The organism is Acinetobacter sp. YH12097 (assembly GCF_013419225.1).
GTDB lineage: Bacteria > Pseudomonadota > Gammaproteobacteria > Pseudomonadales > Moraxellaceae > Acinetobacter > Acinetobacter amyesii.
Genome location: NZ_VPAN01000010.1, coordinates 1 through 57,671, shown reverse-complemented (window position 1 = coordinate 57,671; position 57,671 = coordinate 1). Strand labels below are relative to the sequence as shown.

General features: G+C 40.1%; 58 protein-coding genes and 1 pseudogene (1 of these 59 running past the window's edge). 36 read left to right on the top strand and 23 right to left on the bottom strand.

Translation table 11 applies throughout. From position 1 onward, the window contains the following. From FTU37_RS06585 to FTU37_RS06515, 15 genes are all read left to right on the top strand, one after another. Nucleotides 1-117, top strand: partial view of a hypothetical protein gene (locus FTU37_RS06585; RefSeq protein ID WP_180023592.1) — the 3' end only. Its footprint begins 153 nt before the window's first position; 117 of the gene's 270 nt are visible here — the last part of the coding sequence; the start codon falls outside the window, past its left edge; its stop codon occupies nucleotides 115-117. A gap of 590 nt (nucleotides 118-707) precedes the next feature. Then, nucleotides 708-2,492, top strand: a complete 1,785-nt coding sequence (locus FTU37_RS06580) for an IucA/IucC family siderophore biosynthesis protein (protein WP_180124032.1) — start codon at nucleotides 708-710, stop codon at nucleotides 2,490-2,492. Then, nucleotides 2,485-3,942 carry a lysine N(6)-hydroxylase/L-ornithine N(5)-oxygenase family protein gene (locus FTU37_RS06575; RefSeq protein ID WP_180124031.1) on the top strand — a complete coding sequence of 486 codons (1,458 nt, stop codon included), beginning with the start codon at nucleotides 2,485-2,487 and terminating at the stop codon, nucleotides 3,940-3,942. The genes FTU37_RS06580 and FTU37_RS06575 overlap by 8 nt, the downstream gene beginning before the upstream one ends. Further along, nucleotides 3,942-5,777 (top strand): IucA/IucC family siderophore biosynthesis protein, encoded by a 1,836-nt coding sequence (locus FTU37_RS06570; RefSeq protein ID WP_180124030.1) that lies wholly within the window; start codon nucleotides 3,942-3,944, stop codon nucleotides 5,775-5,777. The genes FTU37_RS06575 and FTU37_RS06570 overlap by 1 nt, the downstream gene beginning before the upstream one ends. Before the next feature lie 54 nt (nucleotides 5,778-5,831). Beyond that, nucleotides 5,832-6,464: a GNAT family N-acetyltransferase gene (locus tag FTU37_RS06565; RefSeq protein ID WP_180124029.1), complete on the top strand. Its 633-nt coding sequence runs from the start codon at nucleotides 5,832-5,834 to the stop codon at nucleotides 6,462-6,464. After that, the gene (locus tag FTU37_RS06560) at nucleotides 6,461-6,853 is read left to right on the top strand and encodes a hypothetical protein (RefSeq protein ID WP_078190999.1); all 393 of its coding nucleotides are present in this window, start codon (nucleotides 6,461-6,463) and stop codon (nucleotides 6,851-6,853) included. The genes FTU37_RS06565 and FTU37_RS06560 overlap by 4 nt, the downstream gene beginning before the upstream one ends. Then, complete coding sequence (locus FTU37_RS06555) at nucleotides 6,829-8,100, top strand: MFS transporter (protein ID WP_257221052.1); 1,272 nt, start codon at nucleotides 6,829-6,831, stop codon at nucleotides 8,098-8,100. The genes FTU37_RS06560 and FTU37_RS06555 overlap by 25 nt, the downstream gene beginning before the upstream one ends. A 15-nt stretch (nucleotides 8,101-8,115) precedes the next feature. After that, entirely contained in the window at nucleotides 8,116-10,383 is a 2,268-nt protein-coding gene (locus FTU37_RS06550; RefSeq protein WP_168378657.1) for a TonB-dependent receptor, read from the top strand. A gap of 111 nt (nucleotides 10,384-10,494) precedes the next feature. Next, nucleotides 10,495-11,715 carry an MFS transporter gene (locus FTU37_RS06545; RefSeq protein WP_168378656.1) on the top strand — a complete coding sequence of 407 codons (1,221 nt, stop codon included), beginning with the start codon at nucleotides 10,495-10,497 and terminating at the stop codon, nucleotides 11,713-11,715. Nucleotides 11,716-11,950: 235 nt separating this feature from the next. Then, on the top strand, nucleotides 11,951-14,122 hold the full coding sequence (gene mtlD / locus FTU37_RS06540) for a bifunctional mannitol-1-phosphate dehydrogenase/phosphatase (RefSeq protein WP_180065096.1): 2,172 nt from the start codon (nucleotides 11,951-11,953) through the stop codon (nucleotides 14,120-14,122). 190 nt (nucleotides 14,123-14,312) lie between these two features. Then, nucleotides 14,313-14,987 carry a 2'-5' RNA ligase family protein gene (locus FTU37_RS06535; protein WP_373686289.1) on the top strand — a complete coding sequence of 225 codons (675 nt, stop codon included), beginning with the start codon at nucleotides 14,313-14,315 and terminating at the stop codon, nucleotides 14,985-14,987. Beyond that, the gene (cobU, locus tag FTU37_RS06530; RefSeq protein ID WP_180124028.1) at nucleotides 14,984-15,505 is read left to right on the top strand and encodes a bifunctional adenosylcobinamide kinase/adenosylcobinamide-phosphate guanylyltransferase; all 522 of its coding nucleotides are present in this window, start codon (nucleotides 14,984-14,986) and stop codon (nucleotides 15,503-15,505) included. Before FTU37_RS06535 ends, cobU begins: the two co-directional genes overlap by 4 nt. Then, on the top strand, nucleotides 15,502-16,554 hold the full coding sequence (gene cobT / locus FTU37_RS06525) for a nicotinate-nucleotide--dimethylbenzimidazole phosphoribosyltransferase (protein ID WP_180124027.1): 1,053 nt from the start codon (nucleotides 15,502-15,504) through the stop codon (nucleotides 16,552-16,554). The genes cobU and cobT overlap by 4 nt, the downstream gene beginning before the upstream one ends. Further along, complete coding sequence (locus tag FTU37_RS06520; RefSeq protein WP_180124026.1) at nucleotides 16,555-17,178, top strand: histidine phosphatase family protein; 624 nt, start codon at nucleotides 16,555-16,557, stop codon at nucleotides 17,176-17,178. Continuing rightward, the gene (locus tag FTU37_RS06515; protein WP_180124025.1) at nucleotides 17,175-17,921 is read left to right on the top strand and encodes an adenosylcobinamide-GDP ribazoletransferase; all 747 of its coding nucleotides are present in this window, start codon (nucleotides 17,175-17,177) and stop codon (nucleotides 17,919-17,921) included. The genes FTU37_RS06520 and FTU37_RS06515 overlap by 4 nt, the downstream gene beginning before the upstream one ends. A gap of 64 nt (nucleotides 17,922-17,985) precedes the next feature. Here FTU37_RS06515 and FTU37_RS06510 read toward each other — a convergent pair whose 3' ends face one another. Beyond that, nucleotides 17,986-18,696, bottom strand: coding sequence for an LrgB family protein (locus FTU37_RS06510; RefSeq protein ID WP_171262654.1), 711 nt, complete (start codon nucleotides 18,694-18,696; stop codon nucleotides 17,986-17,988). Next, complete coding sequence (locus FTU37_RS06505; RefSeq protein ID WP_180124024.1) at nucleotides 18,693-19,145, bottom strand: CidA/LrgA family protein; 453 nt, start codon at nucleotides 19,143-19,145, stop codon at nucleotides 18,693-18,695. Before FTU37_RS06505 ends, FTU37_RS06510 begins: the two co-directional genes overlap by 4 nt. A gap of 97 nt (nucleotides 19,146-19,242) precedes the next feature. Here FTU37_RS06505 and FTU37_RS06500 point away from each other — a divergent pair, with 97 nt between their 5' ends. Then, complete coding sequence (locus FTU37_RS06500) at nucleotides 19,243-20,142, top strand: LysR family transcriptional regulator (protein ID WP_180054853.1); 900 nt, start codon at nucleotides 19,243-19,245, stop codon at nucleotides 20,140-20,142. Nucleotides 20,143-20,291: 149 nt separating this feature from the next. After that, nucleotides 20,292-20,771 carry a helix-turn-helix domain-containing protein gene (locus tag FTU37_RS06495; RefSeq protein ID WP_078191046.1) on the top strand — a complete coding sequence of 160 codons (480 nt, stop codon included), beginning with the start codon at nucleotides 20,292-20,294 and terminating at the stop codon, nucleotides 20,769-20,771. Between the two features lie 83 nt (nucleotides 20,772-20,854). On the opposite strand, the gene FTU37_RS06490 is transcribed toward FTU37_RS06495, so the two are convergent. From FTU37_RS06490 to tusD, 4 genes are read right to left on the bottom strand one after another with little or no spacing between them, the layout of a single operon-like run. Beyond that, the gene (locus tag FTU37_RS06490) at nucleotides 20,855-21,166 is read right to left on the bottom strand and encodes a TusE/DsrC/DsvC family sulfur relay protein (RefSeq protein ID WP_111884335.1); all 312 of its coding nucleotides are present in this window, start codon (nucleotides 21,164-21,166) and stop codon (nucleotides 20,855-20,857) included. Nucleotides 21,167-21,214: 48 nt separating this feature from the next. After that, a complete protein-coding gene (locus tag FTU37_RS06485) occupies nucleotides 21,215-21,508 on the bottom strand; it encodes a DsrH/TusB family sulfur relay protein (RefSeq protein WP_257225234.1) in 294 nt (97 codons plus the stop codon). Between the two features lie 8 nt (nucleotides 21,509-21,516). After that, nucleotides 21,517-21,867: a hypothetical protein gene (locus FTU37_RS06480; RefSeq protein WP_180022111.1), complete on the bottom strand. Its 351-nt coding sequence runs from the start codon at nucleotides 21,865-21,867 to the stop codon at nucleotides 21,517-21,519. Nucleotides 21,868-21,912: 45 nt separating this feature from the next. Continuing rightward, the gene (gene tusD, locus FTU37_RS06475) at nucleotides 21,913-22,281 is read right to left on the bottom strand and encodes a sulfurtransferase complex subunit TusD (RefSeq protein ID WP_078190984.1); all 369 of its coding nucleotides are present in this window, start codon (nucleotides 22,279-22,281) and stop codon (nucleotides 21,913-21,915) included. Between the two features lie 314 nt (nucleotides 22,282-22,595). Between tusD and FTU37_RS06470 the strand changes: the two genes are divergently transcribed. The 4 genes from FTU37_RS06470 (at nucleotide 22,596) to FTU37_RS06455 (ending at nucleotide 27,163) form a co-directional block, all read left to right on the top strand. Continuing rightward, a complete protein-coding gene (locus FTU37_RS06470; RefSeq protein ID WP_180026274.1) occupies nucleotides 22,596-23,192 on the top strand; it encodes a phosphatase PAP2 family protein in 597 nt (198 codons plus the stop codon). A 517-nt stretch (nucleotides 23,193-23,709) separates the two neighbouring features. Next, complete coding sequence (locus FTU37_RS06465) at nucleotides 23,710-24,717, top strand: SDR family NAD(P)-dependent oxidoreductase (protein ID WP_180124023.1); 1,008 nt, start codon at nucleotides 23,710-23,712, stop codon at nucleotides 24,715-24,717. 198 nt (nucleotides 24,718-24,915) lie between these two features. Then, nucleotides 24,916-26,310 (top strand): class II fumarate hydratase, encoded by a 1,395-nt coding sequence (gene fumC / locus FTU37_RS06460; protein ID WP_180124022.1) that lies wholly within the window; start codon nucleotides 24,916-24,918, stop codon nucleotides 26,308-26,310. Between the two features lie 361 nt (nucleotides 26,311-26,671). Next, complete coding sequence (locus FTU37_RS06455) at nucleotides 26,672-27,163, top strand: hypothetical protein (protein ID WP_078193829.1); 492 nt, start codon at nucleotides 26,672-26,674, stop codon at nucleotides 27,161-27,163. A gap of 125 nt (nucleotides 27,164-27,288) precedes the next feature. On the opposite strand, the pseudogene FTU37_RS16835 reads toward FTU37_RS06455, so the two are convergent. After that, nucleotides 27,289-28,075, bottom strand: a pseudogene (locus FTU37_RS16835) (IS3 family transposase); the annotation flags it as partial. Nucleotides 28,076-28,460: 385 nt separating this feature from the next. Between FTU37_RS16835 and FTU37_RS06450 the strand changes: the two are divergent. Together FTU37_RS06450 and FTU37_RS06445 are read left to right on the top strand one after the other, a co-directional pair. Then, nucleotides 28,461-28,673 carry a DUF4177 domain-containing protein gene (locus FTU37_RS06450; protein WP_180124021.1) on the top strand — a complete coding sequence of 71 codons (213 nt, stop codon included), beginning with the start codon at nucleotides 28,461-28,463 and terminating at the stop codon, nucleotides 28,671-28,673. Beyond that, on the top strand, nucleotides 28,670-28,882 hold the full coding sequence (locus tag FTU37_RS06445) for a hypothetical protein (RefSeq protein ID WP_168378640.1): 213 nt from the start codon (nucleotides 28,670-28,672) through the stop codon (nucleotides 28,880-28,882). Before FTU37_RS06450 ends, FTU37_RS06445 begins: the two co-directional genes overlap by 4 nt. Nucleotides 28,883-28,967: 85 nt before the next feature. Here FTU37_RS06445 and FTU37_RS06440 read toward each other — a convergent pair whose 3' ends face one another. Then, the gene (locus tag FTU37_RS06440) at nucleotides 28,968-29,453 is read right to left on the bottom strand and encodes an Lrp/AsnC family transcriptional regulator (RefSeq protein WP_078188537.1); all 486 of its coding nucleotides are present in this window, start codon (nucleotides 29,451-29,453) and stop codon (nucleotides 28,968-28,970) included. Between the two features lie 216 nt (nucleotides 29,454-29,669). Next, a complete protein-coding gene (locus tag FTU37_RS06435; RefSeq protein WP_180007848.1) occupies nucleotides 29,670-30,530 on the bottom strand; it encodes an alpha/beta fold hydrolase in 861 nt (286 codons plus the stop codon). Nucleotides 30,531-30,703: 173 nt separating this feature from the next. On the opposite strand from FTU37_RS06435, the gene FTU37_RS06430 reads away from it, so the two are divergent. Beyond that, nucleotides 30,704-31,165, top strand: a complete 462-nt coding sequence (locus FTU37_RS06430; protein ID WP_180007847.1) for a hypothetical protein — start codon at nucleotides 30,704-30,706, stop codon at nucleotides 31,163-31,165. 273 nt (nucleotides 31,166-31,438) lie between these two features. Here the strand turns inward: FTU37_RS06430 and FTU37_RS06425 are convergent, their stop codons facing one another. After that, complete coding sequence (locus FTU37_RS06425; protein WP_078188534.1) at nucleotides 31,439-31,675, bottom strand: hypothetical protein; 237 nt, start codon at nucleotides 31,673-31,675, stop codon at nucleotides 31,439-31,441. Between the two features lie 559 nt (nucleotides 31,676-32,234). Continuing rightward, on the bottom strand, nucleotides 32,235-33,527 hold the full coding sequence (gene brnQ / locus FTU37_RS06420; RefSeq protein WP_180007846.1) for a branched-chain amino acid transport system II carrier protein: 1,293 nt from the start codon (nucleotides 33,525-33,527) through the stop codon (nucleotides 32,235-32,237). Between the two features lie 349 nt (nucleotides 33,528-33,876). Here brnQ and map point away from each other — a divergent pair, with 349 nt between their 5' ends. After that, on the top strand, nucleotides 33,877-34,671 hold the full coding sequence (gene map, locus FTU37_RS06415) for a type I methionyl aminopeptidase (RefSeq protein WP_168378636.1): 795 nt from the start codon (nucleotides 33,877-33,879) through the stop codon (nucleotides 34,669-34,671). A 319-nt stretch (nucleotides 34,672-34,990) separates the two neighbouring features. Here the strand turns inward: map and FTU37_RS06410 are convergent, their stop codons facing one another. Beyond that, the gene (locus FTU37_RS06410; protein ID WP_180007845.1) at nucleotides 34,991-35,905 is read right to left on the bottom strand and encodes a LysR substrate-binding domain-containing protein; all 915 of its coding nucleotides are present in this window, start codon (nucleotides 35,903-35,905) and stop codon (nucleotides 34,991-34,993) included. A 279-nt stretch (nucleotides 35,906-36,184) separates the two neighbouring features. Between FTU37_RS06410 and FTU37_RS06405 the strand changes: the two genes are divergently transcribed. Next, a complete protein-coding gene (locus FTU37_RS06405) occupies nucleotides 36,185-37,096 on the top strand; it encodes a LysR family transcriptional regulator (protein WP_078188530.1) in 912 nt (303 codons plus the stop codon). A 133-nt stretch (nucleotides 37,097-37,229) separates the two neighbouring features. Here the strand turns inward: FTU37_RS06405 and FTU37_RS06400 are convergent, their stop codons facing one another. Next, nucleotides 37,230-38,138 (bottom strand): alpha/beta fold hydrolase, encoded by a 909-nt coding sequence (locus FTU37_RS06400; protein ID WP_180124020.1) that lies wholly within the window; start codon nucleotides 38,136-38,138, stop codon nucleotides 37,230-37,232. Between the two features lie 25 nt (nucleotides 38,139-38,163). Further along, nucleotides 38,164-38,703 carry a PadR family transcriptional regulator gene (locus FTU37_RS06395; RefSeq protein ID WP_180049622.1) on the bottom strand — a complete coding sequence of 180 codons (540 nt, stop codon included), beginning with the start codon at nucleotides 38,701-38,703 and terminating at the stop codon, nucleotides 38,164-38,166. A 181-nt stretch (nucleotides 38,704-38,884) separates the two neighbouring features. On the opposite strand from FTU37_RS06395, the gene FTU37_RS06390 reads away from it, so the two are divergent. The 3 genes from FTU37_RS06390 (at nucleotide 38,885) to FTU37_RS06380 (ending at nucleotide 42,731) form a co-directional block, all read left to right on the top strand. Continuing rightward, nucleotides 38,885-40,909: an NADPH-dependent 2,4-dienoyl-CoA reductase gene (locus FTU37_RS06390; protein ID WP_180124019.1), complete on the top strand. Its 2,025-nt coding sequence runs from the start codon at nucleotides 38,885-38,887 to the stop codon at nucleotides 40,907-40,909. Between the two features lie 122 nt (nucleotides 40,910-41,031). Further along, a complete protein-coding gene (locus FTU37_RS06385) occupies nucleotides 41,032-41,436 on the top strand; it encodes a nuclear transport factor 2 family protein (protein ID WP_180026266.1) in 405 nt (134 codons plus the stop codon). Nucleotides 41,437-41,639: 203 nt separating this feature from the next. Then, nucleotides 41,640-42,731, top strand: a complete 1,092-nt coding sequence (locus tag FTU37_RS06380) for a YheT family hydrolase (protein ID WP_180124018.1) — start codon at nucleotides 41,640-41,642, stop codon at nucleotides 42,729-42,731. 38 nt (nucleotides 42,732-42,769) lie between these two features. Here the strand turns inward: FTU37_RS06380 and FTU37_RS06375 are convergent, their stop codons facing one another. After that, entirely contained in the window at nucleotides 42,770-43,945 is a 1,176-nt protein-coding gene (locus FTU37_RS06375; RefSeq protein ID WP_180124017.1) for an MFS transporter, read from the bottom strand. Between the two features lies 1 nt (nucleotide 43,946). Then, nucleotides 43,947-44,753: a 2,5-didehydrogluconate reductase DkgB gene (gene dkgB / locus FTU37_RS06370; RefSeq protein WP_218950475.1), complete on the bottom strand. Its 807-nt coding sequence runs from the start codon at nucleotides 44,751-44,753 to the stop codon at nucleotides 43,947-43,949. A gap of 109 nt (nucleotides 44,754-44,862) precedes the next feature. Between dkgB and FTU37_RS06365 the strand changes: the two genes are divergently transcribed. Then, entirely contained in the window at nucleotides 44,863-45,747 is an 885-nt protein-coding gene (locus tag FTU37_RS06365; protein WP_180005111.1) for a LysR family transcriptional regulator, read from the top strand. A gap of 112 nt (nucleotides 45,748-45,859) precedes the next feature. Here the strand turns inward: FTU37_RS06365 and FTU37_RS06360 are convergent, their stop codons facing one another. After that, nucleotides 45,860-46,273, bottom strand: coding sequence for an internalin (locus FTU37_RS06360; protein WP_180026262.1), 414 nt, complete (start codon nucleotides 46,271-46,273; stop codon nucleotides 45,860-45,862). A 229-nt stretch (nucleotides 46,274-46,502) separates the two neighbouring features. Here FTU37_RS06360 and FTU37_RS06355 point away from each other — a divergent pair, with 229 nt between their 5' ends. The 6 genes from FTU37_RS06355 (at nucleotide 46,503) to rodA (ending at nucleotide 52,705) form a co-directional block, all read left to right on the top strand. Then, nucleotides 46,503-48,143 carry a CTP synthase gene (locus FTU37_RS06355; RefSeq protein ID WP_180026261.1) on the top strand — a complete coding sequence of 547 codons (1,641 nt, stop codon included), beginning with the start codon at nucleotides 46,503-46,505 and terminating at the stop codon, nucleotides 48,141-48,143. Between the two features lie 31 nt (nucleotides 48,144-48,174). Next, a complete protein-coding gene (gene kdsA, locus FTU37_RS06350; RefSeq protein WP_180124016.1) occupies nucleotides 48,175-49,032 on the top strand; it encodes a 3-deoxy-8-phosphooctulonate synthase in 858 nt (285 codons plus the stop codon). Nucleotides 49,033-49,096: 64 nt separating this feature from the next. Beyond that, nucleotides 49,097-50,386, top strand: coding sequence for a phosphopyruvate hydratase (eno, locus tag FTU37_RS06345; protein WP_078188521.1), 1,290 nt, complete (start codon nucleotides 49,097-49,099; stop codon nucleotides 50,384-50,386). A gap of 16 nt (nucleotides 50,387-50,402) precedes the next feature. Continuing rightward, complete coding sequence (locus FTU37_RS06340) at nucleotides 50,403-50,795, top strand: septum formation initiator family protein (protein ID WP_180124043.1); 393 nt, start codon at nucleotides 50,403-50,405, stop codon at nucleotides 50,793-50,795. Then, a complete protein-coding gene (gene ispD, locus FTU37_RS06335) occupies nucleotides 50,758-51,483 on the top strand; it encodes a 2-C-methyl-D-erythritol 4-phosphate cytidylyltransferase (protein ID WP_180124015.1) in 726 nt (241 codons plus the stop codon). Before FTU37_RS06340 ends, ispD begins: the two co-directional genes overlap by 38 nt. A gap of 85 nt (nucleotides 51,484-51,568) precedes the next feature. Beyond that, on the top strand, nucleotides 51,569-52,705 hold the full coding sequence (gene rodA / locus FTU37_RS06330) for a rod shape-determining protein RodA (RefSeq protein ID WP_180124014.1): 1,137 nt from the start codon (nucleotides 51,569-51,571) through the stop codon (nucleotides 52,703-52,705). Between the two features lie 193 nt (nucleotides 52,706-52,898). Here the strand turns inward: rodA and FTU37_RS06325 are convergent, their stop codons facing one another. The 6 genes from FTU37_RS06325 to cydP all read right to left on the bottom strand — a co-directional run bounded on the left by FTU37_RS06325 (nucleotide 52,899) and on the right by cydP (nucleotide 56,918). Continuing rightward, nucleotides 52,899-53,345, bottom strand: coding sequence for a hypothetical protein (locus tag FTU37_RS06325; RefSeq protein ID WP_180124013.1), 447 nt, complete (start codon nucleotides 53,343-53,345; stop codon nucleotides 52,899-52,901). A 221-nt stretch (nucleotides 53,346-53,566) separates the two neighbouring features. Further along, nucleotides 53,567-53,869, bottom strand: coding sequence for a cyd operon YbgE family protein (locus FTU37_RS06320; protein WP_078188516.1), 303 nt, complete (start codon nucleotides 53,867-53,869; stop codon nucleotides 53,567-53,569). 3 nt (nucleotides 53,870-53,872) lie between these two features. Further along, nucleotides 53,873-53,974, bottom strand: a complete 102-nt coding sequence (gene cydX, locus FTU37_RS06315) for a cytochrome bd-I oxidase subunit CydX (protein ID WP_002120988.1) — start codon at nucleotides 53,972-53,974, stop codon at nucleotides 53,873-53,875. Between the two features lie 24 nt (nucleotides 53,975-53,998). Then, entirely contained in the window at nucleotides 53,999-55,144 is a 1,146-nt protein-coding gene (gene cydB, locus FTU37_RS06310) for a cytochrome d ubiquinol oxidase subunit II (protein WP_168378622.1), read from the bottom strand. Next, nucleotides 55,141-56,727, bottom strand: coding sequence for a cytochrome ubiquinol oxidase subunit I (locus FTU37_RS06305; RefSeq protein WP_168378621.1), 1,587 nt, complete (start codon nucleotides 56,725-56,727; stop codon nucleotides 55,141-55,143). The genes cydB and FTU37_RS06305 overlap by 4 nt, the downstream gene beginning before the upstream one ends. After that, a complete protein-coding gene (cydP, locus tag FTU37_RS06300; RefSeq protein WP_078188513.1) occupies nucleotides 56,727-56,918 on the bottom strand; it encodes a cytochrome oxidase putative small subunit CydP in 192 nt (63 codons plus the stop codon). Before cydP ends, FTU37_RS06305 begins: the two co-directional genes overlap by 1 nt. Between the last annotated feature and the right edge of the window lie 753 nt (nucleotides 56,919-57,671).

Sequence of the window (57,671 nt, the reverse complement as noted above, 5' to 3'; positions counted from 1 at the left end):
TCTTTTTATTACAAAGGAATCTTTAATAACAGAGAAAAAAGTATATTTGCGAATGCTGCGCCAGACTTTTTTGATAAGCACAAGTTTTTGGATTGGGTTGTTAAATCAATTGATTGATTTCAACCCAATCGTTTGAGTACATATTCATCACTCATGCTGTATAGCCAGTCTGAATAGAAGATATAGATCAGAAATCAGTAGATGTTTGTTATGAAATACATGCTAATTGGCAATAAGGATGTATGGCCAGTATGGTGTTAGTAAAGTCTTCAATGATTAAAATTTAACTGCACATTTCTTTCCTTGATTTAAATAAAAGCTTGGTTAAAAGCAGATTATAAAAACCCATGTAAAAGACATGGGTTTTTAGTTTAAGTTGCACAATGTGATAATGCGTCTAAAAAATAAGCAATATGATTTATTTGTTCAATGCTAAATGAGAAAATTATCATTTAGTTCCATTTCAGAAAATTGTATAAATAAAAACAGAAAAGTTCATATCAAAAAAATTAATTTTTAAATACATAGAGATAAGACCAAATTTGCAATCCTGTAGCAAATCTTCACAAAAATGCAATTATTAATAATAATGATTATCATTAACATAGTTTCACGCTGGCCAGCGTACTAAGCATTACTTGCACAGTTAAAGAAACATAATTACATGACAAAGCTTGGAAAAGCTTAAAAATAGAGGATATGGTCAGATGAAAGAGCTTGCTAATCGCTTGGCGATGCAGCATCTTGTCAATGCATACTCACAAGAAACCGGTAAAGGTATTTTACTGGAAAAGTATCAACAGAATTCATCACAATTGACGTTTAGCCAAGGCTTGACGTTGTTATGCATCCCTTTAGATTGCATTCAATCACAGTTATTTGTACCACTATCTTATGTCAGCCTTGTTGGTAGACATCGTCTTGCAGATCTCCCACACGTCTTTAACAAGGGACAGAAACAGTCATTTAGTATCACCGCGATCGCGAGCTTATTACTTGAACAGCTCGTACAAGAGTCAGGTCATACACTGGATGCTTCATCATTATTGGAGCGTTGGATCGAAAGTCGTGAAGCGCTTACTCAATTTTTGACACTGCGCGAACATGATTTTGAGGCTTTGGTCCAAGCGGAACAAAGTTTCATTGAATCGGAACAAGCTTTAATTTTAGGGCACAGCATGCATCCTGCACCGAAAAGTCGGGTCGGTTTTGTGCATGAAGATTGGGAAAGGTATTCGCCAGAAGCCAAAGGTCTCAGCCAACTGCATTATTGGTTGGTGGCTCCAGAATATATTCAAGAAGGTTCAGCTTTAGATCAATCAGTATCAGCGCAATTGAAAAGCGAATTGCAATGGCATTTATCAGAAACAGATCAAGCACTACTGAATGCTTATTCGCATTATAAGTTATTGCCTTTGCATCCTTGGCAAGCACGTTATTTACAGTCAAAAGCATGGTTTAAAAGTTTAAAAACCAAATTAAAAATTATCGATTTTGGCGAGAAAGGTTGGGCATTTTCACCAACAACTTCGGTACGGACTATGGCAAGTTTTGCAGCGCCGTGGATGTTAAAACCATCACTATCTGTAATGATCACCAATTCAATCCGAGTCAATCTTGCCAAAGAATGCCACCGTGGTGAAATGACCCATCGACTTTGGCATTCAAGTCTCGGTGAACGTATTTTACAACAATGCCCAACGCTCAAAGCGGTGAATGATCCTGCGTGGATGGCATTGAGCATAGATGATGAAATCGTCGAAGAAACTATTTGCATCTTCCGTGATCAGCCTTTCAGTGAAAAGCAGCAGGTGAGTTGTATTGCGTCATTGTGCCAAGAGCATCCTGCACAGCCGAAAAACCGTTTTAATGCCTTATTTGAACAAATAGCAAAACAACAACCTGAACTTGATCAAAGCGCTATTGCGATCAATTGGTTTAAACAATTTTTGGCAATTAGTCTGAAACCATTGATGTATTTGTATCACCAATACGGAATGGCTTTTGAATCACATCAGCAAAATGTCTTACTTGAGCTTGAACATGCAATGCCTAAATATCTATGGCTGCGTGACAATCAAGGCTTTTACTATATTGAAGAACTTGCAGGTGAAGTCTTAACAGCGTTTCCAGAGTTGGAAGAAAAAGCGCATGCCGTGGGTTCAAAAGCCTTTGTCGATGAGCGCTTTAGCTATTATTTCTTTGGTAATACTTTATTTGGAATCATCAATGCAATTGGTGCAACTGGATATGTTACAGAGCAAGTGTTGTTATCGATATTGCAAAATGAACTGTTGGACTTACATCAGGCTTATCCAGAGAGTTCATTGATTCATTCATTACTGTATCAGCCAACCTTGCCGTATAAGGGCAATCTGTTGACACGCTTGTATGAGCTGGATGAATTGATTGCCCCAGTCGATCAGCAATCGGTTTATGTACAATTGCCAAATCCTTTATTTGTGGAACAGAAGGATGTGCAATATGCTTGATTTTATTGGGATAGGCTTAGGGCCATTTAACCTCAGTTTGGCGAGTTTGCTACATAAGCAAAATCATTTGCAGTATCAATTTTTTGAAAAGAAACCACAGTTCGACTGGCATGCGGGTATGCAATTGCCCAATACAGTACTGCAAGTGCCGTTTATGGCCGATCTAGTTTCCATGGTCGATCCAACCAGTCCTTTTAGTTTTTTAAACTATTTAAAGACACAGCAACGATTATATAAATTCTATTTTTTAGAACAAGCACAGATTCCTAGACGTGAATATAACCATTATTGTCAGTGGGTTGCAGACCAACTAGAGCATATTCAATATCAATCAACCGTAAAAGCCATTTATGCCCAAGAGCAAGGCTTTGAAGTCATGGTTGAGCAAGATGGACGTTTTAGACGTTATCAATGCCGAAATCTGGTCATTGGTTCGGGCAATGTTCCGCATTTACCACAGTGTCTAAAAGACATACAACAGCAATATCCGGAGCGCTGCTTACATTCTGCAAATTATTGCAATGCAGAGTTAAATCATTTGAAAGGTAATGTGGTTGTACTGGGATCAGGCCAGTCTTCGGCCGAAGTCTTTATGGATCTTTTTGATCGTCAATATATTCAGGATCAGACTACAACAGCGCAGTTTAAATTGCATTGGATGACCCGTTCTAATGGGTTTTTCCCGATGGAATATGCACCGCTGGGTTTAGAGCATTTTAGTCCAGATTATACCGCGCATTTTTATCAACTAAGCCCCGAAAATAAAGCCGAACAACTGAAGCAACAAGGCTTGTTATATAAGGGCATCAGTGCAAAAACCATCCGTGAGATTTACCAAAAACTGTATCACCGGAGCATTGGTCAAAATATTCAACAGACGCATTTACATGCTCAGGTGGGTTTGGTTGCTGCCGAGCCGCATGGTGCGGGTATCCGTTTGCAGTTTCAGCACAAAGTTACAGCAGAACAATTCTATCTAGATGCAGACTTTGTTGTGGCTTCAACGGGATATCACAGTCCCGAGTGGCAATATCTCAAATATCTAAAACCACTGATTCAATGTGATGAATTCGGTCGCTGGAAAATTAGTCAGGACTACCGCGTACAGCATGATGCTGTCGGGGAGATCTTTGTTCAAAATCAGGAAATGCACAGTCACGGTGTCGGGACTCCTGATTTAGGGTTGGGTGCTCACCGTGCAGCGATCATTGCCAATCAATTATTGGGTTTTAACTTATACGATTTAGATGATCAAGCGCAAAGTTTCCAACATTTTTCACCCAGTGAAAATGCTGAAATGCACAGTATGGGCATTGTAAAGAAATCAGCGCCAACCAATATCCAAAGACCATTTTCCGTAAAAAAAACCATTGCCAACTATGCAATGAACCGCAATACAACAATGCCGAATAAGCAAGAACAGAATGCGGTTAAACTCGAGAAATTATAATGACATTTGCAAAATTACAGATAAATCAAACGCAGTGGCACCGTGCAGGGCAAAGACTGATTGAAATGGCGATTGCTGAATTTTTATATGAAGAAATTATTCAGATTCAGCCAGTGGAAAATAACACATGGCAACTCAATCTGGATGACAAAACGTATCAATTTGAAGCGACACAGTTTCTGCTTGGGCATTGGCGTATTGTTGAAGGGAGCGTTCGCGATTTAAGTGAATCGACAGCACATCCTGCATGGAATCTGCATGAATTTATCCGTGCATTTTCAAATCAAGCTGAGGTGAAACCTTTTACCAAGGCCTATTTGATTAAAGAGATGAACAATACATGGTTAGCAGAAGCACATGTTTTTGATGAACAAAGATTGCTAAGTCAGGCTGTCCTGTCAGCGCCACACTATCAAATTGAAGGCATGTTGCGTGGACACCCTTGGCTCATTATGAGTAAAGGCCGTATGGGCTTTGGCTATGATGATTATTTAAGCTCCGCACCAGAGATTTCTCCAACAGTCAAAGTCCTGTGGTTAGCTGTTCATCGTGATTTAGCTGAGTTTCGTTCGACCGAGGCTTGGGATGCGCAAAGCTTATATCGCCATGAGTTGAACTTTGCCCAATTACACGATTTTCAACAGCAATTAGCGGACAAAGCCTTAGATGCTGCTGAGTATTACTTTATTCCTGTACATGCATGGCAATGGCATCAGTGGTTAATCCCGACCTATGCCAATGAAATCGTTGATCAGCGTATTGTCGAATTGGAGATTGGACAAGATGACTATGTGCCAATGCAATCTATTCGTACCTTATGCAATACCAGTCATCCTGACCGTCATTATGTGAAGTTACCTGTCAGTATCTTTAATACGGCGGTATATCGAGGGTTGCCTTCAAAACGAAATTTGGCTGCACCTGCGGTGACCGCTTGGCTGAAGGACATTCAACATCATGATGCAGACCTGCAAAAAACACAGGTGGCATTTTTGGGCGAAATTGCGAGTCTCACTTTACAACAGCCGTGTTTTGATCAGATAGACGGTGCGCCTTACCAATTTAAAGAATTGTTTGGTTGCTTATGGCGTGAAAGTGTAGAGCCTTACATCGGTGAACATCAGTTAGCGCTTTCCCAAGCAGCATTGTTGCATCGAGATCTAAATGGTCAGTCTATTTTATCCGTGTTGATTCAGGCTTCAGGTTTGACGCCTTTGCAATGGTTGAAGCGTTTTGCCGAAGTTTGTGTAACACCGTTACTGATTTGCTTATACAAATATGGTTTGGCTTTTTCTCCACACGGTGAAAACACCATGTTGATCCATGAAAATGGTTTACCGAAAAAAATGGTGCTGAAGGACTTTATTGATGATGTCAATTTAGTTGATGAAGATTTTCCAGAACTCGAAAATTTACCACCAGAAGGGCAAATTTTACTGCGTCATCCTGCTGAAGAACTTAGTCACTTTATCTTTACAGGTTTGTTCATGGTGCATTACCGCTATATCTGTAATGTCTTCCTTGAAGATTATCCAGAGCATACAGAACTTGAGTTTTGGCAAACAATTTCCACCGTGATCGACGAATTTCATCAAGCACATCCTGAATTGGCAGATCGTATTGAAAAATTCAGTATGTTCCGTCCAAGGTTCGAGAAAATTTGTCTGAACCGCGTTCGGCTGTTTACCACCAGTTATAACGACGAAGCAGAACGACCAGTACCTGTATTTTTAGATCCAATTGCAAATCCTGTGAGTCCAAGCACTTTAAATCAGTGGGCGAAACAACAGCATACCGCCGAACAGAAAACGACAACCAACCGTATTGCGTCATAAGCAGATTTTTGAGCTAAGAACAGAAAAGATTAAATAAATTTAAAGGACGACATCATGACAACATTATCACGACAACTACCTGATTTTTATGAATACTATGAGAATGAGACGCAATACTACTTACGACAAATGCAATATCCAGAAGATATGGCTTTGGTTCATAAATGGATGCATGAACCGCATGTGATTCCACAGTGGCAACTCAATAAGTCAGAAACTGAACTAAAAGTGTATTACGAAAAAATGCTGGCAGATGATCATCACCGAATTTTGATCGTAGGGGTAAACGGTAAAGATGTGGGCTACACAGAGATTTACGAGGGAAAACGGGATCGATTAGGTTTGTACTACTACGGTGACGAGCTAGATCTAGGTTGGCATTTGTTATTTGGTGAAAAGTCCGTTTTTGGTAAAGGCTATTTACGTCCCGTCATGCGTTTATTGAGTTTTTATATCTTTGAAAATGCCGCATCAGCCAAGATTGTGGGAGAACCTGATCATAGTGTGAAGCCTTATGCCGTTGTGGTTGAAGACATGTGCTATGAAGCGCAGCGCCTAATCCCAATGCCTGAAAAGACTGCCATGTTGTATTACTGCTTTAGAGAAACTTTTTATGCAAAATTCGGTCATTACTTAAAAGACTCCAAGGCATTTCAGCATCAGCAACTAGCTAAGGCGGTGTCATGAGTTATCGCTGCACCCACATGCACATACTGGACATGCGCTTTTCAGCGCATGTTTCAGTGGAAGAGTTTGAACAATGGTTGACTCAAGTTGAGCGCTTTTTTCTGAAAAGTCAGCCCTTTGTTTTGGTTATGCAAACGGCTGAGGGAACAACTTTTCCTGAAGAATATCGGCAAATACAGGCCGTTTGGTACAAGAAGTTTAAACATCTCTTTTTTCAATATTGTTTGGGTCTGGTGCGTATTGCGCAAGATCCAGATGACTTCAAACGTTTAAACACACCCGCACTGCATGCAGCGTGGCGTGTGCCTTATTACGTTTCATTAGAACAGTCTGATGCGCTGCAATGGGCAGTGCAGAGGTGGATATGCAACAACACTCAAGAAAATTAAATCATGCAATTTCACCATCTCAAATTTCAGTCCTGAGTTTGAGCGTCGTGATCATTTTGTACTTAGCACATGCATTACCTTTGTATTTTTACAATGTAGCTTTGCCAGCCATTTTACGACATCAAGGGGTAGATTTACGTTGGATTGGCATGTTATCGCTGCTTTACATTCCATGGGCATTCAAGTTTTTTTGGGCGCCTTGGATCGATCAGCTCTATGTCAAAAAACTCGGTAAACGTAAAACATGGCTGTTGTTTACGCAAATCGCATTGGTACTGGGGGTACTGGTTTTAGCCTTTACGCAGTTTTCTTATGGGCTGACTTTATTTGTCATTGTTGGTTTATGGATTTCAACGTTTGCGGCAACGCAAGATATTGCAATTGATGGTTATACCGTAGAGAAATTTACCGAAGGCAATTACCGTCTGGGCAGTATGGCACAAAGTATTGGGGTGGCCGTCGGTAGCATGCTTGGTGGCGCTGCAACTTTATGGATTTACCAATATTGGGGTTGGCAGTCAGCGCTCACAACTTTAGCGCTGCTGACATTTTTAACCATGTTTGCTGTGTTTTTTATTCAAGAAGAACCACAAACTCAAATTGCCAAAGCCAAACCAAGCCTACGACAAGCGTTTAAACGACCTGCGATTCGTTGGGCCTTGCTGCTCATCGTTTGTTATCGCGTGGTGGAAGCACCCGCTATGGCAATGCTGAATCCCATGTTGATCGATCAAAAATGGTCACTGTCTCAGATCGGGGTGTTGATGTCTGTGGTCGGTGCCGGTGTCGGTCTGATTGCAGCTGTTAGTGCAGCTGTATTGCTGAAAAAAATCAAAGCGACGCAATTGTTGGTCTGGGCAGGATGGTTACGTACATTGCTATATGCCGTCATTGGGGCAGCCGTTGTATTGGAGTGGTTGAATCAATGGCATCTGCTTTTAGGTCTATTTGTCGTGTTGATGCTAGCCATTCGTTATATCGCCATGACATCACTCTATGCCTATTTCATGCAGACCAGTTCTAAAGAACAGGCGGGTACCGATTTCACCATATTAGTGTGCTTTGAATTGCTCGTTTACTTCATTGGCGGTGCATTTTCAGGCTTTCTCGCAAAATCATTAGGCTATGGACATTTTTACTTGGTATTGGCAATTGGCTCAGTAATCAGCGTCTTAATTAGTCAGCGCATTGTTTTAAAAACACAAAATTTTAAAACTCAAACACTTCCGACTCAATCGGAACTCTAAGAAATGGAAAAGAATATGAAACGTTTAGCTCTACCGATGCAACTGACGTGTCTCAGCCTTGCAATTTGCACTCAGCTTTATGCACAAGACGTCACAACGGACACAGCACAAAATACTGCAGTTGAAACACAAACTGCAGTAGCTACTAAAATGGCACCGATTGTTGTGACGGCAACTCGTTCTGCGAAAAGCATTGCAGATATTGCGGGTACGGTGTACAGCATTCCTAAAGAAGAAATTGAAAAACAAGCCAATGCAGGTAAAAGCACAGCTGATATTGTTGGTTTATTGGTGCCATCACTGACTCCATCGAGTGGTACAACGTCTAACTATGGGATGACCATGCGTGGACGTGTGGTGCAATACATGATCGATGGTGTGCCGCAAACGGGATATCGTGATGGATCTCGACAACTGGCGAGTATTAGCCCGTCGATGATTGAACGAATTGAAGTGGTCTCTGGCGCAAGTAGTATTTATGGTTCAGGTGCGACAGGCGGTATTATCAATATCATCACCAAACGAGGTGGATCTGAACCGCTGAGTTTTGAAACGAAAGTCGGTGTTACTTCTGGTAATAACTTTAAGTCTGATGCTCTGGCTTATGAAGCTGCACAAACCATGAACTTTAATCAAGGCAATTTACGCGGAACTTTAGGTGCAAGCTATACCAAACGTGGTGAAATACAAGATAGTCATGGCAACCGTATTGGACCTGAAATTGCACAAACAGACCGTCAAGATACCGACACTTTAGATCTAAATGGTCGTGTCAGTTGGAAAATTGCCGATGGTCAAACGCTGAGTTTTGGCGCGCAATATTATAATGATGAGCAAGATAGTGACTATGGCCCTGACTATGGTCCAAATTTAAATGCGCTGCGCTCACAGCCCGTGGGTGGCAAGCTGCCGTTGTCATTAAATGCGGTAAAAGGCTTACAACTTGCTGAACAACCACAAACTGAACGTTATAGCGTCAACGCACAATATGAAAATCAAGATATTTTAGGCCACCGTCTAAACGCTGAAACCTATTATCGAAATGAAAAAGCACGGTGGTTCCCATCTGCACGTCAAATGGCACCTGAACTCTTCTTGGTGTATCAGTCAGAAACCGATATCGATGTTTTAGGCGCGCGTGTTGCTCTACAAAAAGATCTTAACTTAAATGGTCGTGAACTGGGTTTAACCTATGGTGTGGACTATGAAAATGAAAAAGATCAACAAAATATCCAAATGTATGACAGCGCAACGTTTATTCAAAGTAATGGTTTGAGTTATCAGCCGTTTAACTACTATGCCTTTGGCCCAGATGTTGAAACAGAAAAACTTGGCGTATTTGCCCAAGCGCAATATGAATTAACCGACCGACTTGGCTTACAAGCAGGCATTCGCCATGAACGTGTAGAAAGCGATGTCGATTCATCTGTGCCTTATATGGAAGCAATTACTGCAGATTTAACCCCAGGTTATGTGGCGAAAACACTGAATGGCGGCAAAGTAAAACATGATGCAACGCTGTTTAATGTTGGCGCGGTGTATCACTTAAGAGATGCACAGCAAGTGTTTGCTAATTTCTCACAAGGTTCAAACTTGCCCGATGTGCAACGTATGCTGCGCGATGTGCCGGCAAATTCTGTGATTAATAGCCAAACCATTGACCCGATTAAAGTCAATAACTATGAACTCGGTTGGCGTGTACAAAATGCCGGTGGTTTAAATGCAGGAGTCACGGCTTTTTATAATGACTCAGATAAAAGCCTGAAATTTGGTGCGCCGAATTACACCATTGATGTTATTGATACCGATGAACGTATCTATGGTGTCGAAGCCAATGCCAGTTATGAAGTTCAACCAAATTGGACGGTTGGGGGCACAGTTGCATATACCACGGGCCAATTTAAAAATACCCAAGGTGACTGGCAAGAATTGGATGCCATTCGTGTAGCACCTTTAAAAGGTACAGCATTTTCAGAGTGGCAATTTGATAATGACATGAGCCTACGTGTTCAAGCTTTAGCGATTGGCGGTACAGACAAAGCCCAAAAAGACGCTGTGAAATATGGATCTGCTCCAGCAGCGTCAATTAAAGGCTTTGCAACGATGGACGTGATTGCCAATGCAAAAGTAGGACCGGGTAATGTGGGCTTTGGTGTCTACAACGTGTGGAATACGGATTATAAGTCGGTATACAGTCAGTCGGTTGAAACTGTCTATGGCCCAATTTCTAGCCTAGCGGCTCAAGGTCGCACCTACGGTTTAAGTTATACGGTGAAATACTGATTTAAAGCCTGAATCAGGTTTAAAGCACGGTATCGTGACTTACAAAATAGAGGTGGCTTAAGTCACCTCTATTGTTTATAACGTAGCCATTAAAAATGGATAACAAAAATAATGGATCGAAATAATAAACTGTTTATTGCTGCCAGTCTTGCCAATGGTGCAAGTTTCTCGATGATATTGCCGCTGTTGGCGCCATTGGTTCGTGAGTTAAAATTTTCTGAACTACAAGGCGGTGCGATGGTTTCCGTCGGTGCGCTGCTGATGGCTGTTGGTGCCATTTACATTTCAAAAAATCAATCCAAGTTTTCGATTTATCAGTTGTTGAGTATCGGTTTTGTGGGCATGGCAGTGACATGGGGGCTATTTACAGCCCTGTTGATGTATGGCCTTACTGTTCATATAGGGATGTTGCTGCTGTTTAGTTTATTGATGTTGTCACGCGCAGCGACTGGGGTATTTATGGCGATGCCACAGATTGCCTTGCAAACTTATGTGATGACCCGTTTTAGCAATGAGCAGCAGCGTTCACAAGCAATGTCAAAATTCGGTGCATTAAATAGTGCAGGCGTGATCATTGGTCCATTTCTAACCACCTTGCTGCTGGGCTTTGGTGGAATCATGACGCCGCTTTGGGCAGCAATCATTATTTTAGCGTTGATTTCTGTGGTCTTGGTGTTCAGCTTTGACCGACATACCGAACAGCATAGCGTTGAAAAGCTAGTGACAGAAAAGCATGAGGCAGCATCTACGGATTTGAGCATTCAGCAATGCTATCCATGGTTAATGTTGGGATTTAGTCTCTATCTTGCCATCGTGACCGTAAATTTAACGGCCGGGTTTTATATTCAAGACCGCTTTAATATGACTGCTGCAGAAGGCGCAGTGCATTTTGCAGAATGTTCTCTTGTCGTCGGTATTGCTTTGGTGATTATGCAAACGCTGATTTCTAAGTATTTAAATTGGTCCGTATATCGCTTACTGTGGGTTGGGCTGTTTAGCATGGCAGTAGCCTTGCTGATTTCGGTTTTCACCAATGAATTACGGATATTTCAAGCCACGTACCTGTTATATGGTATATCGGTAGCATGTTTAATCCCTGCATTTACAACGGGTGCAGCGCAAACGGCGCCCAGTGCGTTACAGACTAAGGTGGCAAGTTGGTGTACAGCCACTCAGGCTTTGAGTTTTGTTGTCGGGCCACTGATTAGTACGGGTTTATACCAGTGGCACAAAGAATTTCCGTATTATTTTTTATTTTTAGTGATGCTTGGTTTAATCGTATTCTTTTTATTTCAAACCAAAACTCAAACCGTGAAGCGAGTAACTGAGTGAAATATGCAGAGACTTGTATACTTACTTCAATAGGTCGGTGTGAAGATAGGCCTATCCTGACAACAGTGGGTTTTGATTACATGATGTTACTTGATCAGCGATTGATTTTACAAAATAGATTTTAAAAGCAAGCTTTTTGATTAAAAAATAACCACAATTGTTTCATTAATTCTCAAAGTACTGAATCAATAGTTTTCTCCGTTATTCTTTTCACATAAAAAATAACGGAGGTTAAATGCTTAAATTTAATAATGATTTGGTTCTGGGCGCCATTTTTGATATGGATGGAACAATGTTTGATACTGAACGTTTACGGTTTCAAACATTGAAACAGGCATCTCTTGAATTGACCGGTGTTGAGTTTTCCGAATCATATCTGATGAATTGTTTGGGGTTAAGTGCACAAAGCGCGCATCGATTGGCCCAAGCTGAATATGATGAAAACATTCCATACGCAGATATTCGCAAACTCGCAGATGAATTAGAGTTGGAGCATGTTCGTCAGTTTGGTGTACCGATCAAAAAAGGCTTGGTTCAAGTATTAGAACGCTTACGTAAGTCAGGACTGAGGATGGCCGTGGCAACATCGAGTCGCCGTGCAATCGCAGAAGAATATCTCATCAATGCCAATGTGTATAAGTTCTTTGATGTCTTAGTCTGTGGCGATGAAGTTGAAAATGGTAAGCCACATCCTGAAATATTTATGCGTGCTGCCGCAAAGCTGAATTTAAATCCTGCTGATTGTTTGATGTTTGAAGACTCGGAAAATGGTGTGACTTCGGCCTTTGACGCTGGCGGTATTACCGTACTGTTTAAAGATATTAAATCGCCCAATCAAAACATGCTGTCCAAAGCCAAATATTATTATGAATGTATGTATGACTGTTTGACGGAACTTGACCCGTTCACTGCGCATTTAGAGATGCCGCATGTGCAAGAGGCTTTTCCACAAACCCTTAATCAGCTCACTGTTGGTATTCATGGTTTTGGGGCGATTGGTGGTGGTTATTTAGCACAAATTTTGTCGCATTGGGATGGTTATACACGCCCGAAAAAAATTTATGCATCGACTCGTAACCCTTTATATCGCTCTGCGGTCAATGCATTTGGTACCTATTGTATTCGCTATGGTCAATTGTCTTATGACGAACGCATTGAAAACATGGCAGTCATTGATGCTGAAAATATTCAGCAGATGCAAGAGATGTACACAGAGTCAAGTTTGGTTGCCATCTGTTTGCCTGAAAAAGCGATTGCAGAAGAGGCCAAAACCATTGCACAAGGCCTGTATGCACGACATATTGCACATGATGAGAAAGCCATCGAACCTCTAACGATGCTGATCATTTTGAACAAAGTCGGAGCAAAACAATTATTAATGTCACATTTAAAACAGGCTTTAACTGAGCTTGCTGGAGCGGTTGTTGCAGAGAAAATCATGCAACAACACTATTTTTGCGATACCGTGGTCAACCGCATGGTATCTAAGTTAAGTGACCAAAACTTATATCGTCAGCTCCGTATAAAATATAATATCTTCAAACAATTTCAATTAGATGAAGTTGAAGTGGATGCTCAATTAGACTTAGAAGATGCGACGAAATTAAATCCTGATCAGGAACGTCAAGCCACTTTATATGTTGAGGATATGCGCCGAAATTTCCACCCAAGTCATATATTGCAAAGCATGGATTTAATTTTATTTAACGCAGAATCTGACATGCCGATCTATGTAGAAAATAACAGTCCTTTGTTAGAAAAAATGCGTCAAATGATTTTGGTCGATCATATTGAAGATATTCAGCTAATCAAAAATCGCTTATGGAATGGCGTACATGCCATGTTGGCTTGGCAATCTGCACTGTTCAATCATCAAACCATAGGTGTGGCACTTGCAGATCATCGTGTTGATCAATTTATGCATGAACTCATTGACGAGGTGCAGGCTGGTTTAGCACGATGCTTACCAAATCGTGCTTTTGATCTAACACGACTGGCAGAAAGCTTTATAAACTCTTGTGAACATGCGTATAAAGATCCATGTGCGCGTGTGGCACGAGATCCTTTACGTAAACTTGCAATTAATGAACGAGTGTTGGGCTCGTTGGCGACCAATGTGAAATATGGACTGGAGACAACACATCTACAACAAGGGATTGTCTATGGTTTGATGTATGCCGTGAGTGTAAATCAATGTACGATGGATCAGGCTATCAACTTTATCCAGTTGCAATTTTCAGAACTGAAAAAGACCAACGAGCTTGAACAACTGGAACGTATTGAACAGATTGAGGCCAATGTAATGATACAGTTGCAGCATTTTTCTGATCAGTCCACAGAGCAGTTTACATCTTGGAAAAACCATGCTGTAACGCAAGATCAGAAAGATACTGCGAAATTTGCCTAAAATATAATGCTTATCTGTGCGCAATGTATATTGAATCAAAATGCTGAGTATGACTCGGCATTTTTTTCTTACAAAGAAGCTTTAGATGAATGAATTTCAGCTTTAAATGAATATTACTAAATCAAAATTGGGCAAAGTCTGTTTTGATTCATGCTTTAATAAAGCAGATTAAATTTAAAGTGATTTATCTGTGTTTTTAAAACCCTCAATGCAAGTCGTACCGACGCTCAATCAGGATTATCCCGATTGGCATCAAGGTCGTCAGCACTATGCTTTGTGGTATATAGAAATACAGGATCCTGAATTATTGGCGTATCTCGCAGCACTTCGAGCGCAGTTTTCAGATCTTTTATACACGCCAAATACGCGCCAATTTCATATTACCGTGTTTATTTGTGGCTTTATTGAAGAGTTAAATAAAACCCAATTAATAGATCATTCTGAACAACGATGGAATGATAATTTCTCAGCAGATGAATTGGCACTGCACCGACAACAACTTCGACAGTTATCGCTATCTAATATTCGGTTACGTACAGGTCAGATCAATAGCTTTCAAAGCGCGCTGTTTATTGAAATTGTGGATGTAGATCGTAAGTTAGACCATCTACGTCAAGCTTTGAATTTAAGTTCGAATGAAATTGCACCAATCGAATATTGTCCGCATATCACATTGGGCTTGTATAAACGGGCATGGAATAGCGATGATATTTTTGAAAGAATCCAACAAATTGAACAGCACAGCTTTGATTTTGAAAGCGAGCAACTGACTTTTGGTCATTATCAGGCTCAAGTACTACAAGGGGCATTAAGTCCTTATTATCAACATCAGTTCAGACAAAATATAGAGATGGCACAGTCATGATTCATTTTATTTTGGGTGGGGCACGTTCAGGTAAGAGCCGACTTGCAGAACAAAAAGCCAAAGAAAGTGCTCAAGCCGTGATCTATGTGGCTACAGCACAAGCCTATGATGAGGAAATGCAGGAGCGAATTCAACATCATCAAGCCGATCGCCCAGAGCATTGGGGGCTGATTGAAGAGCCTTTGTATTTAGCCGATCGCTTAGTTGAAATAGACCAAGCTCATCAAACCATTCTTATCGATTGTTTAACGCTGTGGATGAGTAATTTATTGCTGCATGAACAAGGAGACTTTCAACAGCATCAATGCCAAAAATTACTTACGGTGCTGCCAACATTAAAGTCAGACATTATTTTAGTCAGTAACGAAACTGGACTAGGCGTTGTTCCCATGGGACAAATCAGTCGAAAATTCGTCGATGAATCTGGGCGCTTACATCAACAAATGGGTCAAATCGCTGACCATGTGGTGTTTTGTGTTGCAGGTTTTCCAATGATCTTAAAAGGAGATAAAGCATGAACTGGTGGCAAGAACCCTGTCAAAATCCGAGTATCGAAGCTAAGCAACAGGCGGCAAATCACCAGTTACAGCTAACCAAACCTACGGGCTCACTTTCAGAACTTGAAAATGTTGCGGTGCAACTTGCATCATTACAAAACACGGATCAGCCCAATATCGATTTTCCGTGGATTACCATCTTTGCTGGTGATCATGGTGTGATGGAAGAAAATATTTCGGCCTATCCTCAAGCTGTCACACGCCAAATGCTACAAAACTTCACGACAGGTGGTGCATGTATTAGTGTCATTGCACGTGAGTATCAAGCCAAACTACAAGTGATTGACTGTGGTTCGGTGGGTGATGCCTATGAATATGCAGGGGTTGAGCGCTACTGTATTGCAGCAGGGACGGCAAATTTTGCTAAAACTGTTGCGATGACTGAATCTCAATGTATTGAAGCGATGAATCTTGGCCGTAAAAGTGTTGAAGATGCTATCGCTGCAGGTGCGTCTATTTATGTCGCAGGGGAAATGGGCATTGGCAATACCTGTTCGGCTTCTGCTGTCGCATGTTTTTTATTTAATGAGCCGGCCGAAAAACTGACAGGTGTTGGTACAGGTATTCGTGCTGAACAATTGGCACATAAGAAACAAGTGATTGATCAAGCTTTAGCTTTACATCAGGACTATGTCGGCCAAGATGTCTTTAAAGCTCTATGTGCTGTAGGTGGTTTGGAAATTGCCGCAATGGTTGGAGCATACATTCGCTGTGCGCAATTGGGTCTGGCAATGATCGTGGATGGATTTATTAGTACGGTTTCTGCCTTGGTCGCTGTTCGTTTAAATTCAGCTGTACGTGAGTGGATGCTCTTTGGTCATCAATCGGCTGAATATGGGCACCAACGTTTACTTCAAGCTCTTGAAGCTGAACCACTTTTGAAGTTGAATTTACGTTTAGGTGAAGGCAGCGGTGCTGGTGCGGCCTTGGGTTTAATTCGTTTGGCATGTCGTTTACATAACAACATGGCGACTTTCGCACAAGCTGCTGTGATTGGTGAAAAAGTTTAAATGGAACATTTCCGTTTAGATATATTGCGTCATGGTGAGACTGAACTGAGCCATACCTTACGTGGCTCTACAGATGATGCTTTGACGCAAAAAGGTTGGCAGCAGATGCAGCAGACCATAGATGAAGCATTAGACGGTACGTATACATACGGTTTAGCGAGCTGGGATGTCATCATCACTTCTGACTTACAGCGTTGCCGTTTATTTGCTTTGGAACTGTCTCAACAGCTTGAACGTCCAATGTTTGAAAATGCGAAGTTTCAAGAAATGCATTTTGGCGACTGGGAAGCAATATCAACCAAGTATATCTATGAAAACACCCCAGAGTTACTCGCACAGTTTTGGCAAAGTCCAAGCACATTTACGCCACCGAATGCAGAAAGTCTTCAGCAATTTCAACAACGGATCTTAAGCGGTCTAGATGAGCTAGTCTTGCAGGCTCAACAGCATCATTGGCAACGCGTTTTATTGGTTTCCCATGGTGGCGTGATTAAATTATTAAAATGTATGGCACAGCAAAGTCATTTAGATGATTTATTAAAAATGACGGCTGAATTGGGACAATTAAATTCATTCATTGTGCAAAATCGTGCAAATATTCGTCTTTTGGAGCAAAGTGAATGACACCTTTTTGGATTGCTCTACAGTTTCTCACGACTTTCCCGATTCAACTTAAAGCGATGCCATCGAAACAGCAAAATGGACAGTCTTTGCTGTTTTATCCAGCGGTGGGATTGTTGATCGGTGGCATTCTTGCCTTGCTTGCTTTTATATTTCACAGCCTGCCGATCGTCTTACTCAGTAGTATTTTGCTTGTGGTCTGGATTTGGCTCACAGGTGGATTACATCTAGATGGTTTAGCCGATACGGCAGATGCATGGGTCGGTGGCTTTGGCGATGCCGAGCGTACACTTAAAATCATGAAAGACCCTGCATGTGGGCCGATTGGTGTGTTGAGCCTCGTCGTGATTTGCTTACTTAAATGGTCGGCACTTTATGTTTCGCTACAACAGCAAATGTATTTGGCATTAATTGTATTTCCAGTATTGGGTCGTTTAGCCCCTTTATTTTTGTTTTTAACAACTCAATATGTCCGTGAAAAAGGCTTAGGCTCATCGATAGCAGCAACTATTCCACGAAAGTCGGCATACATGATATTTACACTCTGCCTAAGTGCATGTTTGTATTTTAGCTGGCCTGGAGTTGTGAGTATATTCGCGTTTATTTGTACTTTACTGTATTTACGATGGAAATTTATTCAGCGTATAGGTGGCGTGACGGGCGATACAATTGGTGCTGCGATTGAAATTATTGAGGTATCTAGTCTTTTAGCGTTTGTCATTGCACTACATTATTTAGCTGCATAGTTTTACAGATGAAACAGTTTAAATCATCATTTAAAAAGCCCAGCTATTGCACTGGGCTTTTTATTTATCCCAATAGATAAATGACCAAATGAATAAGTGATGGCCCAAGCAATACCATAAAGACCCCAGCAAGTACCATGCTCAAGCAGGCTGCAACACCTTCTTCTTTATGACGTGATAATGCTTTACTTGTACCAAATCCATGTGCGGCATTGCCAAGAGCCGCACCTTGCGCAAAGCGTGAATGCAATTTAAGCCCAGCCAAAACTAGGTCAGCCAAAGCCACGCCGGCAATCCCAGTAATCATGGTAAATAGAATCACCAATTCGACTGAACCCCCAATATTCGAGGTAAGTTCCATGGCAAAGGGGGTAGAAATGGAACGTGCCATTAAGCTATAAGACGTTTCTTGGTCAAACTGAAACAACTGTGCCAAATAAAAAGCACTGATAATTCCTGCTAACATGCCAATCACGATGCCCAAACTAATACTCAGCGCATGCTGACGGATAATTTGCCGATATTCATAGATGGGAATAGCAAAGGCCACAGTTGCCGGGCCGAGCATCCATACAATCCATTGGCTTTCTTGCATATAGGTGTCATATGAAATATGAAAGCAAAGCATGAGTATAATCAGCACAAACGGGACGAATAGTGCAGGGGAAAGAACCATATACGGTAATTTACGATGTAGCTTTTTCGCCAAAATATAACCGACAAGGGTCAGGACGAAAAACAACACTGAGATACTGTTCAACCCAAAATCGTTCATAAGGTTTTTCCTGCTGTGTTGACATCATGATCTGTCGCAGTTTGGTGTTTCGCTTTAAGTTTTGCCTCGAGTTTAAAGCCCCAATAAACCGTAAATGCTGTAAACACCATGACACAGACGGTACCCAGTACCACGGCTAAAATTAACTGCCAGCCAGAGCTGAGTAATAAATCTTGATATTTAATTAATCCAACTACACAGGGGATAAAGAATAGAACCAGTTCAGCCAAAATAAAATCTGAGCCTTGTTTGACCCACTGCATTTTAAATAAACCACTCAACAATGCAGCTAATAGCAGCAATAAACCAATCACGCCAGCAGAGATCGGCAAGTTAAACCATGATTGAATGCAAGAGCCGATCCACCAGATCAATATCAATAAACTTAGCTGCGCTAAGGTCTTGAGAAACTGGGTAAATTTGGAAATAGATTGTGGAAGCGTATCCATGAGACGACAGTAGAATAGGAGATGACGCTATTTTAAAAGTGCATACCCTGTATAATTATGAATAATTAATTATTAATTATGCTTAAATGGAATAATAATGGACATTAAAAGCCTAAAAGTCTTTGTGACCATCGTACAAAAACAGAGTTTTAGTCATGCAGCAGAAGCGCTTTTTGTCACTCAGCCGACCATTAGTAAATTAATTCGTCAGTTAGAAGACGAGATCGGCGTGCCTTTATTTCATAAAGGAGAAGCAGGTCGAAAAAGGGAAGCACAGCTCACCTATATGGGAGAGCAGATTTATCAGCATGCCTTAGTGATTTTGAACGAACAACAACGGATGCTTGATACGGTCACACAAGTGCGCGCCTTAAAACAAGGTAAATTGACCCTCGGTTTACCACCATTGGCATCGGTGCTATTTAGTCAGTTAATTGCATTGTTTCATCGAAAATATCCGAATATTGAATTGAGCTTTTTTGAGGTTGGGGCGACGGGTATTGAAAGTGCCATTTTAAAAAAACAGGTCGATGTCGGAATTATTTTGGGGCACTTGAAACCGGTATTAAGCGGTATACCAGTCATGGAATCACCTTTGTGCTTATTATCCAAAAAAAACTCACAATGGCGAAAGCGAAAAACCGTTTCGTTGATTGAATTAAAAGAAGAGTCATTTTTATTGTATGACGATACCTTCACACTCAATGACATCATTATACAGGCGGCAAACTACGTCGGATTTGAGCCCAATGTAGTGTGTAAAAGTAGCCAGTGGGACTTCATCGCCAAAATGGTAGATTCAAATGTCGGGATTGCACTCCTGCCTAAAATTTATTGTGAACAACTTGATGCGGCAAAATACCATATGGCTGAATTAGAAAATCCAAACCTAGACTGGAAACTCAGTATGGCCTGGAATACCACTGTTGCCATGAGTCCCGCAACGCGTGCTTGGCTAGAAATAATTGAGGACAATAAAGACAAAATACATTTTTAGTTCATTCTCAGATCAATTCGATGAAATAAATGATTGGAAATGAAGGTCGATTTATGATTTGTATATCAAAGATTATTGAAAAGGATTTTGCAAAATCAACAGGCATGAATTAAATTGGGTGTTGGTCGTTATTTTTGATGGTTCATAAAATGAAATGGGATGATATTGGTCAACAACCGTGTTCAATCGCTCGTGCGCTTTCAGTGCTAGGGGATCGTTGGACCATGTTGATTATCCGTAATGCATTTATGGGCATTCGACGTTTTGATGACTTTCAACAAAATCTCGGTGTGACGCGTCATGTGTTATCCGACCGATTAAAGCGTTTGGTTGAAGAGGGTATTTTAACCAAAGTTGCTTATGTCGAGCGTCAGGAACGTTTTGAATATCGACTGACGCAAAAAGGCTTAGACTTGTATCCAATCCTTTTAGCTATGACCCATTGGGCCGATCAATATATGGATCAGGGCTTAGGATCACCTGTTGAATATGTCCATCAGGCATGTGGGCAAAAATTTAAACCGGTTTTAGTGTGCTCATGTTGTGCTGAACCGATCCAAGCCAAACAGGTCAAACCGATATTTACCCAAGCCTATTACATCGCTCTAAATCAATTAAAACCTGCATAAGCTGTTTTTATGGCTTTCTTCAAGATGCTGATTTGCATCTATTTAGCCAAATTAGCCTAAGCAGTATTTGGGTTGCTTTAAAATCACAAACAATTTGCAGGTTTAGGGATGCCCGCTAAACGACTTAAATGTCGAGCGACCAAACCGGTGTTAAATTTGTCTTGTAACACCGCATTATTAATATCAGCGCTCACCGTTTTCATTAAAAATTTAATGAGTGGGCGAGTTGCTGGCGAGTGACCAAACTGTTGATAAAACTGTCGCACAGCTTGTAAAACTTCAAAATGCCAAGGGCTTAACTCAAGTTCTAAACTTTTAGCCAGTTCTTGGGCAACAGCTTCATTCCAAATAGTGTAATCCACCAAATGGCCATCTTGGTCTAATTCAAGATTCATATTCGTTCCAAAAGAGAAGATTGTAGAAATGGATCGCTTTCACTCAAATTATTTGAGTGAAATACATCTTTTAAATCTGAGGCATAGATCAGCAAAAGCGGCATAGTCGATCACTTTCATATGACTATAATTCATACTTTTACCTAAAATTTCAGCATCATTTTCAAGTACATAACATGTGCCAAATTGCTGAATTTGTTCATCTGCAATATGTAAGACTGCTTCACCCATCAGGATGATTGCATCTTCAGGGTTGATTAAACTGGCTAACTGCTGGATGTGCTGTAGGGTATTGGCATAGCTGGCTTGGACTAAATACAGCGTAGAATTTGACATCATCATTCCTCTTTTTACCAATACAACACATGATCGAATTGTTGAATCAATTCGGTATTGAATTGAACAAATTCGAGTTCTTGTTCACTGTTGATCACAAAAGGATGCTGTGAATTTTTTTGTTCAATATAAATCGGGGTGAGATCATAAAACTCAAAGCTATCAACCATGTTGGATGCGAGTTTAAATGCATGCTTGAGCTGATTAAACTCTTGTTCTGCCTGAAGTAAGCTCAGCGCAGCATCTTTGAGCAACACTTTAACGTCACAGCCGAAGGTTGCAAGCACCATGGTTGCAGAAAGACTTTCATGTACTTGTAAGCTTGCAAGATTTGCATGAGTTAAAACAACCAGTACAGATTTCACGTAATTTTCCTTTTCAATGCTACAAATGCGCGGCAATCAAAATACTTAGAATTGCAATAAACGGTCAGCAGCTTGTACGGCATCGGCGAGTTCGCCTAGGCCCACAAGTTCAAATTGCTCAGCTAGATTATGTTGCTGAATATTGTGACGCTGTGCATTTTCCTGATCTGTGATCCCACGTGCGAGAGCTGCACTTACGCAAACAGGTAAACGAATGCCGAGTTTTTGCCATTCACTACTGAGTTTGCGTTGATCATCTGGCACCCATTGCAGGGCATTTGCGACATTTACACCATCTTGATAGAAAAAAACCCGAAAGTTTTCGCCTTTTTGCTTCAGCGCTTGGGCAAGACCCAAAGCATGCCAAGCCAATATCGAAGTGGGTGAGGAGGTAATTAGTAATAGAGTACTCATCGAAATTCACTAAATGAATAAACGGTCTAGATCGACAGTTTGTTCTGAGTTCAGAAGAAAAAGCTAGTATACAATGATTTACTCAATGATCTGAATATTTGCACAGTTTTGCTTATTTAGGCAGCACTGCCATTGCAAATTTTTCTTCAAATAGAACGATTGGTATAACATTGGGTTTAATTTGGATTCAGCCTCGAGCCATCACTTTTTCATAAATAAACTCTACGGTTACATACTGAAAAATCTTTATATGAATAAAACGCAATTTTTGATTTTACAGAGTGCTATGATCTTTTCATTTTTTAAACCATCTCATGAATATAGAGAAATTTAATTTAAGTTTATTTAATTCAATCAATGCTTCGGACAATGCTTTAGATTTCACTATTTCTTTTGCCATATTTATTGCCAATGATCTATTTTATATCGTGATTCTTTTGATGTTTTTGGCTTGGTTTAAAGGCAGTTTTGACACCAAAAAACAAATCGTTAAAGCCACAGTTTTTACAATCGTCGCTTTTCTGATCAGCCAAGTGATTTCGAGTTTCTTTTACTATCCTAGACCCTTTGTCTTGGACGTCGGACGCACGATTATAGAACATTCACCGAATGGATCCTTCCCGAGTGATCACATGCTGTTTTTTAGCACGATTGCATTTTCTTATATATTTTCAAAGCAAAAAACCGTCGGCTATGTATTTCTCGCATTCGCTTTTCTTGTGGCGTGGTCGAGAGTCTATTTAGGTGTGCATTATCCAATGGATATGGCGGGCGCGTTGATCATCGCTGTTTTGCTTAATTTTGTCGGACTGTCTTTATGGCGAAGCTATGGTTTTCATTTGGTGAGCATGATATTAAAAGTTTACGAGTTCCTATTCTCAGCCATGATTAAAAAAGGCTATATCCGCTAAATTAAGTTGCTTAGATATTTGCGATTTCAAACGTTTGCTGCTGTTATAGTTACATTGCCAACATCTTGCCAGATGAATATTTATGATGATTCATCTGGCGTTCACATCCAGATTCTATACCTCAAAAAATAGTCAGACTGCTCAATTCCATTTGCTCATTCGAGCAGGTGTTTTCTAGTTCGACTGTCCTACATCAAATATTTAGTAGTGCGAATTTTTTTAAATATCTTCTTCTAAAAGCGTTCACTCAAATACCACGTAATCTTGAGATTTCTTCAAAATTGATTGGCTAGCGAGGTCATTTGTCGTAAATCAAATACAGTTAATATTCATAACTGCAACACAGTCAAAATTCCAAAGCAGTAAGATAAAACTAGAATGCTCTTGCAGATTGTTCGGCTCATGGAAAATGCTGAGGCGAGGTTTAATAATTTTGATCTGTAGAAAAGTTGGTGACTACTTCAAGATGATGCCAAAGAGTTGTAAAAGCTTGATAACTATAAGGAGTATCTAAACAATGATTTTAGTGACTGGTGGTTTAGGCTTTATAGGCTCACATATAGCCTTGAGTTTAATGGCTCAAGGTCAAGAAGTCATTATTGTGGATAATTTATCCAATGCAAATTTACAAACACTTGAACGACTAGAATTTATTTCAGGCATGTATGTACCTTTTGTCAAACTCGATATTCGAAATACTCCCGCACTCAATAAAGTATTTGAACAATATACCGTCGATGCTGTCATTCATACGGCAGGCTTTAAGTCATTTGAAGAATCCGTCCTTAAACCACTTGAATATTATAATGATAATGTCAGTTGTATCATGAGTTTGCTGCGTGCTATGCAGCGAACAGGTGTACGAACACTGATCCATTTATCAAGTTTAGCGGTATATGGACAGTCGTCGGCAGAATTAACAGAAGACACAGAAATCAATTTTACCTATCCAAATCCCTATGTGAAATCTCAACAAATGGTGGAAGAAATTATACGGGATACGGCACGTACTGATAATGAGTGGAAAATTGCGATTTTGCGTTTAGGAAACGTCGCAGGTGCTTTCGAGCATGCAGTTTTAGGTGAGTTTGTAGCGCCATTGCCAAAAAATATCGTGCCACTAGCGATGCAAGTTGGGGCTTTACAACGAGATTTTATCGAACTTCGCAAACAAGCTACAACTGGAGATGGTACTGTGGAACGGAGTTTCTTGCATGTACTCGACTGTTGTAAGGCGGTGTGGCAATGTTTGCAATGGTTGTCGCAGCAGCAATTCGCCTGTGAGGCTTTTAATATTTCAGGTGAGTTGGTTTCGATACAGCAACTATTAGATACGCTTTCAGAAGTAACTAAGGCCGAGATTAAGACTGTCGAATCTACTTTTTATCCAAGCCATGAATATGACCAGCTTGGGGCAAGTACACAGAAAGCGAAAAGTACTTTTGATTGGCAGCCTGAACAAGATTTAAAGAAAATGCTAGAAGATGAATGGCGTTTCTATCAACAAACATTAAGAGGTAATTAACTCGTCTTGTATTGGGTGAATTTAATCATCGTGCATGATTTTCTTTATAAAATCACGATAAAGATTATCAAATAAACCACTTATAATTGATAATGGTTATTATTTACAAGTCTAAACAAGTTACCTAAACTGTATTTATCAGCAGAATTTGATTCTGCACAGACGTTCAATTTTATAGATAAGGATATGAGGTCATTTATGCAAACACGTATTGAACATGACACAATGGGCGATGTTGAAGTACCTAGCGATGCGATGTGGGGTGCACAAACACAGCGTAGTTTGCAAAACTTTAAAATTGGTGGTGAACGTTTACCACGTCCAATGATTCGTGCAATGGGTCTCGTTAAAAAATCAGCAGCGATTACTAACGCAGCATTGGGTCAAATCCCTCAGGAACTTTCTGGTTATATCGTCAATGCAGCCGAAGAAGTGATCTCAGGGCAGTGGGATGCACAATTTCCACTGGTAGTTTGGCAAACTGGTTCAGGTACGCAAAGTAACATGAACTGTAATGAGGTAATTGCCAATATTGCCAATCAAAAACTGGGTAATCCGTTGGGCTCACAAAAACCTGTCCATCCCAATGATCATGTCAATCGTGCTCAATCGACCAACGATTCATTCCCAACCGCAATTCATGTGGCTGCAAGTCTACAAATCAATGAGCTTTTAATTCCTGCAGTAACAAAACTGCGTAATACCTTAAAAGCTAAATCTAACGATTTTAAAGATATTGTTAAAATTGGCCGTACACATTTACAGGACGCAACGCCTTTAACATTAGGCCAAGAGTTTAGCGGCTATGTTTCACAGCTCGATCATGGTTTGAAGCGTTTAAATCAAGCTTTAGAAGGACTGTATGAATTACCACTAGGTGGTACAGCGGTCGGTACAGGTCTGAATGCACATCCTGAATATGCTGTAAAAGCAGCAGCAGAACTTGCGAAACAAACGGGTCTGCCATTTGTCACTGCGCCAAATAAATTTGAAGCACTAGCAGGGCGTGATGCAGCTGTATTCGCGTCGGGTGCTTTAAAAACACTTGCTGCAAGTTTAAATAAAATCGCCAATGATGTGCGCTGGTTAGCCAGTGGCCCACGCTGTGGTTTTGGTGAGCTACGTATTCCAGAAAATGAACCAGGCTCAAGCATCATGCCAGGTAAGGTCAATCCAACTCAAAGTGAAGCCATGACAATGGTGGTTGCTCAAGTACTTGGAAATGACACAACCATTAATGTTGCCGGTGCATCGGGTAACTTTGAATTAAACGTGTTTATGCCTGTTATTGCCTTTAACTTATTGCAATCTATTCAACTCCTCGGTGATGCATGTAATAGCTTTAATGACCACTGTGCAGTAGGCATTGAGCCAAACCGTGAAAAAATCGATCATTTCTTACATGATTCATTAATGTTAGTTACGGCACTCAATCCTGTAATTGGTTATGAAAATGCTGCAAAAGTTGCTAAAACTGCATATAAAGAAGGTAAAACTCTAAAGCAAGTTGCGGTAGAACTCGGTTTAGTCACTGCAGAGCAATTTGATGAAGTGGTTCGTCCTGAGCAAATGGTTTTACCCAATACCAAATAAATTGGTTTGAGATCATTCATCTAGAGTGTTTGAAAATAAAAAGAGGGGCTGATTCATATTCAGCCCCTCTTTTTATTGGATATATGATTGAATTATTTTTCAACTAGTTATTGCCTAACACAGATTCTTTGGATTCATATTCATCTTGAAATGTATGTATAGAAACCAGACGATTTATTAAAAATAGGGAAACGAACAAAATGAAGAAAGGCCTGATGATGAAGCGAGTAATTCATTGGATTGGGCTTTGAATTCATTGGCACACTTGTTAAAATGCCTTTCTTTTTCTGTTTTCGTTGCTATTTGACATTTGTTTGAATAAATATTTGCAAGACAGTGTTTTATTTAAGGATTTCCCCCAATGCTCACCATCTATTTGACAGATGTCCAAAAGAACGTTCAATTTAAAGACTATCCGGGCGAGCATCCTGTTAAATTTGTTTTGAATTTTAAAAAGATTTTCCCAAGTGTTATGGAGCTTTTGCTACCAGTTTTGCCTGAAAATGAAAATCTTGAAGAAATGAGCTGGGAATCGACAACGACAGATTTTGAAAAATTTAAATTGCTACTCAGTGGTTGGGGCGTAATCGAACTACGTTTGAATGCTATTGCCCAATATAAAGACCGTGCTTATGCAGATAACTTGGTAAAAAAAGCACAGCAAAAGCGCAAAGAATATAAAAAAGCACAGTCAAAATTACAAACTGTTGAACTGGATTATCTATTCATGCACGAAGTTCATGGTTTGATTGATGCAGAGTTGGTTGAGTTAGGTGAAAAATTCTATCTACCGACGTTACGTGAGCTTTGGAAAAACCAAGTGTCAGCGAATGTACTAGAAGCAAAATTCTAAACGTCAAAAAGTTAGTCGAAAAATCCTCCGCTTAGGAGGATTTTTTATATGTACAGCAGAACTTCAGATTTACTTCGGCAAGTGACTGTTTCATAGTGACCCATCAAGTAACTGAAGCATTGATCCTAAACAATATCGTGAACGGTCATCCCTTCTAAATACTTAAAATATTTCTGCTTAAAGGCTTTTAGACTTAACCAGTCATTTGTAGAAGGTCGTCTAATTCGATGGTAGTAAACTTTGAGAATAATACAGCATCGGTTTCTTTTCTAGTAGTAAACACTACCGTGAATCACATGGTCTTTTAATGTGGGAGACAAGCTTCGCTTACTGCATTATCCCATGAGCAGCATACTGTGTAAGGTCGCGACGGTTGTATACTAGAATACCGTTATTCATCAATAAATAGCCCCTACAATCATGATTACAGTACTTCGAGTCTGTGAAGTATTGCTTTGCAAGGAAATGTACCATGCACCTGTTTGGATAACCTTGATGAGCTACTGCTTAATTAAATGCATTACACGCATATCAATTGATGGTCTGATTTTACTTGACCATTACAATGGCTAGTTTGCCAACAGACAGTACAACGACTAAATAAACTTAGCATCCACATAAATACAACCCATCTTGCTTGGTACTGATATAAGTAATATCCGTTGTATGCTTATATTTGCGTGCAACTTTATTCAGTAAACTTAGCTTTTTAAATATTCTTAGATTCTACAGACAGAACATTCATTCATACGATAATCAAGATCATGTATGTCATGGACATGATTGTGCGCCTAAATGAGTATGATGCTGCCAATGAATAGCTTTCAAATCATCATACATAAATAAATCTAACATTTTTCATGCATAGAAGCGTGAAGTGCTGACACCTAGATATTTGCAGGCAGAAGAGACTGCAGTGATTATTTTTAACTGATCGGTGATAGATTTAAGTAAGTATATCGTTGCTTTGAATACTTTCTTAGCTTTACGAGTATAGGGCTATGCTGGCAGCATGTCGAAAGACACAGCAAACTATTAGCGAAAGAGTCTCTCAAAGATGCTAAAACTTGAAAATCATAAATGCGGACATTAAAAAGCCCCATGGTTAGGGGCTAGTCGTATCACTCGCGTGATACTCATATAAGGCTCATCTCATACTGCATGTATTAAAACATAAAATCGAAAAAATTGCTGAGCAAATTAGGCGGGTAAAACTAGGTTATTTTAGAAAAAAGCGATCGCTATACTTTGCCCTGAACATTTGTTCATTTCACTATAACCATAAAGAACTATATTGATGAAAGAATATAAAGTTGTTATCTATCAAGAAGGCATGCTGGGATCTTTACTGCTTGGCTCTTCAAAAGTTGATCCTGTTAAATTCACCAATTTTTTAAATCAAAATGCGCAGCAAGGTTGGGCGGTGATTACGATGGAAAAAGATATCCGCCGTATGCTACTTTTTTGGAAGCGTGAAGCTTATGTAGTTGTTTTGGATAGAGAAATATGAAATATGGTGTCTTTAGCGCACTTATTATTTCAGTTTTATGGGGGTTATTAGCCATCGCTCAGTTGTGGTTTGAGTTGCTCAGTGTCGAAGTATTTACCAAAATAACCGTCACTGTGGCGATTCTAGAAGCCATCATTATTATCGCAACATTGGTCATACGTGAGTATTTGACAGATAAAAAATTGAAAAAAGATGGCTTTATAGATTAGACCGCATAAATAGGGCGATTGAGTGCTGAACTCAATTGCCCTTAAATTTTAAAGTCATCTTATAGATTAAATCTATATTGGCTCATTACTCAATCATCATAAGGTCAGCACTGCTGGCAGATTTTAATTGTCGTAGCGCAAAAATAGAGCGTGTATGGCGTATACCTTTCATAGAATATAAGTTTTTACGCAAAAAACGCTCATAGTGTTCAGCATTTTTAACCGCAACTTTCACTAAATAATCGTAATCGCCAGTGACTAAATGTGCCTCTACCACTTCTGGCATATTGGCTAAAGTTTCACTAAATTGATCTAAAATTTCATCATCGTGACGTTCTAATGTGATTTCAATAAAGAATAATTCATTGATCCCAATCGATTTTGGATTGATGTTGGCTGTATAACCATCGATAATTTTTAAATTTTCTAGACGTTTTAAGCGTGTCCAACATGGCGAAGAGGAGAGACCAACACGTTCAGAAAGCTGGGCTATGGTGAGTCGTCCATCTTCTCTTAATGCGGATAATATTAAACGATCAATTCTGTCGAGGTTGTGTCGTGCTTCACTCATGCCAAAATAGAATATAATTGAGAAAAAATAGTTATATCATTTTTTGCAATGGTCGGCTGAAGAAAATTAGTACACTCGGACTTGCAATGCAGATTTTAAAGATAGAAAAATAAATTATGTAAGGTGTTAGGCAGGGTGATTGAAGCTAAAAATAGAAAATCTTGTGCAGATTATAAAAAAACCACTCAGCCGGATTACTGACTGAGTGGCAAAAACTTAAGCGTGTAACTGTTGTTCAATGATCGGCCATAGGTTTTGATGTGACGATTTAAACATCAACATATGTCCGATGGCTTTATGACCTGTTTCTTTCGGTTTTAACTCAATCATTTGAGTCGAAGCATTCGGGTATAAGCGCAGCAAGTCTTTGACATTGGCTTCCGTGGCGATTTCGTCATCAGAGCTCCATACGGCAGTGATCGGACAGCTCACCTGTTGATGAAAATCATGCTGAACAGTTTTGCCTAAGGCGTTGATGACATAACCGGGTTTGCTACAAAATTCAGCCCATTCACGAGCAACATCTTTTGGCAAATTTTCACCCATGCCAATCGCATTAGTCGGGCCATAGCCAATGGTATAGCGTGCAATCGGGAAGATCACATTAAACATCACTGGAGCTAAAAGCTTGGTGCGACCTTTAAGATCTTTGACATGACCTGTAGAGCCAGAAACAGCAACCACTTTGGCAACTTTGTCATAATTTGGCACGATACCTAATAATTGTCCGCCTGCGCTATGACCGAGTAATATGACTTTAGGTGCCTGCGTTTTACTGATCAAAGCGTCGATTGCCGCAGGGATATCTAGCTGCCCCCATTGCACAATACTTGCTGTCGATTGTTTTAAAGGGCTGTGTAGCGACTCACCAATACCACGAAAATCGAAAACTAAAACGTCATAGCCTTGTTGGCTCAACCATGTTGCATAGCTATTATAAAATTGCTTGGTAATGCCTGTGGCTGGACAAATCAACACAGGTAAAGCCTGTTTGAGCTCTGTCTGGTGCGGATAAAAGCGCGCACTCAGTGAATAGCCGTCTTGGCAATGAATCGTGAGTTTTTCAGATGATGACATGATTCAAACTTCATGGGTGTGTTCCGATGTCACTAATTTACACAAGTTCCAAAAAGAAACCTGAAAAGAGTATGACTCTAAAGTCATGTCATAACAGGTTTGAAGCAAGTACTATTGCAGAAGAAATACAGATAAAAATAATGCGTATAATTGAACAATGGATGTAAATTAAAATGGACATGCTTCAACTTTCGAGTGCAGTAAAAATTGCGATAGTTTTTAGTGGGATTTATTTATGGGTAGGTATGCTCACAGGTGTGTGGAAATATGCACAAATAAGGCAGTCTGAACTGGCACGTGCGCATTATTATGTAGATATCGCACATCGGAGCAGTTTGTTATACGCCCCAGCGACGCTTATTTTAGCGGTATTGGCCTATTTTTCAGCACTTCCACATACACTCAATTTACTCTTTGTAATCATCAATTTGTTCTTTTTTAGCTTTTCGATTTTAAGCTATGTGCTGCATGGCTTTTTAGCTGATACCACCAATCAATTTAAAGTACCGCACGTCTTAGGCAAATGGCATTTACCTAAATGGATGATGAGTATGGCAATGCTTGGATTGGTGATTGGCGAGTTAATTGCAACACTCGGATTGCTCTTCGGAGTCATCGTTAAATTTTGGTTTTAAGCAAAGTAGTATCAAATAAAAATCGTATCAATTAGATTGGAGGCTAATTAGGAGATAAAAGCTTTTAAAGTGCAGACGATTGTTAGGTCGAAGAATTTATATAAACAAAATTTTAAGTTCTGCAGAATTGAAAATTTATGAGAAAAGGCTGATGATTTTCTGGTTATTTTAGGGATTATTTGTATTGTTATTTAAAAAGGATTAAATGATCGAGAAGGTGGGGGTGGCATCTTTCTTTTTTCAAGATGGATGATGCCTCATCCATCTTCTAACTTAAAATTCTGTTGATTTTTGCTTTCGATATTTGTGGTCAATGACTGCCCATAAATAAAAGGCTACAGAGACAATAAGCGCATAAGCAAAATATTCAGGTCTTAAATTTCCTTGTATTAAGCCTTGAATAAGTAGTGTCAGCATGAGAGCAATAGTGGTGCTTGTATAGGTCACCATGTTCTTATTTGCCTTCAGAGCGTTAATGAAGAATTGCTTTTTGAAATGTACTGATAACATCTCCACCCCTCCTTGTTGTTGTTTAGCCAAAACCCATGATTTTGGTCAGGTTTGAACTACTGTTGTACTTCGAAACTAGAAGTATTTCAATAGCAAATGTCATTATTTTGTCATAAAACTATGTTAGATCATCGTATAAGAATAATCATTTTATTCATATACTAAATATTATGAATCTAAAGGTGTTGACTGGTGAGTAAAATGGTCGATGCATAATATCTATGTATGAATAAGCAATATATATACCAACACGGGTATATCGGCTTTATGACACGAAACCGCCTAGCTTACAGTCTGAATCGGGCTTAATCATGGAGTTTGTGTACGGTGTATTTTGCAGAAAGTAGTTGTATTTTAACTATTATTATATTTTGTAGCCAAAGGGCTGGATTTTTTTCTCATCATGAAAATAAAACTTTATTAAAAAAGTTCAATGACTTAGGATTTTTGCGCTGTAGTAGGACAAATAAAAGTCAGTTTGGGTAAAACTCGACAATTATTGGTCACAGGTAAAATCGTCATTCGGGTAAAACTCCGATTTTAGACAGGTCAAAAAAGGTTATTTTTTAACTTTGTCAATTACAGCAGCAATAATCAGCACAATCACAGAAGGGATCAGCCATGCTAAATTTTGTTGAGCAAGCGGTAGATTGGCAATAAAGCTTGGAAGCGCATCTTCGAAACCAGCTACTTTTAAACCATCAAAAATACCGAAAATAAACGCACAAGCGGTAACAGGAGCAATAACTCGTGATGGTGAAATAAACCATTTAGAGCAGAAGCTAAGTAGGATAACTGCAATCGCAGGTGGATAAATTGCACTTAAAACAGGCACTGAAACTGCAATGAGTTTGGTTAAACCTAAGTTTGAAATCAGCAGTGAGAAACCAACTAAAATGAACACAAAAACTTTGTATGGAATTTTAGTCAATTCTGAGAAATATTCAGCACATGCGCAGGTCAAGCCAATCGCGGTAACCATACATGCAACAAAGATCATTGCAGATAGGAAATAAGCGCCCATATCACCAAATGCATGTTGTACATATGCATGCAGGATCACTGCACCATTTGTTGCATTTGGAGCAATATCATGGCTGCCCATACCGAGTTTGAACAAGCTGATATAAACCAGTGTAAGTCCAATACCTGAAATAATACTGGCAATGACAGCATACTTGGTGACGAGCTTACTATCCGTTACACCACGTGAAGTAATGGCTTTTACGATCACGATACCAAAAACTAAAGCACCTAAAGTATCCATGGTTAAATAACCATTGACCACACCTTCAGAAACTGGTGCAGCCACGTAGTTACCAATTGCAGGCGGAATTACACCAGCAGGGATAAAGAACGCAGAGATACCCAGTACAATGAGACCTAAGATCTTGAGCGGTGAAAGGAAATAACCCACAGTATCCAAAATTTTGTTTGGATAAAGTGAAACAATGGTCACTAATGCAAAATAAATCACGCTATAAATTAGCAGACTGTTTGCGCCGTTACCAAAATAAGAAGAGAAACCAATTTCATATGAAACGGTAGCTGTACGAGGTGTTGCAAATAAAGGTCCAACAGCTAAGTAACACGCGACAGTAAGGATAATGCTGGCTGCTTTACCCAAAGGTGAACTTAAAACTTGAATAGAACCTTCAACACGCGACAAAGCAATAATCGTGATGACAGGTAGACCAACTGCGGTGATTAAGAAACCAAATGCAGCTAACCAAACATGTTCACCCGCTTGCTGTGCGACAATTGGTGGGAAAATAATGTTGCCTGCACCAATAAACAGTGCGAAGGTCATAAAACCTAAGGCAACAATATCCCGTGTACGAAGACTTGTCATAAAGGGGAGATGAACTGTGAAAAAAGGCAATTTTAGTGCAATTAAGCTCGTTTTTGGAGCAAAATTTATAAATCGTATAGATAGTTTTTATAATACGAATCATGAATATATTGACAGATAAAATAATGTTTTATTTATATTTATGATAAATAAAAGAAATTTATTGTATATAAAATTTTTATAGGAATAAGTTTAGCTATTAAGATTTATCAGATATAAATCAATTGTTCTAATTTTCAGCACTAAATAGGATGCTATAAGCCGAATAAATGCAGAAATATTGGCTGAATAAAACAAAAAAAATCTAAAAGGTCTATAATTCGGTGTATTCAAATTTGAGGATATTCAGATGAAAGCTTCCAAAATCACGATTAAAACCGAGCAAGATATTGAAAAATTACGCATTTCAGGTCGTTTAGCTGCTCAGGTTTTAGAGATGATCGGGGAGTATGTCAAGCCGGGCGTGACCACTGAATATCTAGACGATATCTGTAATGATTTTATCGTCAACACACTTAAAGTGATTCCTGCCAACGTTGGCTACTATGGCTATACCAAAACCACCTGTATTTCACCGAATGAAGTGGTTTGTCATGGTATTCCTTCGAAAGAAACTGTATTGAAAGATGGCGACATTATCAATATTGATGTTGCCATCATTAAAGATGGTTATTTTGGTGATACCAGTCGTATGTACTATGTGGGTGAGGTTTCGCCTGCGGCTAAAAAGTTAGTGGAAACTACCTACGAAGCCATGGTTGCAGGGATTCATGCAGTTAAACCGGGAGCAACTTTGGGGGATGTAGGCTATGCCATTCAACAAGTTGCTCATCGTGAAGGCTACAGCATAGTACGTGAATACTGTGGTCACGGAATTGGTAAGGTTTATCATGAGCAACCGAGCGTTTTACACTATGGTCAACCGGGTCAAGGTGTGATTCTGAAAAAAGGCATGGTCTTTACCATTGAACCGATGATTAACAGCGGTAAAGCGCGAACTAAAGAGTTAAAAGATGGCTGGACAGTGATTACTGCAGACCGCTCTTTATCTGCACAGTGGGAACATATGGTGGTTGTAACCGATAGTGGTTTTGAGTTGCTATCTCCATGGCCAGAAGGTACAGGTACATATCCTGCAATCTAAGCTAAATCGCGAATTTAATCCTGAATCTGCTGTATCTAAATGATTGAAGTTAAATTAAATTATACATGTGTATAATTTTTGACTTTAGTCTAATAATTTGTGGTGTGTATGAACGTTATAGGTTTTAAGACTAAGAGGTTTTGTCTATAGCTTAATTTATAAGGCTTTGCTTATAACTCTGAAAATCAGTTAGAGCTATTAACGATTTAATAAAGATGTATTTTATTTATATAATATGATTACAGATTCTGCTGTAGTTTCTGATTTTCTTAGTTTTTAAGTTTTCGCTTACCCATCACATGGGTAAGCTTTTTTTTGCCTAAAATTTAGCGTGTTCATGTTGGCTGAGTTTTTCAACTAAGTAATCAATGAATACTCGTACAGCAGGTAATAAGCCACGACGAGATGGATAAACAGCATGGAATATACCATGTGCAGCTTTCCATTCAGGTAACACACGAACCAAAGCACCTGATTTCACATGGTCGGACACAATACTGTCGGGTAATAACACCACGCCACAATCTTGGCAGGCCAGTGCAGCTAACATCGATAGGTCAGAGCCCATTACCGTTGGGTTGACTTTAATTTTTTTCTGATGCTGCTGTGCATCGGTCACAATAATATGTTGATCGAGATGCTCATCCGCCATACTTAATATTTGATGTTGTGATAAGTCTTCGGGCTGTTTGAGTTCACCAAATTTATTCAGATAGGCCTGACTGGCAAATAAGTGCTGCTCAATCGTTTCAAATTTACGAATGACTAAATTGGGGTCGTCGTCTAGATTTGAACGTACACGTAGCGCAAGATCGAAGCCTTCATTAATGATATCTACGCGCCGATTGGTCACCATCATTTGCACTTTGATTTCTGGATATTGCTTTAAAAATTCAGGTAATATTTTGGTCATTTCATTTTGCGCGATGGAAACAGGTAAGCTGACTTTAATTAAGCCGCGCGGCTGCGTACTGAGATGATCAACCAAATCATGTGCGGCTTGAGCGGCATTCATCATAACTTGTGCATGGCGGTAGATATTCATACCAATATCTGTAACAGCAAAATGTCGTGAACTACGTTGAATCAGGCGGACACCCAAACGTTCTTCTAAGTTATAGACCCGACGACTCAGTTTTGATTTTGGAATATCTGTTGCACGTTCTGCTGCACTAAAACCACCATGTTCGACCACTTGGGCAAAACAATAAAAATCATCTAGATCACTCAGCACTGTTCTTATTCCATATTTGCAACGATTTTGCTAATTAACTTGAATTGTTTCATGAAGTCAATCACGTTTTGTAGTTTTTCATGTGAGAAGGTTGAGCAAAATTGCCAAGACTAAAGTCGGGTTAACCTTGTAATCGTTTCACATTAGCATGACCAAACAATAAATGTGGTATATACATCTTTTAAATAACCGAATTTGAAGGATGTGATTTGAGTGTCGTCCTGATATATTCAAATAAAAGACCATTATGAAAGAAATTCGACATTAAAGGACAATGTCATGGAATTAAGACATTTACGTTACTTTGTCGCCGTTGTAGAAGAACAGAGTTTTACGAAGGCTGCTGAAAAGCTATTTATTGCTCAACCTCCTTTAAGTCGTCAAATTCAAAATTTAGAAGAAGAGTTGGGTGCACAGCTTTTTGAGCGTGGCAGCCGTCCTTTAAGAACCACCACCATCGGCCGTTTCTTTTATCAGCAAGCCGTGAAATTACTCTCCAATGCAGAAGAGATTAAGCTCATTACGCAGCGGGCCAGTGCCACTGAACGTACTATTAATATTGGCTATGGCGGTTCGTTACTCTGTGGTTTATTACCTCGAATTGTTTATTTGTTCCGCCAGCAATACCCACACTTAAATGTAAATTTAATCGAACTGAGTGCAGTTGATCAGATTCAGGCATTAAAAGAAGGTCGGGTTGATGCATGTTTTAGCCGAGTTCGTGTGTCGGATCAGGCGGTTAAACGTGTGCTATTGCGTGAAGAGCCGCTAATTGTTGCGGTGCATTCGAGCCATCCTTTATCTTCACAGCAGCAGATTGCATTAAATAATCTCAAAGATGAGCAGATTTTTATCTATCCAGCAACGGATGGTCAAAGTTATGCAACGCTGATCAAGTCGTTGTTTTTAGAATATGGTATGGAGCCGAAACGCTTTAACACCCAAGCAGATTTGCAGCAATCACTAGGCATGGTTGCCGCAGGCGAAGGCATTTGTATTGTTCCTGAATCTGTACAAATTATGCAGTTTAGGCATGTGAATTATGTGAAATTATCGGATAGTGCTGCCATTAGCCAAATTTATTTGATCGTGCGGAATGATGATGAAGGCGAATTGGCGCGTCCTTTATTTGACTGCGTCTACCAAGTGTATGATTTGGAAGCAATTGAATACGATCGTCGGGTTTTCTAACACTTGTTTTAACATTAAAAACAATTTGATTTTGAAATTAATTTTTAAGTTACCTATTAAGTAAAACATCCTGTATATAAAAAAATAGGTTCAATCTTGAAAAGTAATGAGCCTATTTTTTTATTCAGTCTTATTAGAGCGCTTGTTTTAAGAACTTGGTGATTTCACGGCTAAATTTGACCGGTTCACTGAGTAATGGCGTGTGTCCCGATTTTTTAAAAATAATCTGCTCTGCATTGGCTAGACTGTCAGCAATAATTTTTTGACCTTGAGCAGGGTAGAGGATCGATTTTGCCCCTGTGAAAAAAGTTGTTGGTGCGGTGAGTGCTGCAATGGCTTCACGATAATCTTCAGTATGGTTCAGATAATTTTGAATATACCAATATAAATAGGCCACACTTTGTGAGGGTAACATCAGCTTCTGTAACGTCGGTTGTTGGTATGCAAAACGGAAAGCGGATAATGCATATGGATTGCTATTTTGTAAGTCTATGAACCTTAACCAAGCGTCGACCAGACCTTGACGGTCATGTTTATTCATCTGCTGTGCAAATGGCACAGAGAGGTTGATTGCAAGTACCTTCGAGATGTCTTCTAAAATACTTAAAAACTCAGTGTGACGTTTGCCATATAAACCATATTGCCAATCTGCATCTACTCGTATTTTAGGGGTTTGATCGATGTGTAAATAACGTTTAATTTTTTCAGCAAACTGACCGTATTTTAAACCGTGCATGGTGGTCGTTGCCCCCATGGAGTAGGCAATCACCGTGATTTTATCGTAACCGAGCTGGGAAACTAAGCTGTCAATATCTCGCCAATGGCTTGAAATGATGTCCATATTTGGAATTTGACAAAGTTTAGAGCCGCCAAATCCACGCCAGTCTGGAATGATAAATTTAAAATGCTTTCGGTGTTGATATAGAAAAGGATGCCATTGCCAACTTTGCATGCCCAGCCCCGATAAAACCAGAATGGGTTCTCCTTGACCATATTCACGAACATACAGTTGTTGCTGATCGGGCATTGTATAGTGTGGCATGCGGCTTCCTATTTATTTTTTTGTTTTAGCGATTAAATTTATGCAACTGTGGAATGATGGTTTCGAGCCATTTGATCCAACCGATTTCCAAATCTATCCCAAGCTGTAAAATCATTTTATGAATGTACAAAGTACGGTCTTCATCATGCGCATGTGCAAAGTCTTTTGCAAAAATAGACTGGTACACTTTTAGTTTTTCTTTGTGAATGTCTAGATGGCGCTCTAATTCGGGTAATACGCCATTTGTACCCAGCTGAGCTTCTGCACGTAAACGAACCATCAACTCTTCACGTAATTGAGCCGGAGGGCTTTGCTCAACCATCCAATTGGCTAATTCAACACGTCCAAGCTGTTCAACTTGGTAGGTTTTTTTACGGGTTGTACTGTGCTCATCTTCAATGGTGCTGATCCAGCCTTTTTGCAGCATGCCATTGAGTTCACGGTAGATTTGCTGATGTGTTGCATTCCAAAAAAAGCCCATAGAGCGGTCAAAACGGCGTGCAAGGTCAATTCCTGTACTCGGTTTTTCAAGTAAGCTCGTGAGTAAAACATGGGCTAAAGACATATATGGCTCAGTCAAAATAGTTTTGTACTTTTTATTATGCAACATGTTGCATAAAAATCAAATCTCGCATATAAATTAGTGCAACAAGTTGCAAAAATCTTGTATGCGTAGATGTAAATAGAAAGCTCGTATACAAGCGAAGATAAAAAAAGCCAGCTTTTCAGCACGCTAAGGAGAAAAAATGTCAAATTATCCAAATTTATTGGCACCACTAGATTTAGGTTTTACAACGCTAAAGAACCGTGTATTGATGGGTTCTATGCATATCGGCCTTGAAGAAGCACCGGGTGGCTATGAACGCATGGCAGCTTTTTACGCTGAGCGTGCGAAAGGTGGTGTAGGTCTGATTGTAACTGGTGGTATTTCTCCCAATGATGATGGTGTGACATTTGCTGGTGGTTCAAAATTAGACTCTTTAGAAGAAGCAGAAAAACATAAAGTGATTACGCAGGCGGTACATGATGCTGGCGGTAAAATTGCGATGCAGATTTTGCATACAGGTCGTTACTCGTATCAGGCCAATAATGTTGCACCTTCATCTATTCAAGCACCAATTAACCCAGTAAAACCGCAAGCTTTAAGCACAGCAGACGTCGAACGCACAATCAATGATTTTGCCAAATGTGCTCAGTTAGCACAGACAGCGGGTTATGATGGTGTAGAGGTCATGGGGTCAGAAGGTTATTTAATTAATGAGTTTATTGCTGCACGTACCAACCACCGTGATGATGAATGGGGTGGCAGTTATGAAAACCGGATTCGTTTTCCAATTGAGATCGTGCGTCGTACGCGTGAATTAGTCGGTGAAAATTTTATTATTATTTACCGTCTTTCTATGTTGGATTTGGTTGAAGGCGGTTCGACTTTCGAAGAAGTTGTGCAACTTGCAAAAGCGATTGAAAAAGCCGGTGCAACCATTATCAATACCGGTATTGGTTGGCACGAAGCACGTATTCCGACCATTGCAACCAAAGTGCCACGTGCTGCATTTACATGGGTGACCAAGAAATTAAAAGGTATAGTGAATGTTCCTTTAATCACCTCAAACCGTATCAATACCCCTGAAATGGCTGAGCACGTACTTGCTTCGGGTGATGCAGATATGGTGTCCATGGCACGTCCAATGCTGGCTGACCCACGTTTTGTGGAAAAAGCAGAACAAGGTCGTAGTGATGAAATTAATACCTGTATTGGTTGTAACCAAGCCTGCCTAGATCATATTTTTTCGATGAAAATTGCAACATGTTTGGTTAACCCTCAAGCTTGCTATGAAACTGAACTGATTTTTAAAGAATCTGCACAGGTGAAAAATATTGCTGTGATTGGTGCGGGACCTGCGGGTTTAAGCTTTGCAACTTATGCTGCAGAGCGTGGTCATAACATAACTATTTTTGAAGCATCGAGCCAAATTGGTGGGCAGTTCAATATCGCGAAAACGATTCCTGGTAAAGAAGAGTTTTATGAAACGCTGCGTTATTTCAAACGCAAAATAGAACTATTGCCTCAGATTAAATTGGTACTGAACCATACGGCAACGTATGAAGAATTAGCTCAGTCTGATTTTGATGACATCGTGGTGGCGACGGGTGTAACGCCGCGTCAGTTAGATATAGATGGTATTGATCATCCAAAAGTATTGAGTTATTTACAGGTTTTACGTGAACGTCAACCTGTGGGCAAACGTGTAGCGATCATTGGTGCAGGCGGTATTGGTTTCGATACGGCTGAATATTTAACGCATGAAGGTGAGAGCGGTAGCCTCAATCCTGAGAAATTTTATGATGAATGGGGAATTGATACCACTTATGCGCAAGTCGGTGGCTTGAAACATCCAGACGTCGAAGAATCGCCGCGTGAAGTGTATTTATTGCAACGTAAGGCTAAATCGGTTGGTGCTGGCTTAGGTAAAACCACGGGGTGGATTCACCGTACAGGTTTGAAACACCGCGATGTGAAAATGATTGCGGGTGCAAGCTACGACAAAATTGATGATCAAGGTTTGCATATTACCGTTGATGGTCAACCACGTATTTTAGATGTTGATCATGTGGTGATTTGTGCAGGTCAGGAATCCTATACCGCGATGTATGAACAGCTACAAGCAGATGGCAAAAATGTGCATTTGATTGGAGGTGCGAAAGAAGCCGGTGAGTTGGATGCTAAACGTGCCATTCGTCAAGGTGCAGATTTGGCTGCGGTGATTTAATCAGCCTCATACTAAACCACGACAACTTCATTCAATTTAATATGCAGTTGTCGTGCTTCCTCTCCCTTTGGGGGGAGGATGCGGAGAGGGAAATGATTCATCAACAAAAAAAGGACACAAACATGACCATTGAAACAACTAAAAAATCTGTTGCACGTTGGCACGAAATGCTCAACACACGGGATATGAATATTTTAAATGAACTATTGGCAGAAGATGTGGTGTTTCGTTCACCCGTCGCGTTTAACCCTTATCCGGGTAAGCCAGTGGTGACTTTTATTTTGACCAATGTGATTCAAATTTTTGAAAATTTTACCTATCACCGTGAGTTTTATACAGAAGATGGTTTGAACGTGGTTCTTGAGTTTTCTGCCAATGTTGGCGAGAAAAAGTTAAAAGGGATCGACATGATTCAGTTTAATGAACAAGGACAGATGATTGATTTTGAAGTCATGCTCCGTCCGAAAAGTGGCTTGGAAGCATTGGCGGCGAAAATGGGTGAGCGCATTATGCAATATCAGCCTTAACTCTGCTGTTTTTAAAATGCTCATCACAGAATGATAAAAAGCATGATGGATATTGTCATGCTTTTTGCTTATGAGGCTTAAGCAAACAAATATTGCTAGCGAGATATGGTTTTGTAGATACGTTTGTTTAATGGGCCTTGTTGGTCAAAGTGAAAAGATTGAAATGATTTGCTGTAGTGCGAAGCGAGGTGAAGGTAAGGTCAATGAATAATGTGATTCATAAAGGGCGTCAGGCTCTTTTAAATTTTGTAGATCATGCCATCGGTGCAGAATTACCACAGCTTTATTATCATCCTGAAGGGCAAATGCAACATGTGCTGCCGAAGTTAAAGCAACTACATGAAAAATATCGTCCTACGCCTTGGCTGTCGAATACCCATGCACATTTACTGTATTTTGATGTCATTAAAAAGCAGCAAGTAAAGCTCAAATACGACGCCATAGAGCAGCTAACCATGGCTGATGGTGGAATCACAGCCATTGCATGGTTAGGTTTAGATTTACCTGCGGCTGTGCCAACTGTGGTGCTCATGCATACGATTACGGGAACGCCTGAAAGTATGCGAGAAGTGGTTCGGGATCTTCATCTATATACAGGTTGGCGCATTGCACTGTGTTTAAGACGTGGTCATGCCAATTTACCTATGCCTGTTGCCAAAATAAACTTATTTGGTTCAACCGATGACCTGCGTGAACAGATTGCCTTTATTCAGCAGAAATTTCCCGAATCGAATTTATTTGGCGTCGGTTCATCTGCAGGAACGGGGTTATTGGTCCGCTATTTAGGCGAACAAGGTGAGGAAACACCACTTAAAGCGGCTTTTGCTTTATGTCCGGGCTATGACACCGAGCTTGGCTTTAAAAATGTCCATCCTTTTTACAGTAAAATGATGACCAAGAAGCTCTTTCAGAAATTTGTAGAACCCTATTCTGCAACATGGTCAACGACTCCATCTATAATTGAAGTCCTAAAAAGTAAAGATCTGGCGCAGTTTGAACGTACATATTTTCAAATGGCGGGTTTTACTGATTATGAAAGTTATGCCAAATCCACCAACCCAATTTATGTATTTGAAAATCTTAAAATTCCTTTGATGATTTTAAATGCCGAAGACGATCCTATTTGCCACATTCAAAACTTTGAGCCCTATAAAGAATTAATTCGTTCTTTGCCGAATGTGGTGGTGGTGACCACCAAAAAAGGCAGTCACTGTGGTTATTATGAAGGTCTTGTTGATACCCATTCATGGGCAACCAAATTGATGGCAGATTTTTTAAAGTTATATGCGAACTAAAAAATAGCCTACTTTGGATAGGCTATTTTAAGTGTGTGTTACTCGGCTTGTGCGCAACATGCAGTTGTTTGAGGTTTAAGCTTCATCTGTATCAATACTAAAATCAACGCTATAGCACTCAATGTCGCTCCTGTATAAGATACTGCAGCATAGCTTAGGTTGAGATTTAGCACTGCGGCACCAGCAACAGCGCCCAAAGCATTTCCAAGATTAAATGCACCAATATTCACTGAAGAAGCGAGGCCTGGTGCATCGTGAGCGACTGTCATAACACGCATTTGTAAAGGTGGTACAACGGCAAAGGCTGCTGCTCCCCAGATGATTAATGCAATCGCCGCGCCAATGGTGGATGTTGCTAAAATTGGAAATAACAGCATCATCAGCATGAGTAAGACTAAAAAGCCAATCAAGGTTTTATCTAAGGATTGATCTGCAAACTTACCACCGAAATGGTTACCAATTGAAAATCCGATCCCGATTAAGACCAACATGAAAGTGATAAGCTCAGGGCTTGCATGGGTAAAGACTTTTAAGCTCGGTGCGATATAAGTATATAGCGCGAACATAGCTCCAGCACTCATGACTGTGGTCAGCAGTGCTAAAACAACAGGCATGCGTGTTAATACTTTTAACTCTGCTCGTACATCAGGTTTTTCGGTCTGTTGCTGATGGGGCAGTGCTTTCCATAATGCCAACATGGTGATAATGCCCAGTAAGGTAATGGCTGCAAAAGACATACGCCAACCGATATTTTGCCCCACCCATGTTGCGAGTGGCACGCCGCCAATATTGGCAATGGTCAAGCCCATAAACATCATAGCAACGGCACTGGCTTGTTTATCTTTTGGAACAACACTTGCTGCGACGACAGAGCCTAAGCCAAAAAAGGCGCCGTGGTTCAAACTCGTCACTAAACGCGCAGCCATTAAACCTAAATAATCTGGCGCAACTGTGGCAAGCAGATTGCCAAGGGTGAAAATTGTCATTAATAACATGAGTGATGTACGTTTTGGAAAACGTGCTAACCATAAGGTCATCAATGGGGCACCAATCATGACGCCAACGGCATAGGCACTAATCAGTAAGCCCGCTTGAGGAATAGATACCGATAAATCTGCTGCGATTTCAGGCAAAAAACCCATCGGTGAAAATTCTGTTGTGCCAATTGCAAAAGCACCTACGGCTAATGCAATTAATGGAAAATTGAATTTCATATTAAATATCCCAAACTGGAGCAAGTTCAGGTGGGTTCACTTCACGCGCATTTCTGTCGAGTGTGGCAATGGCCTGCATCTGTTCAGGTGTTAAATGAATCTCTTGAGCTTTTAAATTACTGATTAAATGTTCAGGTTTGGTTGAAGATGGAATCACGGCATAACCTTTTTGCAGTGCCCATGCGAGTGCAATTTGAGCTGAAGTAGCTTGGTGTTCGGTCGCGATGTTTAACAGCGTTGGGTCTTGCAAAACTTTGCCATAGGCCAAAGTCATATAGGATGTGACATCTATATTGTTCGCTTGTAGATAATTGGCCAAGTTTTGATTTTGTAAATATGGACTCAGTTCAATTTGATTGGTTGCAATATTTTCTAGCCCAATGTGATCAATGGCTTGTTGAGTGAGCTCTATATTAAAATTAGATACACCAATATGCTCAGTCAATCCTTGTTTTTTTGCCTCAAGTAAATGTCCCATTAATTCAGGAATATCGACTCCAAGTGCAGGTGCTGGCCAATGAATAAGTGTAAGGTTAACTGCATCAGTCCTCAATTTAATTAAACTGTCTTTTAGACTGGGTATTAGTTTGTCGGCAGCATAATTTTCAGTCCAAATTTTCGTGGTTAAGAAAATATCAGCTCGATTGACCTGACTTTCATGGAGTGCTTGGCCTACTTCTGCTTCATTAGCGTAAATTTGTGCGGTGTCTACAGCACGATATCCAACTTCTAAGGCTGTTTTAACTGAGTGAATGACAGTTTCACCTGTCAAACGGAAGGTGCCGACACCAAATTGAGGAACAATCATCAGGAATTCTCTTTTTTGAATTGATGCTATTGTGCTGCTAATTTTAATGAAGAAAAATGCATGAGTTTGGAATATATTATTGATTAAAAATCACGAATTAGAATATGCAATGAAATCGACCATTGAGGAGCTGCAGGCTTTTACTGTTATTGTAGATAGCGGCTCTATTATCAAAGCAGCAGAAAGACTGGATCAAACAGCATCTGGTGTCAGCCGTGCATTACAGCGTCTGGAATCTAAATTAAATGTAACCCTGTTGGAACGAACAACCCGCAAAATTAAGCTCACGCAAGAGGGGCAATTATTTTTAGCTAAAACACGGCGGATATTGAATGATTTGAGTGAAGCGGAAGATTCTCTGCTGAAATTAGATGCAGATACTTCGGGGTTAGTGCGAGTCGATTCTGCGATTTCGTTTATTCTGCATATGATCGTTCCCTTGATTCCAGAATTTAATGCACGTTATCCACATATACAGATTGAATTGGTGAATCATGATCAAGTGATTGACTTATTAGAGCATAAAGCGGATGTCGCAATTCGCTTTGGAAAATTAAACGATTCAAGTTTGCATGCAAAACTCATCTATAAGAGTCGATTGTGTTTGGTGGCGAGTCCTGAATATCTTCAGCAGCATGGACGACCGCAAAATGCTGATGAGCTAACAGCACATGCTTTACTTGGATTTAGTCAAATTACCCATATGAATACTTGGCCGTTCCAAGTCGCAGGGAAGCCCCTGACGATCCGACCCAACATCAAGGCATCAAATGGTGAAACACTACGGGAGCTTGCGATTCATGGGATGGGCATCGCTTGTCTTTCGATTTTTATGTTAGAAAAAGATATTGCAGAAGGGCGATTGGTACAATTTTTAGACGATCAAATTGAACCGCATGAACAGCTTATTCATGCTGTCTATTATCAACAAGAGCATTTACCGAAACGTGTTCGTTTATTTATTGAATATTTAGCTGAAAAATTACAAGAATAGTTGTGAGAAAAAACAGTGCATCGTCGGGTACAGATTTTTATTTACATAGAAACAATAAAAAACCCGACTTTTGCCGGGTTTTTTTGATCATTTGTTTGATAAAACTTCGATCTTAGTTCTCTAAGGCTGGTGTTGCAGCAGCAATGGCAGCAGCTACGGCGTCATCTTCAGACTGTGCAGAACCTGAGTTTTGTTTAGGTTGAGCAGCTTGTGCAGGTTTTTCTGCAGCTTTAGGTGCTTCTGCTTTTGGAGCTGGAGCTTCTGCAGGAGGAGTAGGTTCACGACGAATTTCAGTTGTTGTATTCGGTGTTTCTTCACGAATCACTTCAACTTGCTGTTGAGTCGGTTCTTCAACAACTGGTTGTTCTTCAACTGGTTCTAATTGTGTAGGTACAGATGCTGTTGGTTCAGATGCTGCAACTTCAACCTGTTCCTGTTCTTCTTCTTTTGGTGCTTCTTTTTTTACACATGCTGTAAGAAGTAGACCTGTTGCGATTGCACCGCAGATTAAAAGTTTCTTATTCATAATTACACAAAACAAAAAAGTGTGGATTGGATAAATGCATTATAACAGCAAATAAGAATATAGAAATGATAAGAACTTACTCTAAATTTTTATGATAATTGCTGTTACAATAGCCAATTGTTAATTGTTCTATGAATTGATGCGGAATGACTTTGCTTTCTTGGTACAGAGTAAAGTAAAATCGCACAACATTGTAGGCCAATTTAGGCTCCATTGTACGAGAAACTTAATGACCCATTTTATTTTCGTTACTGGTGGTGTTGTATCATCACTAGGTAAAGGTATTTCAGCTGCATCAGTGGCTGCGCTTTTAGAAGCCCGTGGTTTAAAAGTAACCATGGTAAAAATGGATCCATACATTAATGTCGATCCAGGGACTATGAGTCCATTCCAACACGGTGAAGTTTTTGTCACAGAGGATGGTGCTGAAACTGACTTAGACTTGGGTTATTACGAACGTTTCTTGCGTCGTGCGAAAATGACCAAACTGAACAACTTTACTTCAGGACGAGTGTACCAAGATGTCTTGAATAAAGAACGTCGTGGTGACTACCTCGGTGGTACAGTTCAAGTTATTCCACATATTACTGACAATATTAAAGAACGTGTTCTTCGCGCAGGTGAAGGCTATGACGTTGCGATCGTAGAGATTGGCGGTACAGTAGGTGACATTGAATCTCTCCCATTCATGGAATCTGTACGTCAACTTATGGTCGAACTAGGTCATAAGCGCACAATGTTAATGCACTTAACTTTACTCCCATATATTAAGTCAGCTGCTGAATTAAAAACTAAACCAACTCAACACTCTGTAAAAGAGCTTTTGTCGATTGGTATTCAACCAGACATCCTGATCTGCCGTACAGAGCATGATGTTGATGCTGACACTACACGTAAAATTGCGTTATTTACGAACGTTGAAGCACGTGCAGTTGTGGTATGTAAAGATGCGCGTTCAATTTACCAAATTCCACGTACTTTCTATGAACAAAACGTTGATGATTTAATCTGTGAACGTTTTGGTTATAACGATCTTCCAGAAGCTGATCTTACAGACTGGGATAACGTTGTAGATGCATTACTGAACCCTGAATACACAGTTCGTGTAGCGATGGTTGGTAAATACGTTGAACTTCCAGATGCGTATAAATCTGTAAACGAAGCACTTTTACATGCGGGTATTCAAAACCGTGTGAAAGTTCAAATCGACTACGTCAATGCTGAAGAACTTGAAAGCCAAGATGTAACCGACGTATTAAAAGACGCGGATGCAATCTTAGTTCCGGGCGGTTTCGGTGAGCGCGGTACAGAAGGTAAAATGAAAGCGATTCGTTTTGCACGTGAAAACGGTGTGCCGTTCCTCGGCATCTGTTTAGGTATGCAGCTGGCTGTGATCGAATATGCGCGCAACGTTGCGGGTATTAGTGATGCAACTTCAACTGAATTTAACCGTTCTACAAAATCACCATTGATTGGTTTAATCACTGAATGGTTAGATGAGCGCGGCGAAGTTCAACAACGTAATGCAGATTCTGACTTAGGCGGCACAATGCGTCTGGGCGCTCAAAAATCTGAATTGGTTGCAGGAACAAAAACTGCACAAGTTTACGGTTCTGAAGAGATCGTTGAACGTCACCGTCACCGTTATGAAATGAACAACCGTTATATCCCAGTGCTTGAAGAAAAAGGCATGAAGATTTCAGGTTATTCTCCAGTACAGCGTCTTGTTGAAACTGTTGAAATTCCTGAACATCCTTGGTTTATTGCTGTACAATTCCATCCGGAATTTACAAGTTCACCACGTGATGGACACCCATTATTCGCAGGCTTTATTGATGCTGCTAAAAAGCAGTACCAAAAAGCGAAATAATGTGTTTTTGACTAAACCAGGAAGAGTTTAAATGTCACAATTAAAACCACAGGAAATTGTACGTTTAGGCGATATACAAATGGCAAATCATTTGCCATTTGTACTATTCGGCGGCATGAACGTACTTGAGTCAAAAGACCTTGCTTTTGAAATTGCTGAAACCTATGTGGATATCTGCAAACGCTTGGATATTCCGTATGTGTTTAAAGCAAGTTTTGATAAAGCCAATCGTTCAAGCTTGAACTCTTTCCGTGGCCCAGGCCTGGAAAAAGGAATCGAGTGGTTAGCTGACATTAAAAAACACTTTAATGTGCCGATTATTACTGACGTACATGAACCATACCAAGCTGCGCCTGTTGCTGAGGTTGCGGATATTATCCAACTTCCTGCATTTTTAAGCCGTCAGACTGACCTTGTTGAAGCGATGGCGAAAACTGATGCCATCATCAACATCAAAAAAGCACAGTTCCTCGCACCACACGAAATGCGTCATATTCTGCATAAGTGTTTGGAAGCAGGGAATGACAAACTGATTCTTTGTGAACGTGGTTCAGCATTTGGTTACAACAACTTAGTTGTCGATATGTTGGGCTTTGACATCATGAAAGAAATGAATGTCCCTGTGTTCTTTGATGTTACACATGCGCTTCAAACGCCGGGTGGTCGTGCGGATTCTGCAGGTGGTCGTCGTGCGCAAATCACGACACTGGCACCTGCAGGTATGGCGACTGGTTTAGCAGGTTTGTTCTTAGAAGCTCATCCAGATCCAGAAAATGCCAAATGTGACGGTCCATGTGCGCTACGCATGTCACAGTTGGAACCTTTCTTGGCACAGTTAAAAGAACTCGATACCTTGGTTAAAGGTTTCGCAAAGTTAGACACACACTAATTCGATACACATTGATGCGTCACTTTTGACGCATCATTTTTATTAATCAACTGAGGAATTGTTCATGAGCCAAATCGTTGACATTCGTGCACGTGAAATTTTGGACTCTCGTGGTAACCCTACCATCGAAGCAGACGTAATCTTAGCCTCTGGCGTTGTAGGCCGTGCATGTGCACCATCTGGTGCTTCAACTGGTTCTCGTGAAGCTTTAGAACTTCGTGACGGTGACAAAGCTCGTTACTTAGGTAAAGGCGTTAAAACTGCGGTTAACAACGTTAACACAGTAATTCGTGATGCATTGTTGGGTAAATCAGTATTCGAACAAAAAGACATTGATAACACAATGATCGCGCTTGACGGTACTGAAAACAAAGAAAAATTAGGTGCGAACGCAACTTTAGCGGTATCGCTAGCTGCTGCACGCGCTGCTGCTGACGAAAAGAAAATTCCACTTTTCCAATACATCGCAGACCTTCGTAATAACAGCATTTTGACTATGCCTGTTCCAATGATGAACATCCTAAATGGTGGTTCACATGCAGACAACAACGTAGACATTCAAGAATTTATGATTGAGCCTGTTGGCTTCACTTCATTCTCTGAAGCTTTACGTGCTGGTGCTGAAATTTTCCATTCTTTAAAATCAGTTTTAAAGAAACAAGGTTTAAATACTGCAGTTGGTGATGAAGGTGGTTTTGCACCGAACCTTCGTTCTAACGAAGAAGCAATTACAGTAATTCTTGAAGCAATTGAAAAAACTGGCTACAAGGCAGGTTCTGACATTATGCTTGCGCTTGACTGTGCATCTTCAGAATTCTACAAAGATGGTCAATACATCCTTGCAGGTGAAGGCAATAAAGCATTCACAAGCAACCAATTTGCTGACTACCTTGCTGGTTTTGCAAAACAATACCCAATCATCTCAATTGAAGATGGTTTAGACGAGTCTGATTGGGAAGGTTGGTCTTACCTCACTTCAATCCTTGGCGACAAAATCCAATTGGTTGGTGATGACCTATTCGTTACGAATCCTAAGATTCTTCAACGTGGTATCAACGAAAAAGTGGGTAACTCGATCCTGATCAAGTACAACCAAATCGGTACTTTGACTGAAACTCTAGATGCAATCTACCTTGCGAAAGCAAATGGTTACACTACAGTAATTTCACACCGTTCTGGTGAAACTGAAGATTCAACTATTGCGGATCTTGCAGTGGGTACAGCAGCGGGTCAAATCAAAACTGGTTCACTTTGCCGTTCTGACCGTGTAGCGAAATATAACCAATTACTTCGTATTGAAGAATTGACTAATGCTGCATATCGCGGTAAAGCTGAGTTCAAAGGTTTGAACTAAGCAGATCATGCTATCTATGTTAAATGTATTTGACTCCAAAGCGAGTAAAGCATTGTTGGGCCTTGCGATCTTTTTGATCGCAGGGTTTCAATATTTATACTGGTTCGGTGAAGGTGGTTATCATCAACATCAACAACTGAGTCAGAAAATACAACAACAAGTCGAACTCAATGACGAATTAAAAGAACGAAATCGCGTGCTTGCAGCTGAAGTATACGATTTAAAAAATGGCGTTGAAGCTATTGAAGAGCATGCTCGTCTAGATTTAGGTTTAATTAAACCGCATGAGACTTTCGTACAAATGAGTACAATCAGTACTCAGTACAAACCAATTTATATTGATCCAAACGCAAAAGTAGACCTACGTACCAATGAGTCAGAATCAGCCGAACTTCCACCCGAACCTTAAATTGTGGGCTATTATTCCTGCTGCTGGTTCAGGAAGTCGATTTTCTAAAACTGAACTAAAACAATATCAAAACATTGCGGGTCTAACTGTGCTTGAACACACAGTTGCACGTCTCAACCAATTGCCGTTGACGGGCTATGTGTTGGCTATAGGTGAGCAAGATAATGTTGCTCAGACATTGGCACTCACTAATCAAGAGAAGGCTCATTTTTGTTTAGGCGGTGCAGAGCGTGTGCATTCTGTACTCAATGCATTGCAATATCTATCTTCGATTGCCAATGATGATGATTGGGTGTTCGTTCATGATGCAGCACGACCATGTGTCTCGCAGTTGAGTTTAAAAGATTTAGTTCAATCGGCAGTCGATTCTGAGCAAAGTGCGATTCTCGCCATTCCCGTACGCGATACCTTAAAACGAGTTGAAACGGCACCACAAATATCAACTACGGTAGATCGTTCAACTTTATGGCAAGCGCAGACACCACAAATTGCCAAATTGGGTGTGCTTAAAAATGCCATTGAACAAGCGCTTGCCGCTGGTGCGACCATCACAGATGAAGCAAGTGCCTTAGAATTTGTCGGTGAGCATGTCAATGTCGTGCAAGGTCGTTCGGACAATATTAAAATTACCTATCCTGATGACTTGGAATTGGCACGTTTAATTTTAGCGTCTCAAGTTAATAGATGATTATTTCAAGGAATATTTAAGGGACAGTGATTTTTACTGTCGCTTTAATCTATAATTCCCGCATCCTTTTTAGATCTGTTTCGCAATGATCCCTTCTCAACAGTATCGTTTTTTACGTCAGTCATTACGTGATGGCCGCAGTATAAAACACGATTCTTCTCGATGGGCTAAACTTCATTTAGACCCGTGGTTACTTTGCTTCTTGGTACTCAATGCAATATTGGGGCTGATGGTTGTCTATAGTGCGACCGCGGAAGATTCGGGAATGGTACTACGCCAAGCCACAAGTTTTGGTGTGGGCTTTATTGTGATGTTGATCTGTGCGCAAATTCCACCCAAAGTTTACCAATCTATGAGTCCGTACTTATATGCCATCGGTATATTTTTACTGTTGTTGGTTCTGGTCATTGGTGAAAAAAGGATGGGGGCGAAACGCTGGATTAGCTTGCCGGGTATCGGCAGTATGCAGCCGAGTGAGTTTATGAAATTTGCCATGCCACTCATGATGGCGTGGTATTTTGCGCGAAAACCTTTTCCACCGAAATTTTTACAAATTGTCGGTGCATTAATTTTATTATTGATTCCATTTGCATTGGTCGCTTTACAGCCTGACTTGAATATCGGTTTGATTATTCCGGGTATTTTTGTTTTATTTTTAAGTGGTATGTCTTGGCGTTTAATTGCAGGTGCTTTAACCGCCTTTGCAATTGCAGCACCTGTACTTTGGATGTTTTTTTTACAGGAATATCAGAAAAAACGTGTACTGACGTTATTTGACCCTGAATCTGACGCGCTTGGTGCAGGTTGGAACATTATTCAGTCTAAAATTGCCATTGGTTCAGGTGGTTTAATGGGGAAAGGTTATACCGAAGGGACACAGTCGCACTTGGGTTATCTACCAGAGCATCATACTGACTTTATTATGTCGACCTATGCAGAAGAATTTGGCTTTATTGGTGTATTTCTTTTATTTAGTTTGTTTACAGCAATTATTATTCGCTGTCTGATTATTGGACTAAATTGCTTCCATAATTTTGGACGACTTTATGCAGGGGCGATGGGCTTAACTTTCTTCTTCTTTGTATTTTTGAACTCGGGTATGGTTAGTGGTATCTTGCCTGTAACAGGCGATCCATTGCCCTTGATGAGTTATGGGGGGACAGCAGTCATATCCATGCTTGCAGGTATGGGGATTGTGATGTCGATTCATACGCATCGTTAAGTGTAATAGATAACATTAAGCCGGATTTATATCCGGTTTTTTTTTGCTTGAGATTTAAAATAGACTAGATAAAACTGAGAAAAATTGACTATTGAAATAGTCATGAAATGTTCAAATAAATTAAAAAGTTTCATTCGGTGATGTGGTGCTTTAATCTATAGTTAAAGTTAAGGCATCATAAAAGAAATAAAATTTAATCTACTAATGTTTGGACCCAATGCAAGCTTCCGCTCATAGATATTTCAACACCACAATTTGCTATATCTAAGTATTCTTTTGGAATATAAGCAAATAACTTATCGTCAATATAAGCAATCCAAAATTCTGGCGGCGGACAATCACACTCATCGAAGAATCTATTGGTTTCTTTATATGCCAAACAATCATACATAGAGCATGAAATATCAAACTCTAATATTCCTCCAGTGGATTCAAATGAGTAAGTTTGTTCTTGCACTTTATATTTAGAAAAGACACATTGAATTACTTCAGCGTAGTTTTTGTTTGTAAGATCACTAAAATTTCTATTACACATACTCCAGAGTTTTTCTATTTTTAGCATTGAAAAGTTCTTGAATATATTTGCATTTCGATCAAAAAAAATTGGATTTTGGTTTAAAAGAAAACCTTTTATTTTCATAAGACTAGATCCTATATCTAATATATCTATTGATCTAGATATTAAATCCTAATGTCTAGTTTCGATAGTCTAAATACCTTTCATTTACATATTAGTGCTCATACAAACTCTGAAGTGTGCAACTAGGATCGAATTTTTTTATTTATCTGTGGGATTTGAAACTGTTTTGTAGTTTCAATCAAAAATAAAGCCCTCAATTGAGGGCTTTATTTAGATATTAATTAATGTAGGAACCATGTGTAGTAGCCCCACAGCATAAGTGGCCAAGCGAGAAAGGGGCTAAAAAGCCATTTCCAGAACCAATGGTGTGGCGTAAAACCCACACCATGCACAAAACCACCTGAAATACCTATCATGATGAACATCAGCGCTCGATGGCTATATCCACCATTGTCATCCAGCATGGCAGCAGGATGTACAAGTAACACGGCTGCCAAAGGAAAAGCTAACAGGCAGGAAATGACCATTGCAAATTTATTTGGCTTCTTTTCTACAAGTGATTTTTCTACAGCAGCATCAGTCATTTGTTATTCCTCATCTAGATCTTGATGATGTTCGATATAAAGCGCACTAAGTACACCTGCAAAACATGCCATCAAAATACCGAGAATCCAAGCAAAATACCACATCGTCTTTTCTCCTTAGACACAGCCTTAGTATAGGCTGTGTGAATTCTCTTCAATATGTTTGTTAGTAACCACGCCCCACATTTTGTAGTAACACCAAGTTGTGTAGCACAGGATAAGTGGGACAAAAATACATGCTGCAACTGTCATCACAGTTAGGGTATTTTTACTTGATACCGCATCCCACATAGTCAAACTTACAGTTGGGTTGATGCTCGATGGCATAAGGAAAGGGAACAATGCAAAACCAGCAGTTAAGATTGCACCAATGACTGCCAAGCTTGAACCAAGGAAGCTGAAACCTGCTTTACCTTTACCTGCGGCAAGGATGATGATCAGCGCACCTAAAATAGCCATGATTGGCGCAATCATAGTAATTGGATAAGTACTGTAATTGTTCATCCAACCTGGGTTGGCATTGGTGATCACTTCTTTAGCTAATGGGTTTGCAACGCCATTAGTGTCAAACGGTTGAGCTAATGTGTAGCCTTGGATATTACCGAAGTATAACCATGCGCCTGCCAGTAAGAAGCAAACTAAGAATACGATACCCATAAGCTGAGTTGCTTTTGCAGAGCGTGCGCGTAGATCGCCGTCTGTACGAAGCATGAGCCATGCACCACCGTGAGCGCAAAGCATAGACAAACTCACGATACCGCAAACTAAAGCGAATGGGTTAAGCAGTGCAAAGAAGCTCCCTGTATAAGTCGAGCGAACAGTTTCGTCCATAGTGAATGGAACACCAAGGAACATATTACCAAACGCAACACCAAATACGAGGGCAGGAACGGCACCACCAATTGCTAAACCCCAGTCCCAAGAATTACGCCATTTGGTATTTTCAAGTTTAGAACGGTAGTCAAAACCGACTGGACGTAAGAAAAGGGCGAAGAGTACCAGTAACAGTGCCCAGTACATGCCTGAGAATGCAGTCGCATATACCATCGGCCATGCTGCAAACAGAGCACCACCGGCAGTAATAAACCAAACTTGGTTACCGTCCCAGTGTGGGGCAATCGTATTGATTGCCGCACGACGTTCTTCGTCTTTTTTACCTACGAATGGCATGATCGCCATTGAGCCCATGTCGAAGCCATCGGTGAGGGCGAAGCCGATCAGTAGGACACCGACTAATACCCACCAAATGATTTTGAGTAATTCATATTCGATCATGCTTGAGCCTCCTCATTTGCCTTTTTTGCAGCTTCAAGTTTCTCAAAATGGTATTTACCAGTATGTAGAGAACTTGGGCCAAGGCGTGAGAATTTAATCATTAAGTACATTTCAATGATCAGCAGTACAGTGTAGAACGCTGCCAATGCAAGGATAGAACCCCATACATCACCTGTACTTAAGCTAGAAGCTGAAAGATGTGTAGGTAGAACTTCACCGATAGTCCATGGTTGACGACCAACTTCGGCAACATACCAACCTGTTTGTGCAGCAATCCAAGGTAATGGTAGAGCAAACAAAGCAAATTTTAATAACCAAGGTTTGTTTTCTGCATTACGTTTACCGACAGCAAAGGTAGCAAGTACGAACAGAAGGAGCATTAAGAAACCAGAAGCAACCATTGCACGGAATGCCCAGAACAAGCTTGGAACATGTGGAATAGTGTCTTTTGCAGCAGCTTTGATTTGATCATCAGAAGCATCGACCACTTTGTCTGTGTATTTTTTCAGAAGCAGACCATAACCCAAGTCTTTTTGAGACTCAGCAAATGCTGCTTTAAGTTCAGGAGACGTATCGCCTGCACGAAGTTGTTCTAACTGTGAGTAAGCCACCATACCGTTACGAATACGCGCTTCGTGTTGTACGATCAGGTCTTTAATACCTGTCACTTCTTTATCAGTTGAACGTGTTGCGATAATCCCCATGACATAAGGAATTTTGATCGCGTAGTCAGTAGACATGGTTTCTTTATTTGGAATACCGAACAAAGTAAATGGCGCTGGAGCTGGGTGAGTGTCCCATTCAGCTTCAATCGCAGCTAGTTTAGTTTTTTGTACGTCACCAATTTCATAACCAGATTCATCACCCAGTAAGATCACCGAAAGTGTAGACGCTAAACCAAAGATAGCAGCTATGGCGAATGAGCGACGCGCAAATGGCAAGTCACGCTTTTTCAATAAGTAGTAACTTGAAATTGCCAGTACGAAAATAGCACCAGTCACATAACCTGCAGATACGGTATGCACGAATTTAACCTGAGCCACGGGGTTGAAAATCAGCGCACCGAAGTCCACCATTTCCATACGCATGGTTTCATAGTTAAAAGCAGAACCAACAGGGTTTTGCATCCAACCATTGGCCACTAAAATCCATAGTGCAGACATGTTCGAGCCTAGAGCAACTAACCAAGTGACAGCCAAATGCTGAACTTTGGATAGGCGATCCCAGCCGAAGAAGAATAAACCAATAAATGTTGATTCAAGGAAGAATGCCATCAGACCTTCAATGGCTAATGGTGCACCGAAAATATCACCGACATAGTGCGAGTAATACGCCCAGTTAGTACCGAACTGAAACTCCATGGTCAAACCAGTAGTAACACCTAATGCGAAGTTAATACCGAAGAGTTTTCCCCAGAATTTAGTCATGTCTTTATAAATTTCTTTGCCAGAAATCACATAGGTGGTTTCCATAATGGCAAGAATAAAAGCCAGACCTAAAGTCAGCGGAACAAAAATAAAGTGATACATCGCGGTCATTGCAAATTGGAACCGCGAAAGATCGACCACGCTTTCAGAAATCATCAACGTGTCTCCTTGATTTGGGAAGGACTGCCAGCAATATGCTCGGCAACTTGATTGTCAAAGTTTTTAGGGATGGTAGGGGCGTCGAACCAGATGTTCTTAATGATCATTAAAATAATCACTTTAATTATTAGTATTGCGGTTATTTCTCTGACCACACGACGATTTAAATCTTTGAATTTTAAGCTCATGGAGATAAGCCTATTCTTTAAACTTGTACTATATTATTAACAAATATACACAAAAAGCAAATAGGTTGAACAGTTAAAATAAAAATATATTATCAAAGTGTTTTAATACAATAACTTAATCGTTTTAATGATTTAAAAATAAACTAATTCTGTTATTTAAATACCTGACTAAAATACTTATATTTAAACTTTTTAAACCCGACTAAATTGCTTATGTATCTAATTTACTATATTTACTAAAATTTACATTGTGAATAATGAGAATCTTTACTAATTAAATATAAGTAGGTTAAGTCTTGAAGTGCGACACCACCTCGCTATTAAATAACCCGAATCATGAATAAGCCCAGATATATCATGATAAATTGAGGCTTGTTTTGATGTGGGCCGCATTCTTCAGTGTATAAACTTCTGTCTGCGGACATATCGCAGCAATTGCCTCAGGAAGCTTTTACGTCCATCAATGCAGGCGATCAGAATGTCTGTCACTATTCTGCAAATCTGTGAATACGCTGAACATTCATTAGCACCTTCACTTTTTGAAAGGTAAAGACCTAGCCGTTCTTTATGGTCCTCGGCATGTAATCCCAGAATGGTAAAACGGCTTTGTTGACAGAAATACCTTCATTAGATCTCTTTCATAAATCAAAAAACGATCTTCTTTTTGGTTAATATTTGCACTCCGGATTTCTTAGCATTCGTGCATAATCTGCGGATGAAATACATCGATTCAAACAAGCTTTCTGATCCTCA

Bases quoted from the DNA above. Each gene is read 5' to 3' on its own strand.
- FTU37_RS06520 (WP_180124026.1), top strand. From the start codon at position 16,555: ATGGAACATTTCCGTTTAGATATATTGCGTCATGGTGAGACTGAACTG.
- cobT (WP_180124027.1), top strand. From the start codon at position 15,502: ATGAACTGGTGGCAAGAACCCTGTCAAAATCCGAGTATCGAAGCTAAG.
- fumC (WP_180124022.1), top strand. From the start codon at position 24,916: ATGCAAACACGTATTGAACATGACACAATGGGCGATGTTGAAGTACCT.
- FTU37_RS06470 (WP_180026274.1), top strand. From the start codon at position 22,596: ATGAATATAGAGAAATTTAATTTAAGTTTATTTAATTCAATCAATGCT.
- FTU37_RS06385 (WP_180026266.1), top strand. From the start codon at position 41,032: ATGACCATTGAAACAACTAAAAAATCTGTTGCACGTTGGCACGAAATG.
- FTU37_RS06455 (WP_078193829.1), top strand. From the start codon at position 26,672: ATGCTCACCATCTATTTGACAGATGTCCAAAAGAACGTTCAATTTAAA.
- FTU37_RS06395 (WP_180049622.1), bottom strand. From the start codon at position 38,703: ATGTCTTTAGCCCATGTTTTACTCACGAGCTTACTTGAAAAACCGAGT.
- eno (WP_078188521.1), top strand. From the start codon at position 49,097: ATGAGCCAAATCGTTGACATTCGTGCACGTGAAATTTTGGACTCTCGT.
- FTU37_RS06500 (WP_180054853.1), top strand. From the start codon at position 19,243: ATGGACATTAAAAGCCTAAAAGTCTTTGTGACCATCGTACAAAAACAG.
- FTU37_RS06485 (WP_257225234.1), bottom strand. From the start codon at position 21,508: ATGATGATGTCAAATTCTACGCTGTATTTAGTCCAAGCCAGCTATGCC.
- cydP (WP_078188513.1), bottom strand. From the start codon at position 56,918: ATGAGCTTAAAATTCAAAGATTTAAATCGTCGTGTGGTCAGAGAAATA.
- FTU37_RS06505 (WP_180124024.1), bottom strand. From the start codon at position 19,145: ATGGATACGCTTCCACAATCTATTTCCAAATTTACCCAGTTTCTCAAG.
- ispD (WP_180124015.1), top strand. From the start codon at position 50,758: ATGAGTCAGAATCAGCCGAACTTCCACCCGAACCTTAAATTGTGGGCT.
- FTU37_RS06360 (WP_180026262.1), bottom strand. From the start codon at position 46,273: ATGAATAAGAAACTTTTAATCTGCGGTGCAATCGCAACAGGTCTACTT.
- FTU37_RS06380 (WP_180124018.1), top strand. From the start codon at position 41,640: ATGAATAATGTGATTCATAAAGGGCGTCAGGCTCTTTTAAATTTTGTA.
- tusD (WP_078190984.1), bottom strand. From the start codon at position 22,281: ATGAGTACTCTATTACTAATTACCTCCTCACCCACTTCGATATTGGCT.
- cydX (WP_002120988.1), bottom strand. From the start codon at position 53,974: ATGTGGTATTTTGCTTGGATTCTCGGTATTTTGATGGCATGTTTTGCA.
- FTU37_RS06340 (WP_180124043.1), top strand. From the start codon at position 50,403: ATGTTAAATGTATTTGACTCCAAAGCGAGTAAAGCATTGTTGGGCCTT.
- FTU37_RS06570 (WP_180124030.1), top strand. From the start codon at position 3,942: ATGACATTTGCAAAATTACAGATAAATCAAACGCAGTGGCACCGTGCA.
- FTU37_RS06440 (WP_078188537.1), bottom strand. From the start codon at position 29,453: ATGAGTGAAGCACGACACAACCTCGACAGAATTGATCGTTTAATATTA.
- FTU37_RS06435 (WP_180007848.1), bottom strand. From the start codon at position 30,530: ATGTCATCATCTGAAAAACTCACGATTCATTGCCAAGACGGCTATTCA.
- FTU37_RS06545 (WP_168378656.1), top strand. From the start codon at position 10,495: ATGGATCGAAATAATAAACTGTTTATTGCTGCCAGTCTTGCCAATGGT.
- brnQ (WP_180007846.1), bottom strand. From the start codon at position 33,527: ATGACAAGTCTTCGTACACGGGATATTGTTGCCTTAGGTTTTATGACC.
- dkgB (WP_218950475.1), bottom strand. From the start codon at position 44,753: ATGATTGTTCCTCAATTTGGTGTCGGCACCTTCCGTTTGACAGGTGAA.
- FTU37_RS06390 (WP_180124019.1), top strand. From the start codon at position 38,885: ATGTCAAATTATCCAAATTTATTGGCACCACTAGATTTAGGTTTTACA.
- FTU37_RS06450 (WP_180124021.1), top strand. From the start codon at position 28,461: ATGAAAGAATATAAAGTTGTTATCTATCAAGAAGGCATGCTGGGATCT.
- FTU37_RS06495 (WP_078191046.1), top strand. From the start codon at position 20,292: ATGAAATGGGATGATATTGGTCAACAACCGTGTTCAATCGCTCGTGCG.
- FTU37_RS06445 (WP_168378640.1), top strand. From the start codon at position 28,670: ATGAAATATGGTGTCTTTAGCGCACTTATTATTTCAGTTTTATGGGGG.
- FTU37_RS06325 (WP_180124013.1), bottom strand. From the start codon at position 53,345: ATGAAAATAAAAGGTTTTCTTTTAAACCAAAATCCAATTTTTTTTGAT.
- FTU37_RS06580 (WP_180124032.1), top strand. From the start codon at position 708: ATGAAAGAGCTTGCTAATCGCTTGGCGATGCAGCATCTTGTCAATGCA.
- FTU37_RS06405 (WP_078188530.1), top strand. From the start codon at position 36,185: ATGGAATTAAGACATTTACGTTACTTTGTCGCCGTTGTAGAAGAACAG.
- FTU37_RS06425 (WP_078188534.1), bottom strand. From the start codon at position 31,675: ATGTTATCAGTACATTTCAAAAAGCAATTCTTCATTAACGCTCTGAAG.
- FTU37_RS06550 (WP_168378657.1), top strand. From the start codon at position 8,116: ATGAAACGTTTAGCTCTACCGATGCAACTGACGTGTCTCAGCCTTGCA.
- FTU37_RS06375 (WP_180124017.1), bottom strand. From the start codon at position 43,945: ATGAAATTCAATTTTCCATTAATTGCATTAGCCGTAGGTGCTTTTGCA.
- FTU37_RS06575 (WP_180124031.1), top strand. From the start codon at position 2,485: ATGCTTGATTTTATTGGGATAGGCTTAGGGCCATTTAACCTCAGTTTG.
- FTU37_RS06560 (WP_078190999.1), top strand. From the start codon at position 6,461: ATGAGTTATCGCTGCACCCACATGCACATACTGGACATGCGCTTTTCA.
- FTU37_RS06400 (WP_180124020.1), bottom strand. From the start codon at position 38,138: ATGCCACACTATACAATGCCCGATCAGCAACAACTGTATGTTCGTGAA.
- map (WP_168378636.1), top strand. From the start codon at position 33,877: ATGAAAGCTTCCAAAATCACGATTAAAACCGAGCAAGATATTGAAAAA.
- FTU37_RS06305 (WP_168378621.1), bottom strand. From the start codon at position 56,727: ATGATTTCTGAAAGCGTGGTCGATCTTTCGCGGTTCCAATTTGCAATG.
- FTU37_RS06515 (WP_180124025.1), top strand. From the start codon at position 17,175: ATGACACCTTTTTGGATTGCTCTACAGTTTCTCACGACTTTCCCGATT.
- FTU37_RS06320 (WP_078188516.1), bottom strand. From the start codon at position 53,869: ATGACTGATGCTGCTGTAGAAAAATCACTTGTAGAAAAGAAGCCAAAT.
- FTU37_RS06510 (WP_171262654.1), bottom strand. From the start codon at position 18,696: ATGAACGATTTTGGGTTGAACAGTATCTCAGTGTTGTTTTTCGTCCTG.
- cobU (WP_180124028.1), top strand. From the start codon at position 14,984: ATGATTCATTTTATTTTGGGTGGGGCACGTTCAGGTAAGAGCCGACTT.
- FTU37_RS06365 (WP_180005111.1), top strand. From the start codon at position 44,863: ATGAAATCGACCATTGAGGAGCTGCAGGCTTTTACTGTTATTGTAGAT.
- cydB (WP_168378622.1), bottom strand. From the start codon at position 55,144: ATGATCGAATATGAATTACTCAAAATCATTTGGTGGGTATTAGTCGGT.
- kdsA (WP_180124016.1), top strand. From the start codon at position 48,175: ATGTCACAATTAAAACCACAGGAAATTGTACGTTTAGGCGATATACAA.
- FTU37_RS06355 (WP_180026261.1), top strand. From the start codon at position 46,503: ATGACCCATTTTATTTTCGTTACTGGTGGTGTTGTATCATCACTAGGT.
- FTU37_RS06430 (WP_180007847.1), top strand. From the start codon at position 30,704: ATGGACATGCTTCAACTTTCGAGTGCAGTAAAAATTGCGATAGTTTTT.
- mtlD (WP_180065096.1), top strand. From the start codon at position 11,951: ATGCTTAAATTTAATAATGATTTGGTTCTGGGCGCCATTTTTGATATG.
- FTU37_RS06555 (WP_257221052.1), top strand. From the start codon at position 6,829: ATGCAACAACACTCAAGAAAATTAAATCATGCAATTTCACCATCTCAA.
- FTU37_RS06565 (WP_180124029.1), top strand. From the start codon at position 5,832: ATGACAACATTATCACGACAACTACCTGATTTTTATGAATACTATGAG.
- FTU37_RS06490 (WP_111884335.1), bottom strand. From the start codon at position 21,166: ATGAATCTTGAATTAGACCAAGATGGCCATTTGGTGGATTACACTATT.
- rodA (WP_180124014.1), top strand. From the start codon at position 51,569: ATGATCCCTTCTCAACAGTATCGTTTTTTACGTCAGTCATTACGTGAT.
- FTU37_RS06465 (WP_180124023.1), top strand. From the start codon at position 23,710: ATGATTTTAGTGACTGGTGGTTTAGGCTTTATAGGCTCACATATAGCC.